Origin of the sequence: Azospirillum agricola (assembly GCF_020005195.1) — a bacterium.
In the GTDB taxonomy this organism is placed as follows: domain Bacteria; phylum Pseudomonadota; class Alphaproteobacteria; order Azospirillales; family Azospirillaceae; genus Azospirillum; species Azospirillum agricola.
Window position 1 is genome coordinate 1 of sequence record NZ_JAIFZR010000003.1, and the last position, 57671, is coordinate 57671.

The following is a 57671-nucleotide window of genomic DNA, read 5'->3' on the forward strand; positions in this document are numbered from 1 at the left end:
CCCGGAACCGGATGCGTCCCGCCAGCCCCAGCCGGACGGCTTGCGCTTCCAGGTCGGCGCGCCACTCGCCGTCACCGACCAGATCCAGTTCGGCCCGCTCCAATCCGGGCCGGGCAAGCGCGTTGAACAGCAGATCGAAACCCTTCTGCCCAACCAGCCGACCGACCGCCAGAAGCCGGACCGGGCCATTGGAGGCGGAAGAGGGAGGGCAGGAAGCGGGGTGGAAAAGGGTGGAATCGACGCCGTTGGGGATGACCGGGACCGCCAGATCCGGCATGAAGGCACGGGCAAGATCGGCCAACCCCTGGCTGTTGGCGGTGACCGCCGCCGCCTGCCCCCAGATCCGGCGGGTCGCCGGGGCCAGGAGACGGTGGAAACCATCCACACCCTCGCAGCGGAAGCCCGGCACGTCGCCGCCACGCAGGCAGACCACGTAGGGGATGCCGGTCAACCCCTTCAGGCTCCAGGCGACCGGGCCACTGGGGATGCCGATGAAGGCGAGCGCCGCGTCCGGCTTCCAGCGGGCCGCCAGAACAGGCGCAAACAGGGAGGCGCCGGCCATGTAGAGCGCCATCTCGCCGATCCGGCCACGGTCGCGGCGGCGGCGGAGGACCGGCAGGCGGTGAATGACGGCGCCATCCTGTTCCTCGCGCCAGGGAAGGCCGGGGAAGTGGCTCGTCACGACCCGGACCTCGACCCCCATGGCGGCCCATTCGCGGATCAGATGGCGGCTGGCCGTCGCCGCTCCGCCGCCCAGCGGAGGGAATTCATAGTTCAGAAGCAGCAGGCGCATCGGCCAGTCACACCCGCTCGATTTCGGCAGCGGCCTTCGTGGCGGGGCGCGACCGCCCCGGCTCGCCCCGGCCCAGCCGTTCGCCGATCAGATAGAGCGGCCGGCGCTTGACCTCGCCGTAGATGCGGCCGATGTACTCCCCCATGACGCCGAAGCAGAAGAGCTGGAGGCCGGTGAAGACCAGACCGATCAGGAAGACCGACAGCGGTTCCGGCAGCCAGCGGCCGGTCGAGGCCCACCAGACGAAGGCGGCGAACACGGCGAGGATGGAGGACAGGAAGGTTGCCAGCCCGACGATCGACACCAGCCGCAGCGGCACCGCCGAGGAGGACACCAGCCCGTCCAAGGCCAACCGCACCATCTTGCGCAACGGGTATTTGGTGACTCCGGCGTGACGGCGGTCGCGACGGTAAGGAACGACGTCCTGGCGGTAGCCCAGCCAGCTGATCATCGCGCGCAGCAGCCGGTGCTGCTCCGGCATGGCGCGCAGCGCATCGACGACGACACGGTCCATCAGCCGGAAGTCGCCGACGTTGGAGGGAATGTGAACGTCGGACACCCGGTTGATCAGCCAATAGAAGGCGTGGGCGGTGGCCAGCTTGAAACGCGTCTCCCCCTCGCGGGAGGAGCGCTGGGCGTAGACGACCTGCACGCCGGACCGCCATTTGTCGACCAGGGCATGGATGACCTCGGGCGGATCCTGAAGGTCGGAATCGATGATGACGACGGCGTCGCCCTTGGCGTGGTCGATGCCGGCGGTCAGCGCCATCTGGTGACCGAAGCAGCGCGACAGCCGCAGCACCGTCACGTTGGGCTGGCGGTCGCAGATCTCCTTGAGGATCAGCGGCGTGCGGTCGGTGCTGCCGTCGTCGACGTAGAGGATCTGGCAATCCTCCTCCAGCCCCTCCATCGCCGCGCAAAGCCGGCGGTGGAATTCGGCGATCACCTCCTCCTCGTTGTGGCAAGGAGCGATGATGGAGATGGTGCGCGTGCTCATGCTCGAAGAACTCCCCGCCCCACGCTGACCCGGCCGAGGGCGATGCCCCTTCGTAGCGGCTGGCCTTGCGTTGTCAACCGCATTCACCGACACCGCCACGCTTGTCACCCACCCTCGCGCCCACCCTTGCGGTTGACAGCCCTCCGCCGGCTCGGGCATCACTCGGGCCTGATCCTGGAGCACCCGACACGATGCTCGCCGCGAACGACCTCCTTCCGCCCAGCCGCCCCCCCGGCAGCGTTGTGGCGCCGTTCGCTGCCAAACTCCTGATCGGCGCCGGCTTCACCCCCACCATCACGGATCCTGCTCCATGAACCCGCCCAGCACGCCCTTCGTCCCGGTGGACCCGGCTTTCCTGCGGCGGATCGCATCGGGCAGCACCGACACGCCCAGCCTCTATCACCACCCCAACCCGATCCTGCGCACCGCCTTCTGGACCCGGCTGCGCGCCATCAACGCGCTGATGGACCGGGTCGGCGTGAAGGCCGACGGCCGCTGCCTGGATTTCGGCGGCGGTGGCGGCGTGTTCCTGCCGACCCTGTCCGGGCGCTTCCGCGAGGTGGTCTGCATCGACCGAGACGCCCGCGACGCCCGCCGGGTGGTGGCGGAACACCGGCTGGCCAATGTCCGGCTCGACGAGACCGACATCCTGACCACCAGCTACCCGCAGCCCTTCGACGCGGTCGTCGCCGCCGACGTGCTGGAGCATTTCCCCGATCTCGCCCCTCCGGTGGAACGGATCGCCGCCTGGCTGGCGCCGGGCGGTCATCTCTTCACCTCGCTGCCGACGGAAAGCGGCCTGTATGCGCTTGCCCGTCAGGCCTTCGGCGTCACCAAGCCGGCCGACCATTACCACACCGCCGCCGAGGTCGAGGCCTTCCTGGAGAACCGGGGCTTCCGTCCCCGCCACCGCACCCACCGGCCACTGCCCGGACCGCGTTTCACGGCGATGTTCTCGATCACCGCCTGGACGAGGGAGGCGCCATGAGCGCGCACCCCGGCATCCCTCCCCACAGGATCGCGGTCGTCATTCCCTGCTACCGCGTGCGCGCCCATGTGCTGGATGTCATCGCCGCGATCGGGCCGGAGGTGGCGGCGATCTACGTGGTCGACGACGCCTGCCCGGACGGGACGGGCGAACTCGTGCGGTGCGAGGCCCGCGACCCGCGGGTCACCGTGCTGACCCATGCCGTCAACCAGGGGGTCGGCGGCGCGACGCTGACCGGCATGCGGCGGGCGGCGGAGGACGGCGCCACCATCCTGGTGAAGATCGACGGTGACGGCCAGATGGATCCGGCGCTGCTGCCCCGCATCGTCCGCCCGATCCTGGAGGGTGAAGCCGACTACGCCAAGGGCAACCGCTTCCACGACCTCGACCAGCTCCGCGAGATGCCGGCGGTGCGGCTGGTCGGCAACGCCGCCCTGTCCTTCTTCTCGAAGCTGTCGAGCGGCTACTGGAACGTTTTCGATCCGACCAACGGCTACGTCGCCATCCACGGCGATGTGCTGATGGAGCTGCCCCGCGACAAGATAGCGCATCGCTACTTCTTCGAATCCGACATGCTGTTCCGCCTCAACCTCGCCCGTGCGGTGGTGGCGGACGTGCCGATGGCGGCGCGCTACCGCGACGAGACGAGCAACCTGAAGATCGGCGCGGAGATTCCACGCTTCCTGGCGGCGCATCTGCGCAACTTCGCCAAGCGGTTGTTCTACAGCTACGTGCTGCGCGACGTGTCGATCGCCTCGATCTATCTTCTGCTGGCGCTGCTGCTGCTGCCGACGGGCATCCTTCTGGGCGCCGCGGGATGGAGCTGGAACGCCGCCCACGGGGTTCCGGCGACGGCCGGCACCGTGATGCTGGCCGGTCTGCCCGTGATCCTGGGCATGCAATTCCTCGTCGCCTTCCTCGCCTACGACACCGGAGCGGTGCCACGCCGGCCCATCCACAAGCGGCTCCGCCCGTTTTCCCTGCCGGATGCGCGCCCGCCCGCTGCTCCCGCGACCGCCGACGGCATGGCCGACCTCCCGCTTTCCCGTTGACGCCTCCCACACCCAGCGCCAAAGCGGCATGGAGAAACGCCCAGTCCAGGGACCGGGTTGCGGTAGTTCATTCTTGTCGTGGCGCTTGAGACGGTGACACGGTACATGCTTGAGAGAGCAGTCCCTTTCCCAGCATGCGAACTCACCGCCATGGCCCGCTCCCCTTCCCCGCAGATCCATCCCGTCATCCTGTCCGGCGGTTCGGGCACCCGGCTGTGGCCGATGTCACGCGAGCATTACCCGAAACAGCTGCTGCCGCTCTGCTCCGACCAGTCGATGCTACAGGACACCGCGGCCCGGGTTCATGGAACCGGGCGCTTCGCCGCTCCGCTGCTGATCTGCAACCAGGAGCACCGCTTCATCATCGCGGAGCAGGTGCGCCAGATCGGGCTGGCGCCCCAGGCGATCATTCTGGAACCGGTGGCGCGCAACACCGCGGCCGCCGCCGCAGTGGCCGCGTTGACTCTGGCGGAGACGGATCCCGAGGCCCTGCTGCTGCTGCTGCCGGCCGATCACCTGATCCGCAACCAGGACGCCTTCCTGGCCACCGTCGATGCCGCCGCCGCCGTGGCCGCCGCCGGCCAGCTGGTGACCTTCGGCATCGTGCCGCACGCGCCGGAAACCGGATACGGCTACATCCGGCGTGGCTCCCCTATCGCCGGCCATGAGGGCTCCTTCAGCGTCGCCACCTTCGTCGAGAAGCCGACCCTCAAGGTCGCCGAGGGTTTCCTGGCAAGCGGTGACTATCTTTGGAACAGCGGCATGTTCCTTTTCCCAGCCGGCCTGTTCCTGTCCGAGCTGGAACGCTTCGAGCCCCAGGTGCTGGCGGCGGCCAAGGCGGCGCTCGCCGCCGGCAACCGCGACCTGGACTTCTTCCGGCTCGACAAGGATGCCTTTGCGGCCTCCCCCGGCACCTCGATCGACTACGCGGTGATGGAACGGACCAGCGTCGCCGCGGTGGTGGCCGCCGACATGGGCTGGACCGACGTCGGTGCCTGGTCGGCCCTGTGGGAGGTCGGACAGCGCGACGCCGACGGCAATGTCCGGCATGGTGACGTGCTGATGCATGACACCCGGAATTCCTACGTCCGCAGCGAAAGCGACGCTCTGGTGGCGCTGGTCGGGCTGGAGGACACGGTCGTCGTCGCGACCGACGACGCCATCCTGGTCGCTTCCCGCGACCGGGTGCAGGACGTCAAGATTCTGGTCGAGCAGCTCAAGCGCGATGGCCGCACCGAGCCGCTGACCCACCGCAAGGTCCACCGTCCCTGGGGCTTCTACCAATCGGTGCACGAAGGCGACCGCTTCCAGGTCAAGCGGTTGACCGTCGCTCCCGGTGCTCGGCTCTCCTTGCAGAAGCACTACCACCGGGCGGAGCATTGGGTGGTGGTCAACGGCACCGCTCTGGTCACCCGCGACGACGAACAGATCCTCCTGCGCGAGAACGAGTCCGTTTACATTCCCCTGGGCGCCGTCCATCGGTTGGAGAATCCCGGCAAGGTGCCGCTGAACCTGATCGAGGTTCAGTCCGGCGCCTATCTCGGCGAAGACGACATCGTGCGTATCGACGACACGTACGGCCGCGCCTGATCCGCTGCGCAGCCAGTTCCCACTTTGGAGTCTTGTCGCGCCCCTCCCGGTTCCCCGGAGAGGGGCGTTCGAGACTCCGGAACCGCGAATCGGGCAAGAACAAATACGCGACTCGGATCTCGCGACGATTCGCCAACATCCCGATTCGTTTTACCGGTCAAAGTTGTGCGCTGGAGTCTTGTCGCGGGCCGAAAGTTATCCACAGCCTGTGGACATGATCCCCTGGAGTCTTGTCTTCCTGCTTTTGGAGTCTTGTCGCGCGACTCGTGATTCTCCACTGGAGTCTTGTCGCGCAAACTAATAGGAGATCTCAAATAATCTTCAAATAGCTTGAGCGACAAGACTCCAAGTTGCCTCTCCAAACGGCGAGGGATATATCGGGATGATCGCTGCAAGAAACGAGGTCGATCCACCATGGGGACGATTCACCAGCTCGTCACCGCCGTGGGACGGGAACAGGCCAAGGCTCTTCAAGCCACACCCGAACGTCGCGCACTGGTCGACATCGCTGCCGCCGTTCTGGAGGAAGAGCGGCAGGATCTTGGCATTACCTACTCCGGTTTTGCCCTGACGGCGCTTCCACATCGCCGCCTCCCTGACGATGTTCCCTGGGAGCGCCGTGGCTACCGGATTCGTCTTCTGATCGAGCCCGGTCGTCTGCCGGTCCGTGGTGGAGGATTTCGCCTTTACGGCGTTCCCTACGGCAGCCGCGCCCGCATGATCCTCCTCTATCTGCAAACCCGGGCGATCCAGACCGACAGCCGCGAGGTCGAACTCGGCCGCAGCATGCACGAGTGGCTGGACCGCATGGGTCTGTCAATCGGTGGCCAGACCTACCGGGACATCCGGGAACAGTCCTGCCGCATCGCTGCCTGCAACCTCACCTTTGCTTGGGACGACGCCAACGGGGTCGGCTTCTCGAAGGACACCATCGTGAAGGGCGGCATTCACCTTTCCACGGCGAACGAGCCCCAGCAAGGCAGCTTCTGGGAGGATCGCGTGCTGTTGTCGGACGCCTTCTTCAATGAACTCAAGGCCCATCCGGTTCCGATCTGGGAGCCGGCCCTGCGTCACATCCAGAACAACAGCGCCAGCATCGACATCTACATCTGGCTTGCCTACCGGCTGCACAGCCTGAGCAAACCGACGACGGTCACCTGGGCCGCCGTTTTCGAACAGTTTGGAGCCGGCTACAGCCGGCTGCGCGACTTCCGCAAACGCTTCATCGAATCCCTCCAGCTGGCGCTCGCGGTCTATCCGGAAGCGAAGGTGGAGGTCGATGAGACCGGCGTCCTCCTGCACCCCTCGGCCCCACCAATCCCGGAACGGAAAATCGCCCAGCTCTACCGCTGAGGTCGTTTTCAAACCGGATCCACAGGAAGGACCGCTTCGGCGGTCCTTCTTTGTTTTTGGAGTTTAGGCGCGCCCGGCCAGCCAGCGGGGGCGCGACAAGACTCCAAAGCAAGCGCCTCTGCTTCAAACGGAGGATTGGCCCAGAGGTCGGATGACGCGTGCCGGATTGCCAGCAACCAGCATTCCAGGCGGAACATCCGCCGCCACCACGGATCCGGCCGCGACATAGGCACCACGGCCGATCCGCACGCCGGGCAGCAGGATGGAACCGGCGCCGATGAAGGCGCCCTCCTCGATGACGAGACCGGCCACCGTTTCCTCCATGCCGTGGGCACGCCGCTGCAAGGCGCTGCAATAGGAATGGGTCAGCAGGATGCAGCCGGCGGTGATCCAGACATCAGCACCGATCTCCAGCAGCTCCGGGTGGCGGTTGTCGATGACGACACCACGCCCCAGAAACACACTGGCTCGATCGTGAAAGCGAGCCCCCCGCCACTGATAGAGGCGCTTGGCCAAGCCTGGAGCCCACCACAGCGAGGCGGCAACGTTGCCACAAATCCCATTCAGCAGCTGACGCCACGAAACACCGGTTCCCTTGGGAAGAGCCGTCAGAACCATGGGTCAGGAGCCCGCCTTACGCAGGATATGGACCGTGGCGCCCAGCACATCACGCTTTTCCACGGCCACTCTGTCCAGATAGGCGTAGTAGGGGGCTGCCCAGTTCCGAACCCGCGATAGCTCGGTTCCGTTCATCGCCCAATCGAAGGTAATGACCAGCGGTGGGCGCGCCGCTTCCGTCAGGGCGATGGTGCGTTCAATCCAGCCCGGATCGGTAACCAGCAGGGAATCGTCCACGTAATGCTCACGCAGCAGCATCCGCCGCTCGGCCAGGAAAGCGATGCCGGGACAGAAGGGCAGGCAGACGATGCGGTCACCCGGTTGGGAATGGGAGAGGATCACTTCGCGCAACCCGCTCAACAGAGCGTGCTCCCCGGCGGTGACGCGGACATGGACGCCGTTGGCTGAGCTGAAGGGTATGGTCCGGCCGGCAGCCAGGGCTGGGGAGCCGGTGCCGGGATTGCTCGATCCCGTCCACAGATAGACCAGCGGCAGAGCCAACAGGAGCAACAGGCCGGGCAGAGAAGCTCCCCCCCACCGGCTGCCGGTGGTGGTGGCCTCCCACCAGCGGGCTGCAAACAGCGCGCTCAGCAACAGGAAGCCTGGCATGAAGTTGGCGATGTGCGGCAGATCGGGCCGGTAAAGGAAATAATGCGGCAGGCTGGCGCAGGCCCCCAGGGCCACGACTCCGGCGACCCCGATGCGGCCCGCCCGTGTTCCTTTCGATGAGCGGGCGACCGCCACCATCTCGAAGAGAGCGAAACCAGCGATCACCAGCGGGCAACCGTAGGTCAGAAGGGCAAGCGCCGCCTGATCGGGCGGCCCGGCCCAAAGCGCGGTCAGCGGCACGCGCGGCAGCAGCGTGCCGGCGCCGGAGGCGGCGGCCGGTTCCAGATGCAGCAAGCGCAGAAGGATCAGGGTGATGGCCTTTGGGTAACGCAGATACTCGCCCACCATGAGATCGAGGTAGCCGCCCCGGATTGCCAGGACAGCCAATGGGAGCTGACCCAGGATGAAAACCCCGAGCGCCGTGGCCGCCAGTCCGGCAAACCGCCGAAACCGCCGCTCCCGGGCGGCCAAGCCGGCGTGCAGCACCATCGCGGCGAGCGGCAGGCTGAAGACGTAACCGAAATCCGCGCGGATCTGGAAGGTGAAGGACAGGATGAGCGCCGGCAGCACAAGGTCGCGTGCACGCAGAGCCGCGCCCTGCCGCGCCGCCGGCACCTGCGCCGCGACGTTCAGCAAGGTGCAGAAGCCGTAGAAGGCGGTGGCGGGGTAGGCTGGGACCAGCAGGGCGATGGCAGCGGCGACAGCGGCCATCGGAGCTTCGATCCCGAGGAACCGCGCGGACAGCCAGACCAGAACCGTGGTTGCACCGGCCACCATGAAGAAAAGCGCGCGCACGGCGGCGTAGCTGGGGCCGGTCACGCGAAACATCCAGTCGCCGGCCTTGTGCCACAGAAGCCCATAGCCGAAGCGGATGGCGTGTGGATCGGTGCCCAGGCGGAATTCGTAGGCGGTCTGCGCATAGTGCCCGTCGTCGGCGTAATTGTAGCCAACGTCGATGTAGGCGCCATAGAAGGCAAAGGCGACCAGCACCAGCACCAGCGCTCCGATCCAGGTGACCAGGGCGGGTGAAAGCGCCGCGGGGGATGCGCTGGTGCTTGCCAAAGAGGAGCTGGCCAGGGGCATGAAGGATGCTCGCGAAGGTTGGCTGAACGGGTGCAGAGCCATGCCAACCCTGTTGGGCACCCGCGCGTCAAGCTGGAAATAAGGGAGGGGGCTTGGAGTTTTGTCGCGCTGTTCCCAGCCTCCTGTGACCTGGAGGGCGGGTGGGCAAAATCCTTTTCCGGGAGGCTGCGCGCCTGTAGGGTCCGCGCGTTCCGGTGGCGCCTCCGCCACCCCGCGCCAAGACTCCAAACGCACGTTCCGGAAAGCTGCCCGTCACCATGGCCTACGCCGTCAAGCTCCTGATCAGCGGAGCGCTCGTCGCCTTCCTGATCGTTCGATTCGACGTCGGTGACGCCATGCGCCAGCTTGCTCTGGTGGAGCCGTGGCACGCCCTGGTGGCGGCCCTGCTCTATGGGACGTTCCATGTCATCAACGCGGCAAAACTCCAAATCCTGATCCCCGGGCGGCGGGTCCGCTCGATCCTCGCTTTCGTGCTGGTGGCGCAGGCCTACTCGCTCCTGCTGCCTGGCCAGTTGGCGGGTGAGGCGGTGAAGGCCTACCGATTGGCGCGCGGCACCGGCGAGAGCGGGCGGGTGGTGTCCTCCGTCGCCTTCGACAAGATGACCTCGCTGGCGGCCCTTCTGCTGACCACATTGGGTGGACTCCTGGTCGAGACCCACCGCTTCGGCAACACGCTTCTGCTGGCGTTGGTCGGCGGATTGACGCTGATCGCCACCGCTTCGAGCCTGCTGGCCTTGGAGCGCGTCCGTGGCCTTGCCCGCATGGTCTTGGTCGGGGACGGATGGCGGGGCCGGTTCAGCGGCCCGGTCGGTCTGTTTCTCGACACCTGGACCTTCCATGCGGCGCAGCCGCGGACGCTTGTTCTGTCCTTGGCCTACGGCGTCGCGGCGCAGCTGGTCCAGGCCTTCGCTACCCAGTTGCTGGGGGCCGGGTTGGGGATTGAGCTGTCCTTCGCCCTGTGGTGTGTGATCATCGGCGCGCTGACGGTGTTGCTGCTGGCTCCCGTGACCATCGGCGGGCTTGGCTTGCGCGAGGCCTCGCTGGTCGGCATGCTGGGCCTGTTCGCGGTGGCGCCCGATCGTGCGCTCGCCGTCGCCTTTGCCATCCTGGCCTTCCAGATGCTGATCACGCTGGTCGGACTGCTGGTCGATCTGCTGATATTGCGCGACCGCTGAGCCTGCGGTCTTCCCGTAAGCCTTGACAGGGCCGGGGGGCTGTCTTTACCACCGAAGCGGTTCCCTTTCCGGACACCCACACACGGACCAGTCGAATGTCGGCCAGCCAGTTGCACGAGAATCTATCGCGCGACACCGACGAGGTGCAGGGCAGCAGCGACCGTGGCTTCGGCTTCGTCTTCGCCGGATTCTTCGGAGTGATCGGCGCCCTGAAGCTGTGGCGTGGCAGCAGCGGGGCCGAGTGGTGGCTGGGGGGCGCCCTGGCTGTGCTGCTGCTGGCCCTTGCCGCACCGGCGCTGCTGGGGCCGTTCAACCGGCTGTGGACGCGGTTCGGGCTTCTGTTGCACCGGGTCACCAGCCCCTTGATCATGGGGTTGATGTTTTACGTCGGCGTGGCGCCGATCGGGCTTCTCATGCGGGCGCTGGGCAAACGGCCTCTGAAGCTGGCCTTCGATTCCCAGGCGGACAGCTATTGGATCGTCCGCCGTCCGCCCGGCCCGGCTCCCGACAGCATCCGCCGCCAATTCTGATCCCAGACGCCGATCCCGAGGCTCCATCGATGAGTTTTTTCCGTGAATTCTGGTATTTCATGCGCGAGCGCAAGAAGTTCTGGCTGCTCCCCATCCTGATCATGATGACGGTGCTGGGTGGTCTGGTCGTGCTGACCAAGGGCAGCGCCATCGCCCCCTTCATCTACACCGTGTTCTGACGGAGGCCTCTCCTTGCGCATTCTCGGCATTTCCGGCCTGTACCACGACAGCGCGGCCGCGCTGGTGGTGGACGGCGCCATCGTCGCGGCCGCGCAGGAGGAACGCTTCACTCGCAAGAAGCATGACTCCGCCTTTCCCCGCCGGGCCATCGCCTATGTGCTGGAGGAGGCTGGGATCGGGCTGAGCGACGTCGACCATGTCGTCTTCTACGACAAGCCTTTTTTGAAGTTCGAACGGCTGCTGGAGACCTATCTGGCCTTCGCGCCGCGCGGATACCGGTCCTTCGCCATGGCGATCCCGGTGTGGCTGCGCGAGAAGCTGTTCCAGAAATCGCTGCTGGTGACGGAACTCCGCCGCTTCGACCCCGCTTTCGACGGTGAGGCGAAGCTGCTGTTCAGCGAGCATCATCAGGCCCACGCTGCCTCGGCCTTCTTTCCGTCTCCCTTCGAGGAGGCCGTGGTCCTGACGATCGACGGGGTCGGCGAATGGGCGACCACGACGGTCGGCATCGGGCGTGGCAAGAATTTGGAGATCGTCAAGGAAATCCATTTCCCCCATTCGCTTGGACTTCTCTATTCGGCGTTGACTTATTATTTGGGTTTCAAGGTCAATTCTGGAGAATACAAGGTAATGGGCCTCGCGCCCTACGGTGAGCCGCGTCACACCGACTTGTTCTACGGCCACTTGATCGATTTGAAGCCGGATGGAAGCTTCCGGCTCGACCAGAAATATTTTGACTACTGCACCGGCTTGACGATGACCAACGCCCGGTTCGACGCGCTGTTCGGTGGTCCGCCGCGCAAGGCCGATGAGCCGTTGACCCAGCGTCACATGGATCTGGCGGCCTCGCTCCAGGCGGTGACGGAGGAGGTGGTGCTGCGGATCACCCGCGGCCTTGCCGCCGAGTACGGCATATCGAACCTTTGCATGGCCGGAGGCGTGGCGCTGAACTGTGTCGCCAACGGCAAGATCCTGCGCGACGGGGCCTTCAAGCGGCTGTGGGTGCAGCCGGCGGCCGGTGATGCGGGCGGTGCGCTGGGGGCGGCGCTTGCCGCCTATCACGGCATCGCGGGCAAGCCGCGCAGCGTGCGAGCGAGTGACGCGATGCGCGGCTCCTATCTGGGGCCGGCCTTTGCGCAGGAGGAGATCGAGCGGCGGCTGACGGCGGCTGGTGCCCGCTTCACCGTGCTGGACGACGCGGCGCTGACGGCAGCGGTGGTGGATGGGTTGGTGGAGGAGAAGGCGGTCGGCTGGTTTCAGGGCCGCATGGAGTTCGGACCCCGCGCCCTGGGAGGCCGCTCGATCCTCGGGGATCCGCGATCGCCCGCCATGCAGAAGACGCTGAACCTGAAGGTGAAGTACCGGGAGAGCTTCCGGCCCTTCGCACCGTCGGTGCTGCGCGAGGATGTGGCTGACTGGTTCGACATCGACACCGACAGCCCTTACATGCTGCTGGTCGCCGATGTGGCGGAGCGTCATCGCATCGAGATGACGGTGGAGCAGAGGGGGCTGTTCGGCATCGAAAAGCTCAATGTGCCCCGCTCCTCGGTGCCGGCGGTGACGCATGTCGATTATTCGGCCCGCATCCAGACGGTGCACGCCGATACGAACCCGCGCTACCACGCGCTGATATCGGCGTTCAAAGCGCGCACGGGGTGTCCAGTTCTGGTGAACACCAGCTTCAATGTCCGGGGTGAACCGATCGTCGGCGCTCCGGAGGACGCCTTCCGCTGTTTCATGGGCTCGGAGATCGAGATGCTGGCGGTCGGCAACTGCCTGCTGCGCAAGGAGGACCAGGACCCCGCCTTGGCCCTGGATTATAAGAACGCCTTCGAACTTGATTAGAGTTCATCGGAATCGATACGAAGCCGGATTGGAATATTCATGCGGGCCACGCTGATCGTCTCCCTGGTTTCGCTGGTCCTGTCGCTGCTGGTGGGAGAGGCCTATCTGCGCATGGCCGGCTTTGCGCCAAAGGCCGCCTGGGTCAACGCCAACTTCGATGGCTCCAACTGGGGCATGGAGGATCCGGTCCTGGGGTGGGTCAACCGGCCGGGTGTTTTCGCCTCGCTGGAGAAGGGCGGGGCCGACATGAGCTTCCAGCCCGACCACAGCCGGACCAGCCGGCCGGTCAAGGACATGGGACGGCCGGCGGATGTGCTGGTGGTCGGCTGCAGCTTCACCCAGGGCTACAGCGTGGCCGATGCGGAGACTTATGCGTGGCGGTTGGGAGAGCGCTTCCCATCCATGGTTGTCGATAATTTCGGTACCGGTGGTTACAGCACTTACCAAGCCTTGTTGCGTGTCCGGAAGGAGTTGGAGGCGCGCAAGGATCCGGCCAAGCTGGTGATCCTCGGCTTCATCGCCCACCAGATGGTGCGGACGGTGGCGCCTCCGGACTGGGTCAAGTTCCTGACCGACCGCAACGGGGCCATGGTGATCCCCCCCCACGCCACGGTGACCGCGACCGAACAAGGCGACCGCTTGGTCGAGCACCCGCTGGAGACGGTGCAGCCCTGGCCGCTGGAGCATCGCTCGGCCCTTGTGACGGAACTGCACGCCGGCTTTCTGCGGTTGTGGCTGGGCGACCGGATGGCGCAACGGGTGCCGGCGACCGCGGCGGTCATCCGGTCCATGCGCGATGCGGTCGAAGCGCGTGGAGGCCGGTTGCTGGTGGCTCTTCTGGACGATGCCAGCCTGCCGGGCGGCAAGGCCGACTACGACGCGCTGGTCGCGTCGCTGGGGGGAGCCGGGATCTCGTACGCCGACTGTGTGGATCCGGAATACGACGCCAACCCCTCGGCGCTTCAGGTGGGGGGCGCCGGGCATCCCAACGGCACGGTGCACCGCCGCTGGGCCGACTGTGTCGGCCGCTGGGTCGAGGCGAACATGCCCGGCGTGAAGACGGCGGCACCCTGACGGCAAGAAGCCATCCTGGGCCGGAGCCGATCTGTCACTGGGCGGGAGCCGGAACCTTGATGCCCGCCGCGATGCCGAGATCCTTCTTCAACTGGTCGATCCGCTCGCGGGCGGCCTGCCACTGGCGCTGGTTCTCCTCCGCACCCGGCCCCTGGTAGGACTGGACCGTGTTGGAGCCGTCGACGCGCCAGTAATAAGTCCCGACATAGCGCTCCAGCCCCTCGAAGTCGGCCGGGTATTTGGCGCAGGTGCGCAGCAGGAAGTCGTAATCCTCCAGGCGGGTCATCGTCTCGTCGAACCGCAAATCCTCCTCCGCGATCTTGGTGCGGTCGAGAACGAAGCTGTGGATCGGGCAGAAATTGTCGCGGAACAGGTCGTTCAGCCCGTTGCCGTTGAAGGTGTTGCGCGTCGTCGACAGCACGAATTCATAGTGGGTCAGCGGATAGACGTGCTTGACCGCGATCCGGCCGAAGGCGATGGCGGCGTTCGACGCCTCCAGCCGGCTGACCAGATGTTCGTAGGCATGGCCATAGACCACATCGTCGTAATCGAGGATGGCGATGTAACGGCCCTGCCCGGCACGGAACCCTTCGTTGATCAGGCGCGACCGGTGATCGCCCTTCGCCGCCGGAATATAGTTGTGGACGATGGGCCGCCGCCGCCGCTCGTTCCAGGCGAGGCGGTCGACCAGCCGTTCCATCGCCTCCACCTTTTCGGGCGGAAAATCCTGAAGCATCAGCAGCGGCTGCACCGCACCGTAGGTCTGGCCGTACAGGCAGAACAGGGCGCGCAGCAGCGTGTCGCTCTTGCTCGCGTCGTGGAAGCGGATGATGACGTCGATGGTGCGGTTGTCGTTCGGCATGGTCCGGTCGCTTACCAGCGGGTTGGGGCGAAGCTGAAGGCGTGCTCGAAGTCCGGGATGCTTCCCGGCGCCTCGATCACCGGAAGGGTCTCCAGATCCGGCAGATCGCCGAGGTCGGCGACGATGGTGTTGGTCAGCAGAAGCTGTTCGGCATGGGCGCGGAAGGCCGGGTTTCCCCATTTGCGCGCGAGGTAGCGTCCGGCGATGAGCATCTCCTTGAATCGCCAGGGCTCATGGCCCCGGTCGGAGACGTCGTGGAGGAAGATGGCGGCCGGGCAGATGCGGGTGCGGAAGCCGGCGAGGCGGACACGCCAGGAGAGGTCGACGTCCTCGCAATAGAGGAACATGTGCTCGTCGAAGCCCTGGGTGGCGCGGAAGACGGCGCGCGGCATGAGGAAGCAGGCGCCGGAGACCCAGGGGGTGTCGAAGGTCCGGGGGTCGTACCATTTCGGGTGCTCCTCCGGGAACTGGATGGCTTCCAGCAGGCTGCCGGGCCCGCCGGCGGCCATCTCGGCCTGGGCCATGCGCAGCAGGTTGGCCAGGCAGTCGGGGTGGAGGCGGCCGTCGGGGTTGACGCCGAGGTAGAAGTCGGCGCCGCCCTCGAAGGCTTGGCGCATCAGGCGGTTGTGGCCCTTGCCGAAGCCGAGGTTGGCGCCGGCGTGCTCGTAGCGGGCCTCGGCGTCGGCGGGCAGGGCGTCGGGGGAGAAGGGAGTGCCGCCGTTGTCGAGCAGGCCGACCTCGACGGTGATGCCCTCGGGCAGGGTGGCGGCGGCCAGCCGGATCGAGCGGACCAGCTCGACGATGTCGTCCGCCGCGTTGTTGTACAGCACCACCCCCGTAACGATCCGTAGAGGGCCGGTCACCGTGCGGCTGGCTCCGAGCTCCGCTTCGACTTCGTCGACGGCGCAGGGCAGGCGGAACAGGGTGTTGTTCGCTCCGGAGGCCAGATGGTGGAGCAGCGGGTTGGTCAGGGGATCCGCTGCGGCACCGGGGTTGAGCTGGGCGTACAGCTTCATGTCGAAGCGGCGGCTGGGATTGCGCAGTTCCGCCCCGCCATACTCGACGAAATGGATCAGTGGGTTGAGGCCGGCGGACGCCACGTCCGGGTTGTTGGACAGATAGTAGGCGTTGTCGAACAGCGGATGCGGATCACGTCCGGATCCGGTCGCGTGCTTCAGGTAATGCTCAAGCGGCGTCATCCCGGTGTCGGGAAGGAGTGACGGGTCGAGGCCTGCCAGATAATAGGCGGTGTCGAACAGGGGGTGGGGGTCGCGATTCTCCCAGGCGCCATGCATGATGTAATGGACCAGCGGATTGACGCCAGCGGACGCCACGTCCGGGTTGCTGCGCAGGTAATGCGCGCTGTCGAACAGCGGGTGAGGCTTGCGTCCCTCCCATGCCCCGCGGGTCAGGTAATGCACCATCGGGTTGGTGCGGCTGGTGGCCACGTCGGGGTTGCTGTTCAGGTAATAGACGGTGTCGAACAGCGGGTGGGGGTTGCGGCCTTCCCAGGCACCGGTGCTCAGATAGTGTGCCAGCGGATCGGCGCCGGAGGCGGCGACGTCGGGATTGGTCCGGCGGTAGTGGATGGTGTCGAACAGCGGGTGGAGCCGTCCGCCCTGCTGCCCGCCATGGCGCATGTACCAGAGAAAGGCCAGCGGATCGCAGCGCATCATCTCGGCGCCGCCAAGCAGCCGCAGGCCCAGCGCCTCCTTGCCGCGCCGCCGCAGCCGGACGGCGGCGGCGTTCAGAAACCGGGCGCCGGTGGCGTTCCAGCGCGGACGGGGCGGTGGCGGCAGAGCCGCCAGAGTGTGGCGGGATGATGCGGCGGGCAGATGGGAGGGCTGTGCCCCGGTCGCATCCGTCACGGAGGAGTGCGGGGGGGCTGATGGCACGCCACGGATGGCGAGCGCGCGGATCAGCCGCTCGATTTCGCGGTTGGCCTCGGCCTGGGCTTGGTTGAGCTGGCTCATGGAACTGCTCAGAGCCGCTATGGTGCTGTCGCGCTCCTGCATGGTGGCGCTCAGGCTGCCGATGTCGGTCTCGCGTGAGGCGATCACGCCGTTGAGGGTGGCGATGTCGGTCTCGCGCGAGGCGATCACGCCGTTGAGGATGTCAACGTCGCCGTTGCGGCCGGTCAGCGCCTGGGTCAGGGTGGCGATGTCGCTATCCCGCTGTTGAAGCGTGCGGGTCAGTTCCTCTGCCTGGAGGGTCAGGCGGCGCAGCAGAAGCCGGTCGGCCATCGGTGCGCCCAGACGGGTGAAGAGTTGGCGGACATTCTCCAACCCCTCCGGTTCGACGGTGGCGGCGAGCAGGTTGCGGAAATTGTCCGGCAGGTCGCGGCCGACGCCCAGCACGCCCAGGCCGTTGGAATGCAGGAACAGGAAGCCGGGATAGCGTTGGATCAACTCGTCCCACAGCTGCCAGACGCCGAAGCCGCGTTCGCGCACGTTGGTGTCGTGGAACAGCACGACGCCGCGCTCGCTCATCTTGGGCAGCCAAGTTTCGAAATCGTGGCGCACCGCCTCGTAGGTGTGCAGCCCGTCGATGTGCAGCAGATCGACGCTGCCGTCGGCGAACTGGTCCACCGCCTCGTCGAACAGGCAGCGGACGAGGCGGGAGAAGCGGCCGTAGCGCGGTTCGTGATAGGTGGATAGCTCGCGGTAGATGGTATCGGCGTAGAAGCCGGCGTGCTCGTCGCCCTGCCAAGTGTCCACCGCGTAGCAGCTGGTCTGCGTTCCCAGTCGCTCCACCGCCTGGCAGAAGGCTAGGTAGGAGTTTCCGGTGTGGGTCCCCAGTTCCACGAGGATGCGCGGGCGCAGCGCATCGATGGTCCAGAAGGCGAAGGGGATGTGGCCGACCCAGGAATCCGGGTCGCTCAACCGTTCGGGCAGCCAGCTACAGGTTGGCGTCAGAAGACCGTCGAAGGGAGCGTTGCGGCCCGAAGACGCGGGGGTGTCAGGCATGCTTGGGGAACCCTGGCTTGATGGATCCGGGCTGGGAGGCGTGATGGACGGCGATCTCGATGCCATGCATCGGAACACCGACAAGCCCGCGCGACAGGTGGGTGGAGACGACTTTGAGGAACAGCGCCTCGTCCATCCACTGGTGCTGGATGTGGTCCTGCTGCGTGCCCGCGGCGATGGCGATGGTGACGGCGTAATCGCCGGCCGGCAGGTAGGGGAACTGGAACAGGAAGCTGGCGGAGAAGGCGTCACCGGCCGGGACGTGCACGGGGGCGGTCTGGTAGGTGATGAAGGTGTTGTCGCCGAACAGCGGCTGGCCCAGCCGGTCCTTCACGATGAAGCCGATGATCGGGCTGTCGATGTCCGTGTGGGCACGGGCGTCGACCCGCAGGATGACCTCCTCGCCGCCATACAGGCTTTCCAGCGTGCCGCCGGAGGGGTCCTGTAGCCGGACTCCCTCGATGGTGGCGCCGCGCTGTCCGAACCAGGGGGCGTCGGGGTTGAAGTCGAAGATGGCGATCTCGTTGCGCAGGGTCGACTCGCGCAGCATCTCGTGGCGGACGTCGGGCTTGGCCTTGACCAGCCCCGGTGGCGGACGGCGCACGCCGCCGATGCGGAAGGAGCCGCCCTCCTCCTCCTGCTCGCTGTAGAGCGAGGCGAGGTAGCTGTGGCAGACGTCCTTGGCCGGCCCGGTCTCGCGCAGGAAGCCGCGGTCGATCCACACCGCGCGGTCGCACAGATTCATCACGCTGGCGGCGTCGTGCGAGACGAACAGCAGCGTGCCGCTCTCCTTGAACTGCCGGATGAAACGCATGCATTTCTGGGTGAAGGCGGCGTCGCCCACCGCCAGGATCTCGTCGACGATCAGAATGTCAGCGTCGACATGGGCCGCCACCGCGAAGGCGAGGCGGGCGTACATGCCACTGGAGTAGAGCTTCACCGGCTGCTCGATGAAGTCGCCGATCCCGGCGAAGGCGGCGATGGAGTCGTAGCGCTGGTTGATCTGGGCGTGATCGAGGCCCAGCACCGAGGCGGCGAGGTAGACGTTCTCGCGCCCGGAGAATTCCGGGTTGAAGCCGGCACCCAGCTCCAGAAGTGCCGCGATCCGGCCATGGACGGCGACCGTGCCGGTGGTCGGCGTCAAAGTGCCACAGACCATCTGTAGGAAGGTCGATTTGCCCGAACCGTTGCGACCGATGATGCCGACGGTCTCGCCGCGCCGAATCTCCAGGTCCACCCCCTGGAGCGCCCAATACTCGTCGTAGAACTTGCGGCGGTTGCGCCACAGCATCTGTTTGATGCGGTCCTCGGGCTTCTTGTAGATCGTGTACGCCTTGCCCAGGCCTTTCACGCCGATGGCAATCTCAGACGTCATGGGAAGGTCCATTCACGGCGTGGCGCTGGTCTGCGGTCGGATGTGGTCGGGTCATGATCCCCGCAGATGTAGCGGAGACCGTCCGTCGGATCCACGAGATTAGCCGGTTATTGCGCAGCGCCGGCGATTGCCGCGGTGGTCGCCGCTCCGGCATCGCCGCCGCTGGTCCGCACGGACGCCTTGGCCACGCCGGGGCTCGGTAGGGGAGCGGCCATGGAGATGGCCATGGAGATGGCCATGGCCGGCACCGGCTCCGGGGACACCACGTCCTTGCGCCGCGCTGCCGGCTTCAGCCGCAGCATGGGACGTTCGATCAGGAACCAGGACAGGGCCGCCAGCGGGAAGGTCAGCAGCGCCGTCAGCATCATCGACAGGACCGGACCCATCGCCGTGCCGAAGAGATGGACGACGAGTTGCTGGGCTGGGAAGGCGTAGATGTAGGCGCCGTAGGAGAGGTCCCCGGTGTGCGAGACCTTGCGCAGGAGCGCGTTGTCCTCGAATGCAATGCAGAAGACCAGATAAGGCAGGGCGAAGTAGCTAACGATGAGCACCATCGGCGTTCCCATGCTGGCGACGAACAGGAGCAGCAGGGCGAACAGCCGCGACGGCAGGCGGGGAATGGCGGCGTCGAACTTGTAGAGGGAGGCGCCGGCGAAGAAATAGGCGCCGCAGTCGAGGATGGTGTGAATGTCCATCCAGAGCCAGAAGATTGGCTGGGGATGGAGCTTCTGTAGGACGACGTGGGCGGTGGCGAAGCCGAGGAACAGGATCACCGGGGTGCAGCGCCACCGCAGCAGCCCCAGCGAGCCGAGGATGGCGACGCCGGCGTACATGGTCACTTCCACTGCCAGGGTCCACAGGGAGCCATTGACCACGCCGGCGATTGGCAGGTTGGTGAAGACCCCCGGCAGCCCATACTGAAGCGGGAAGATCAGAATATTGTTCAGGTAGCCGAGCGTCTGGGGCGAGGCGAAATATTCGTCCCGGCTCAGGCTCGTCACCAACGGACCCAGCACGAAGGCGCACAGCAGCGTCAGCACGACCAAGCCGGGGATGATGCGCAGGATCCGGCGCATCGCGAAACGGAAAGGGTTGGGATCGCCGTCCCAACTCCGGGTCACGAGCAGGCCGCTGACCGTGAAGAAGGCCCCGACCCCGACCCCGCTCAAGGTGCCGTGCACGGCCCAGGCGGAGTAGGGATCATAGTTCGAGCCGTTCAGGGCGAAAGCGTGGCTGATGATGACGAAAGTCGCGGCGCACAGTCGGATGAAATCGAAGTTGTTCACCCGGTAGTTCACGCCGTTTGCCGTCGCCATCATTTTCAAACCCGATTTGGCGGAAAAGTGGCAAGCCCTATACCATGTGCTGGAAAAGCGGCGCAATCGATAGGCGAGGACACACCGACATCGTCACAAGGGTGTGTTATCGGCGCACGGTCACCAACGGGTGAGCGCGAAGCTGAAGGCGTGCTCGAAGTCGGGGATGGCTCCAGGTTTCTCGATCACCGGCATCCTGTCCAACGGCGGCAGATCGGTGAGGCTGGACACCATCTTGTGGCTGAGAAGCAGCTTTTCAGTCTGGTCGCGGAAGGCCGGGTTTCCCCACTTGTGCGCGAGGTAGCGTCCGGCGATGAGCATTTCCTTGAATCGCCAGGGCTCATGGCCCCGGTCGGAGACGTCGTGGAGGAAGATGGCGGCCGGGCAGATGCGGGTGCGGAAGCCGGCGAGGCGGACACGCCAGGAGAGGTCGACGTCCTCGCAATAGAGGAACATGTGCTCGTCGAAGCCCTGGGTGGCGCGGAAGACGGCGCGCGGCATGAGGAAGCAGGCGCCGGAGACCCAGGGGGTGTCGAAGGTCCGGGGGTCGTACCATTTCGGGTGCTCCTCCGGGAACTGGATGGCTTCCAGCAGGCTGCTGGGCCCGCCGGCGGCCATCTCGGCCTGGGCCATGCGCAGCAGGTTGGCCAGGCAGTCGGGGTGGAGGCGGCCGTCGGGGTTGATGCCGAGGTAGAAGTCGGCGCCGCCCTCGAAGGCTTGGCGCATCAGGCGGTTGTGGCCCTTGCCGAAGCCGAGGTTGGCGCCGGCGTGCTCGTAGCGGGCCTCGGCGTCGGCGGGCAGGGCGTCGGGGGAGAAGGGAGTGCCGCCGTTGTCGAGCAGGCCGACCTCGACGGTGATGCCCTCGGGCAGGGTGGCGGCGGCCAGCCGGATCGAGCGGACCAGCTCGACGATGTCGTCCGCCGCGTTGTTGTACAGCACCACCCCCGTAACGATCCGTAGAGGGCCGGCAACAGGAGACTCGACGCCCAGCACCGTGGCCACCGTTGCCGGGGCCGTTTCACGCAGGAGCATCTCGGTCTGGACACGGGTCTGCTCCTGCTCCGTCAACTCGCGGTGCAGCGGCGTCAGGCGGACCAGCAGCGGGCAGCGGGTCAGCACGAAATCGCGGATCCGCTGTCGCATTCTCAGGGACAGCGGCAGCTTCCGGTACAATGAAAACAGGAAATGTCCAGTCATGCACCGTCCGCCCTAGCGCCGGACACGGAGAGAAGGAGCGTGGGAAACATCGACCCGGAACCGGACCGTGTGGGCGAGGAAAAAACGAAAAGGCATCGGTACAGCGATCATCGGCACTTGGCGGGTCTCGCGGGGGACCATGCCGCACCGCTTCCGCCTGAGCAAGAGGCAAGCGCGCAGGAGGCAAGCGGTCAGCAACCGTCTGTGACGGCGTGGCCGGTTGTCCGTGAGCGGTAGCTGTCGCGTCCGCGTGTCAATTCCACGGTGCCGCGGTAGGATCCGACCACCCAGGCCTCGCCGGGACGGGCGGCCGTAGCCTGGACGAAGATCTGGGCACGGTCGCGGTCGGCGGTGACGGTCCGGTTCAGCACCGGGCGCCCGTCCGGCCCCTCCACCGTCAAGGCGATGCGGTCGCCGGCCTTGATGCCGATGATCTCGCTCCAGAACACCATCCTGGGTGCGCACAGCCGGATCCGGCCTTCGGTGAAGGTGCCTTCGCGGGCGGTGCGGACGTCGGTCTCCTCCTCGGCGAAACCGGCTAGCCGCAGCACCGCCGGACGGTAGGGCGTCAGGCGCGACAGGGCTTCGGGCGTCCACAGTGGGTGTGGCCCGACGCCGCAGGCGGCCGTCCGGTCGGTGCCGGCGAAGGGATCGACGACGTCCCGGCCATGGTTGACCTGGAAATGCAGGTGCGGCAATTCGCTCAGGCCGGACATGCCGACCTGGGCGATGGGATCGCCGGTGCGGACGTTCTGGCCCGGCGTGACGGCGACACTGCCCCGGCGCAGGTGGCAGTAGACGCTCTGCCAGCCGTCGTCATGGCCGATCACCACGGCGTTGCCGCAGCCCCGCGCGTTCAACTCCTCGCGGGTTTCGGGGCCATGGATGCCGGTGTCCTCCATCTCGTCGCGGGTGCGCAGCACGGTGCCGGCGGCGGCGGCGCGCACGGTAACGCCCTCGCGCATGGCGCGCTGGTCGCGGATGGCGATGTCGGTGCCGCTGTGCCCGTTCTCCCCGCCCAGCAGGCTGCCGCAATTGTAGTCCTTTAGCCCCGGGCCGGGATCGAGATCCGTCAGCTTGACAACGTCGCAGGCGTTGCCGGTCGGGCAATCGAGCGGCAGGGCGAAGCGCGGTGGCTCTGCCGCCTGACCGCTCCCGGCGGTCAGGCCGAGCAGCGCCGCGGCCAAAGCGGTGGCGACCCTGCTCATGCCGGTCGCACGCCGTCGGCCATCGCGCGCAGGGCGTCGGCGACGCGGGCAATGACGGGCTCCCAGTCGCGTGGGCGCTCCTGTCGGAACAGCCGCATGGTCGGGTACCAGGGTGAGGCATCGGTCCCGTGCAGCCACCGCCAGTCCGGGAAGAAAGGCAGCAGCACCCACACCGGGCGCCCGAGCGCGCCGGCCAGATGCGCGACCGAGGTGTCGACGGTCACCAGCAGATCGAGGTGCTGAAGGATGGCGGCCGTGTCGGCGAAATTGCCGATCTCCGGCCCGAGATCGACCAGCTCCATTCCGGGCGGTGGGTTGGCTGCCTGCCCGGCGCCGGCGCCTTTCTGTAGCGAGACGAAGCGCGCGTTCGCCACCCCGGCCAGCGGAGCCAGCCGGGCCAGGGCGAGCGAGCGGTTGCGGTCGTTCTTGTGCTCGGGTGAACCGGCCCAGACCAGACCGACGCGCAGGCCCGTTCCCGAGGCTGGAAGGGCGGCGAGCCGCTCGCCCCAGTGGGAGACCAGCCCCGGCTCGGTCCGTAGGTAGGGGACCTCGGCCGGGATGGTGTCGAGCGAAATCCCGAGCTCCTGCGGCAGGCTGAGCAGCGGGACATGGGCGTCGTGCGGCGGGAGCGGCGAGGTCCGGCCGATCACCCGATCGACGCCCGGCATCCCGTCGAGCAGCCGGGTGAGCTGGGTGTTGCACTCCACGATCACACGGGCGCCGCGCGCCTGGGCGATCTGGGCGAAGCGGACGAACTGCATGGTGTCGCCGACCCCCTGCTCGTCGTGCACCAGCAGGGTCAGGCCGGGGCGGAAGACGCCGTCCCAGCGCGGTGCCGTGAAGTCGCGGCGCGGCGACGGGAAATCCGCCATGCGCGAGCGCCAGTCATACTCGCGGAATCCCTCCTCCAGCTGCCCGTCGAGCAGCAGCAGCTCGCCCAGCCCGGCGTGGGCCTCGGGCAGGTCGGGGCAAAGCCGGACGCCCTCGCGCATCGCCGGAACGGCCTCGGCCAACCGCATCTGGCTGCGGTAGGCCAGCCCCAGATTCAGGTGGGCCTCGCCGAAGTCCGGCTTGTGCCCGATGGCCGTGCGGAAGAGAGCGATGGCGTCGTCGGTCCGCTCCAGCTCCATCAGCAGCGTGCCATAGTTGCTGAGCATACCGGCGTCGTCGGGGGCGATCTCCAGCGCCCGGCGGTAGGCCGCCTCCGCCTCCTCGTTGCGTTTCAGCTTGCGCAGGCAGACGCCGAGGTTGTTCAGCGCCGGGGCGTTGCGCCCATCGATTCTGAGCAGAGCGTTGAGCGCGTCGACGGCGTCCGCCGGTCGGCCTGCCTTCATCAGCGTGTTGGCCAGCAGCAGCCGCTGCTCCACCGCCTGCGGGCGCAGGGCGACCAGCCGGGTCAGCGCGTCGGCCGCCTCGCCGTAGAGCTGGCGGTCCGTCAGCGCGTTGGCGAGGTTGTTGAAGCCGTCAGCGAGGCTGCGGTCGAGCCGGGTCGCCTCGCGGCAGGCGGCGATCGAATCGTCGATCCGTCCCAGCCGGCGCAGCGCGCTGCCCAGGTTGGAGAAATAGATCGCGCTTCCCGGATTGCCCCGGATCGCCTGGGCGATCAGATCCGCCGCCACCGCCGGCTTGTTCACCTGCAGCGCCAGAACACCCATCAGATGCAGGGCGTCGGGGTGCTGGGAGTCGGCCGCGAGGATCTGGCGGTAGGCCTGCTCCGCCTCGGCCAGGCGGCCGGCCGAATGATGGGCCATCCCGCTCGCCAGAAGCCCCGGAATCAGGGCCTTGGCGTCGACCGGAGGGGCGGAGGACGGACTGTGGTGCCTCATGATCGCATCCATAAGAATATTCCGGTCACCTGCCGTCAGGCATTGGGCCGGCCCCAGAACTGGTGGAGTTCACCGAAGCCGTGGGGGAACCCCTCCTCGAAACGGTCCCAGAGGGTAAGATCGGTCATGGCCGGATCCCCCGCCGGTTGGCGGGGGCGTAGCAGGACGAGCACCAAAGCACGTTGCGCCGCCGCCCATGCGACATCGCATGGGTTCGTCCGTCGGCGGTGTCGCGGCTTTCGGTGTCGCGGTGGAGGGCGAGCCGGATCGCCTTGGAGGCTGCCGTAACAGCCTTTTCCCAATGCCCGTGCTCGTGTGCTTCAAGCGCTTGGCGCTGGAGGACGCGGGCGTTGTCGGGGGTGTCTGGGGGAGGAACGGGCATCGGGATGCTGTCCTGATGGAACTGGCCGTTGGGAGCGGGCGTCAATAGGGCTGGTAGGATTTCTCCTCGACCAGATCGGAGCCCAGAAGGTCGTTCAGGTCGCGCTTGAAGGCGGCCCGCTTGTCGTTGGTGTGGTAGACGGCGCGTGCCAGCTCGACGAAGCGGGGGCCGAAATCCTTGGCGCGCTCGCAGTCGCGGATCTCGTCCTCGATGTCCCACAGCGCCTCGTTCATGCCGCGCAACCGGTCGATGATCGGCCGGGCCGCTTCCGGCAGGCTGCCCGCGTCGGACACGACGGTGTTCAGCGCGCCCAGTTCGCGTTCCACGTTCTCCCGCTTGGCGGTGTCGGCGATGCGCTCGGCCTTGATTTCGAGGATCGTGATCTTGTCGAGCAATTCACCCCAGGAAACGGGAACCAGAAGTGGCATTGGGTGGAATCCTGTTGTTTTCGAGGCAGCCGAACCTGCGGACCGGACGGTGTCGTCAGATATCATGGACGGCGATCATGTGCAGCAGGCATCGGTGAGGCTGCACTTCATACACCCTCACCGATTCGCATGATCAGGGTGAGGGGAGAGAAGGTGGGGCGCTATGGATGAGTGCATCAGTTAAAGCAAGATCCGCTTCATGGGCATCGTTCCAGGCGTTCTTTGCCATGGATTTTACCCTCCCTTCTGCGATCGTGGTTGCACCCGGAGCACACACGCTTTTCCCGCGTATTCGCCCTCTGTTTTTGCGTTGCCGTGGCTAACCCCATCGGATAGATAGGAGGATGGACGGGGAGAGATCTGTCTTCACGCCCGAACCAAAAAGCCTATCCACGGATCTGCAACGACTCAGGGGTGTATTGAGCGATGGCGACGTTGAATTCTGGCAATATCACCGGCGGTGTACTGTCAGGTACATCCGGGGATACAAACGATAGTTATACGTTCGAGACGACGGGCCAGACTCTTACCGTTACCTTGGTCGAGACGCTGACCGGTGCGGCCGGCACGGACGTCGTGACGCTGGGTACGGTTGGCAACACTCTTCTGGTGTCGTTGCTTGAGACGATCACGGGTGGCGTCGGCACGGACGTCATCACGCTGGAGTCGATCGGCAACACGCTGCAGGTTTCGCTGCTTGAGACGCTGACGGGCGGCGCCGGCACGGACGTCGTGACGCTGGGCTCGGTCGGCAACACGCTGCGGGTTTCGCTGCTTGAGACGCTGACGGGCGGCGCCGGCACGGACGTCGTGACGCTGGGCTCGGTCGGCAACACGCTGCAGGTTTCGCTGCTTGAGACGGTGACGGGCGGCGCCGGCACGGACGTTGTCACCCTGACCACCTCCGGCAACACGCTGCTGATCTCGCTGATCGAGACGGTGACGGGTGCGGCCGGCACGGACGTCGTCACGCTGGGTTCGGCCGGCAACACGCTGACGATCTCGCTGACGGGCGTCGAATCCTTCGTCGGCGGCGCCGGCACGGACGTCGTGACGCTGAGCAACACCGCCGGCAACACTCTGGCCGTGACGCTGCTCGAGACGATCACCGGCGCGGCCGGCACGGACGTCATCACGCTGAGCAGCACGTCGGGCAACACGCTCCTCGTGTCCTCGATCGAGGCCGTGGTCGGCAACACCGGAACCGACCGGATCATCCTCAGCTCGTCGGGCAACACGCTGACCGCATCGCTGATCGAGACGATCACCGGCGGTGCTGGCAACGACTTCGTCACGCTGGGTTCGTCGGGCAACACGCTGTCGGTGTCGCTGCTCGAGACGATCACCGGCACGGGCGGCACGGACGTCGTCACGCTGGGTTCGGCCGGCAACACGCTGCTGGTCTCGCTGTTCGGCACCCTGAACGGCAACAGCGGCACGGACGTCGTCACGCTGGGCACGTCGGGCAGCACGCTGCAGATCTCGCTGATCGAGTCGATCACCGGCACGGCTGGGACGGATGTCGTCACTCTGGGCAGCACGTCCGGCAACGTTCTCTTCGTCTCGCAGATCGACACCCTGACCGGCAACACGGGGGTTGACGCTGTTACCCTCGGGTCGCTGGGCAACACGCTGTCGGTGTCGCTGCTCGAGACGATCACGGGCGGCGCCGGTACGGACGCCATCACGCTGGGCACGTCGGGCAACACGCTGCGCGTGTCGCTGCTCGAGACGATCACCGGTGCGGCTGGCACGGACGTCGTCACGCTGGGTTCGGCCGGCAACACGGTGTCGATCTCGCTGTCGCTGGTCGAAAGCCTCGGCGGCGGCGTCGGTGTGGATGCGGTGACGCTGACCAACACCGCCGGCAACACGCTGTCGGTGTCGCTGCTCGAGACGATCACGGGTGCGGCTGGCACGGACGTCATCACCCTCGGCACGGGCAACAACACGGTCCTGCTGTCGCAGGTCGAGACGCTGTTCGGCAACACCCAGGTTGATACGGTTACCCTTGGCTCGCTGGGCAACACGCTGCAGGTGTCGCTGATCGAGTCGATCACGGGCGGCGCCGGCACGGACGTCGTCACCCTGAGCACCTCCGGCAACACGCTGCGCGTGGCGCTGGTCGAGAGCGTCGTCGGTGCCGCCGGCACGGACGTCATCACCCTGGGCGGCACGTCGGGCAACACGGTCCAGGTGCAGTCCATCGAGACCGTGACCGGCAATTCCGGCCAGGACACGGTTTCCTTCGGCACCTCCGGCAACACGCTGTCGGTCTCGCTGCTTGAGACCCTGATCGGCGGTGCGGGCACCGACGTCGTCACGCTGAGCGCCTCGGGCAACACGCTGTTCGTCACCGGCTTCAGCGGTGCCGACGCGCTGGTCGGCGGTTCTGGCGTTGACGCCATCGCCCTCGGCTCGTCGGGCAACACGCTGACGGTGTCTCTGCTCGAGACGCTGACGGGTGCGGCCGGCACGGACGTGGTGACGTTGGGCTCGGCCGGTCAGACGATCCTGATCTCGGCCTTCGAGACGATCACCGGCGGTGCTGGCACCGACCTGATCGTTCTGGGTTCGGGTGGTTCGACCCTGCGTGCCGATCTTACCGAGTTCATCATCGGCGGCGTGGGCACCGAGGTCGTGACGCTGGGTTCGGCCGGCAGCACGGTCACGATCCGCGGCATCGAGACCCTGACCGGTGGTACGGACACCGACATCGTGACGCTGGGTGAGGGTGGCAACAGCCTCCTGATCACGGGCGGTGTCGAAATCGTGCGCGGTGGTTCGGGCATCGACGCGGTCTCGCTGGGCTCGGTCGGCAACACCCTGACGGTGTCGCTGCTTGAGACCCTGACCGGCGGCGCTGGCACCGATGTCATCACCCTGGGTTCGGCTGGCCAGACGCTGTTCGTCACCGGCTTCTCCGGCCTCACCGATACGCTCACTGGTGGTGCTGGCACCGACCTGATCGTTCTGGGCTCGGGCGGTAACCTGCTGGGGGTTAGCGCCGTTGAGTTCATCATCGGCGGCTCGGGTGTTGACACCGTGTCCCTGGTGGGTTCGGCTGGCAACACGGTGGTTGTCCGTGACATCGAGACCCTGGGTGGCAGCACCGGCACCGACGTTGTCACCTTGGGCAACGGTGGCAACACCCTGCTGACCGGGTTCATTGAGACCCTGACCGGTGGTACGGGTACGGATGTTGTCTTCCTGGGCACCTCCGGCAACACGCTGACGGTGTCTCTGCTTGAGACGCTGACGGGTGCGGCCGGCACTGACATCATCACGCTGGGCTCCAGCGGCAACACGATGCTGCTCAGCAGCATCGAAGGCATCGCGGGTGGTTCGGGCATCGACGCAATCCGCGTTGGTTCGTCGGGCAACACGCTGACGGTGTCTCTGCTCGAGACGCTGACGGGTGCGGCCGGCACGGACGTGGTGACGCTGGGTTCGGCGGGCCAGACGATCCTGGTCTCGGCCTTCGAGACGATCACCGGCGGTGCTGGCACCGACCTGATCGTTCTGGGCTCGGGCGGTTCGACCCTGCAGGCTGATATTCTTGAGTACATCATCGGTGGCGTGGGCACCGAGGTCGTGACGCTGGGTTCGGCCGGCAGCACGGTCACGATCCGCGGCATCGAGACCCTGACCGGCGGTGTGGGCACCGACGTGGCGACCCTGGGTGACGGCGGCAACAGCCTCCTGATCACGGGCGGCATCGAGACCCTGCGCGGTGGTGCGGGCATCGACGCGGTCACGCTGGGCACGTCGGGCAACACGCTGACGGTGTCGCTGCTCGAGACCCTGACGGGCTCGGCCGGCACGGACGTTGTGACGCTGGGTTCGGCGGGCCAGACGATCCTGGTCTCGGCCTTCGAGACGATCACCGGCGGTGCTGGCACCGACCTGATCGTTCTGGGCTCGGGCGGTCAGACGCTGCAGGTCAACCTCGCCGAGTTCATCATCGGCGGCGTTGGCACCGACGTGGTGACGCTGGGTTCGGCCGGCAGCACGGTCACCGTGCGCGGCATCGAGACCCTGACCGGCACCGCGTCCGGCACGGACGTTGTCACGCTGGGCGACGGCGGCAACACCGTCCTGCTCTCGCTGATCGAGACCCTGGTCGGCGGTGCGAGCACCGACGCCATCACCCTGGACTCCATCGGCAACACCTTGACGGTGTCGCTGCTCGAGACGCTGACCGGCGGTGCTGGCACCGACGTCGTCACCCTGGGAGCCCTGGGCAACACCGTCCTGATCTCCGGTCTGGAGACCCTGGCGGGTGGTTCGGGCATCGACGCAATCCGCGTTGGTTCGTCGGGCAACACGCTGACGGTGTCTCTGCTCGAGACGCTGACGGGTGCGGCCGGCACGGACGTGGTGACGCTGGGTTCGGCGGGCCAGACGATCCTGGTCTCGGCCTTCGAGACGATCACCGGCGGTGCTGGCACCGACCTGATCGTTCTGGGCTCGGGCGGTTCGACCCTGCAGGCTGATATTCTTGAGTACATCATCGGTGGCGTGGGCACCGAGGTCGTGACGCTGGGTTCGGCCGGCAGCACGGTCACGATCCGCGGCATCGAGACCCTGACCGGCGGTGTGGGCACCGACGTGGCGACCCTGGGTGACGGCGGCAACAGCCTCCTGATCACGGGTGGCATCGAGACCCTGCGCGGTGGTGCGGGCATCGACGCGGTCACGCTGGGCACGTCGGGCAACACGCTGACGGTGTCGCTGCTCGAGACCCTGACGGGCTCGGCCGGCACGGACGTTGTGACGCTGGGTTCGGCGGGCCAGACGATCCTGGTCTCGGCCTTCGAGACGATCACCGGCGGTGCTGGCACCGACCTGATCGTTCTGGGCTCGGGCGGTCAGACGCTGCAGGTCAACCTCGCCGAGTTCATCATCGGCGGCGTTGGCACCGACGTGGTGACGCTGGGTTCGGCCGGCAGCACGGTCACCGTGCGCGGCATCGAGACCCTGACCGGCACCGCGTCCGGCACGGACGTTGTCACGCTGGGCGACGGCGGCAACACCGTCCTGCTCTCGCTGATCGAGACCCTGGTCGGCGGTGCGAGCACCGACGCCATCACCCTGGACTCCATCGGCAACACCTTGACGGTGTCGCTGCTCGAGACGCTGACCGGCGGTGCTGGCACCGACGTCGTCACCCTGGGTGCTCTGGGCAACACCGTCCTGGTGGCCGGCATCGAGACCCTGACGGGTGGTTCGGGCATCGACGCGATCCGTCTCGGTTCGTCGGGCAACACGCTGACCGCGTCGCTGCTTGAGACGCTGACCGGCGGTGCGGGCACCGACTTCGTCACGCTGGGTTCGGCGGGTCAGACGGTCCTGGTCTCGGCCTTCGAGACGATCACCGGCGGTGCTGGCACCGACCTGATCGTTCTGGGCTCGGGCGGTTCGACCCTGCTGGCCGACATCGTCGAGTTCATCATCGGCGGCGTGGGCACGGATGTCGTGACGCTGGGTTCGGCCGGCAGCACGGTCACGATCCGCGCGATCGAGACCCTGACCGGCGGTGCGGGCACCGACGTGGCGACCCTGGGTGACGGCGGCAACAGCCTCCTGATCACGGGCGGCATCGAGACCCTGCGCGGCGGCGCGGGTGTCGACACCATCACGCTGGGCTCGGCCGGCAACACCCTGGCGGTGTCGCTGGTGGAGACCGTGACGGGTGGTGCGGGCACCGACGTCATCACGCTGGGTTCGGCCGGTAACTTCGTCACCGTCTCCGGCATCGAGACCCTGCGCGGCGGTGCGGGCACCGACATCGTCGTCCTCGGCTCCGCCGGGAACACGATCGAGGCTAGCCTGCTGGAGTTCCTGATCGGCGGCACCGCCACCGACGTGGTGACCCTGGGTTCGGGTGGCAGCACCATCACCGTTCGCGCCATCGAGACGCTGATCGGTGGCACGGGCACCGACCTCGTGGTTCTGGGTGACGGCGGCAACACGCTGCTTGCTCAGAGCGCCCTGGAGTTCATCATCGGCGGTGCTGGCACCGACCTGGTGACCCTGGGTACGGCGGGCAACACGGTCACGATCCGCGCGGTCGAGACCCTGATTGGCGATGCCGGTACCGATGTCGTCACGCTCGGCAACTCGGCCAACTTCCTGACGGTCAGCGGGATCGAAGCCCTGACGGGCGGCACCAACACCGACATCGTCGTGCTCGGCAGCGCCGGTTCGACCCTGTTGGTGAACGCTGTCGAGTATGTGATCGGCGGTGCTGGCACCGACCTTGTCACGCTCGGCTCGACTGGTGGTCTGGTGACGGTCCGCGGGATCGAGACCCTGACCGGTGGTACGGGCACCGACATCGTGGTTCTGGGTGACGGCGGCAACACGCTGCTTGCTCAGAGCGCCCTGGAGTTCATCATCGGCGGTGCTGGCACCGACCTGGTGACCCTGGGTTCGGCGGGCAACACGGTCACGATCCGCGGGATCGAGACCCTGACCGGCGGCTCGGGCACGGACGCGATCACGCTGGGCAACTCGTTCAACTTCGTCACGGTAGGCGACATCGAGACGCTGACGGGCGGCACGGGGGTTGACGTCGTGCAGACCGCCAGCGGCGGTGCGACCCTCACGGTGGCCTCGACCGAGTATGTGGTCGGCGGCGCCGGTGTGGACGTGGTCACGCTGGCGAACGGCGGCTCGACCGTCATCGTCCGCGGGGTCGAGACGCTGCTCGGCGGCTCGGGCACCGACATCGTGATCTTCGGCGACAGCGGCAACACGACCCTGGTCTCGGGCGTCGAAATCTTCGTCGGCGGTTCGGGCACGGACGTGATCAGCCTCGGCTCGGCCGGGAACACGGTCACGCTGCGTGGTGTCGAGACTCTGATCGGCGGTGCGGGCACCGACGTGGTGAGCCTCACCGATCTGGCCAGCACGGTCTCCGTGTCGGGTGTCGAAACCCTGCTCGGCGGCGCTCTGGCCGACACGGTCGTGGTGTCGAGCGGGACGATCCGCTTCCAGGGTGGCCTGGGTGCGGACAACCTGACCCTGGCGAACAACTCCGCGCAGGATCAGGTGGTCTACTCGACCATCAGCGACGGCGGTGCGGCGGGTGCCAACACCGGCTTCGATCAGGTCACCGGCTTCGAAACCGGCGTCGACAAGATCGTGCTGACTGGCGCGCTCCGCACGCTGGTCGACCGCAACGGTGACGGTTCGCTGGCGGGTGCCTCGCGCGCCCAGGGTGCCATCGACGTGGCGAGCGACGAGGTGGTCCGCCTGACCACCGCGGCGACGAGCCTGACCGACACCGATTTCGGTGCGGTTCGCACGGCCATCGGCTCGCTGACCAACAGCGCGGCCGGCGCGAGCGTGGTGGTGCTTGCCAACAACGGCACCAACACGGGCGCCTACCTCGTCACCGACACCAACGGCGATGGCCAGGTGGCGGCGACGGAAATCCGTCTGCTGGGTCTCTACAACAGCAACTCCACGCTCACCGTCACCGACATCAGCCTCGGCTGATCGGTTCAAGGGAAGCGAGGACAAGGGTAAGGGGCGCTCTCCGGAGCGCCCCGGCTTCCAGGGGGCGCTCCGCAAGGAGCGTCCCCTTTTTCTTTCCCGCTTCGTGGAATTGCGGCTATAGGGGAGACCTTGTCCGCCTGTTCACCGAAGCCGAGACCGTTCGAAATGCCGGCTCCTCTAGATCATGTTCTTCAACATTTTCATGCGGGCCGTTTCACTGAAGCAGTGGACGCCTGCCGGGAGAGCCTTGCCGCGTGGCCGGACGACCTCGGACTCCTGACCATCCTGGGGATCGCCCTGCACCGTTCGGGGCGGAGCGAAGAGGCGGTCGCGGTGTTCCGGGACGCGGTGCTGCGGCACCCTGCCGAGCCCGACGTTCTGGCTAATCTGGCCATCCTGCTCCAGACCGCCGGCCGGCTGGTCGAGGCCGAGCGCTGCCTGCACAGGCTGAGGGCGGTGCAACCGCACTCGGTCGTCGCGATGCAGCGTCTGGGGGTGATCGAGCAGTCCAAGGGCGATGTCGACCTCTCGGCCTGTCATCTGGATCGGGCAGCCCGGCTCTCTCCGCTTTCTGCCGAAGCCCTATTCAATCTTGGGGCGATCCGGTCGACCCTGGGTTTTCCCGATCAAGCGGCGGCGGCCTTCTCCGCCTTGATCGCGGCGGAGCCGGGCAACGCTGTGGGCTATGTCCAGCAAGGAGCCACTCTGCTGGCGCTCGGGGCGCTCGACCGGGCGGTTTGCCTTTTCGATCGTGCCCGGCGGATCGATCCGTCCAATTCCGAGGCCCGTGACGGTGCCGCTCGCTGCCTGCGCTATCGGGTCGCGGTGGCCGCCTCCCATCATTCCGGTGTGCCGGAGGGGATTCTCATCCGTGGGCCCTATCAGGGAATCAGCGGCTACGCCCACATGACCAACCGCTTGGTCGGGGCGATGGCCGCGGATGGCGTTCGGGTCCACACGCTCGGTTTGCTCGGGAACGAGCCGTGGGCGGAACCGCTGGATCGGGTGGTCCGGGCACGGTCGATCGTGAGTTGCCAGACCCCGCCCACGGTGGAAATCGTTCCGGGGTTGATGACGGTCAACTTGACGATGTTCGAGGGAACGCGCATTCCGGTGCCGTGGCGTCGCCTCGGCGAGCGGCACGACCTGATCATCGTTCCGACCGAATCCTCGCGGATCGCCTGGGTTGAGCAAGGCTTTCCGGAGGACCGGCTGCGCGTTTGTCCGCTTGGGGTCGACGCGGAGGCGGCGGCCGGTCCGGCTGTCTCCCTGACGCTGCCGGACGGCCGTCCGGTCCTGGGTTTCCGTCACCGCTTCCTGAACATCTCCGACTTCATTCCGCGCAAGAATCTGGACGGGGTTCTTCGGGTCTGGCTGACGGCGACGACGGCGGCGGACGACGCTGTGCTGGTTCTGAAACTTGGCAAGGGCGGTTCGGGGACCTCTGCCGCCGTGGAGGCTCTGTTCCGTCAGACCGAGGCGATCGTCGGCCGGCGGCGCGAGGAGGCCGCGCCCATCCTGGTGGTGGTCGGTGCTCTGGACGAGGCCTCGATGACCGGACTGTTCCGCACCGCCACTCACTACTGGAGCCTCTCACATGGCGAGGGCTGGGATCTGCCGATGTCAAAGGCGGGTGCCATGGGTTTGCAGTTGGTGGCGCCGGCCCACAGCTCCTACGTTGATTACCTGGACGGTCGCGTGGCGCGCATGATCCCCTCGATTACCGGCCCCGCCCATCTGCCCAACAGTCGCGACCCTTGGCCGACCTTCCATGGGCTGGACTGGTGGGAGCCCGACGAGGGCGCCGCCTGCCAGATCATCAGTGGCATCGTCCGCGACGAAGACGTCGTCCGGCTCGACGCCCGTGGCCATCTGCTGGCGCGTTTCACCTGGGCCCAAGCCAGCGAGAAACTGCAGGGCATTCTGCGGGAGACCGGCGCGTTCTGACGCGGGGTGTCATGGCGAAGGCGCTTGCCAGCGGCGCGCGCCGGTTGCTATCGACGGGAACTCTCGGCGGGGTGGCTTCGGCGGTTGTTCGGTTTCTGGGGTTCCGATGAAAAAGCAGTTCCATAAACCGCTCCGCAAGGGGGGACGGACCAGCGCCGCGCCGAGTGGTTCGGCGTCTCCGACCGCCACCCGCTTTGCCACAGCTCTCGCGGCCCACCAGGCCGGCCGTACCGACGAGGCCGAGGCCGGCTACCGCGCCGTTCTGGACCGGGAGCCGGCGCATCCGCACGCGAACAACAATCTGGGAATTCTGCTGCGCATGGCCGGCCGCATCGCGGAGGCCATCCAGCGTTACCGGAGCGCGGTCGCCGCGATTCCAGAGGATCCGGGGGTGCGGAGCAACCTTGCCGTTCTGATGTCCGACCGTGGGCAGGGGCGGGAGGCGGCGGCGCTTCTGCGCACCGCCCTGGCCTTGCGTCCGGACTATGCCGAGGGCTTCTTCAATTTCAGCAACGTGCTGCGCGGCCTTGGCAGGGTGGCGGAAGGGCGCGCCGCCTGTGCGCGGGCTCTCACGATCCGTCCCGATTTCGCCGAAGCCCATGCCAACATGGGCGATTTCCTGCGTGGGGCCGGCGATCTCAGCGCCGCCGTGGCAAGCTTCCAAACAGCGCTTCGCCTGCGGCCTGCCATGGTCGAGGCCTTCAACAACCTCGGCGAAACGTTGAAGGAGCAGGGCCGCGTCGAGGAGGCGATCCAAACCTTCCAGACGGCGCTCGGCCATCATCCGGGTCACCCGCTGATCCATTCCAACCTGCTGTTCGCGTTGCATTACACACCCAGCCGGCCGCCCGAGGCGATCCATGCGGCCCATGTGGCGTGGGGGGAGCGGCATGCCCGCCCCCTGTTGCCGGCGGATCGCCGCTTCCGCAACGACCGTTCGCCCGACCGCCGGCTGCGGATCGGCTACGTGTCGCCCGACTTCTGCACCCACTCCTGCGCCTTCTTCAGCGAACCGCTGCTGCGCGCCCACGATCGCAGTGCGGTCGAGGTGGTCTGCTACCCGATCTCACGCCGCGAGGACGTCACCACCGCCCGTTTCAAGACCCTGGCCGACCGCTGGGTGCCGCTGACCGGTATGGGGGATGCGGAGGCCGCTGCCGTGATCGAGCGGGATGGCATCGACATCCTGGTCGATCTGGCCGGCCACACCGGCGACAGCCGCCTGCTGGTCTTCGCCCGCCGGCCGGCACCGGTGCAGGCGACGTGGCTGGGCTATCCCGATACCAGCGGCTTGCCGATGATGGATTTCCGCATCACCGACGGCATCGCCGACCCGATGAACGTCACCGACGGCTGGCACACCGAACGGCTGGCCCGCCTGCCCAGCGGTTTCCTGGCCTTCCAGCCGGCGCTTCCGGCCGAGCCGAATCCGGAGCCACCCTCGGTTGCGGCGGGACACGTCACCTTCGGTTCCTTCAACAACCTGTCCAAGGTCACCCCCGACGTCGTCGCCGTGTGGGCCGCGATCTTGAAACGGGTGCCGGGATCGCGGTTGATCGTGAAGAGCAAGCCGCTCGGCGACGGCCCGACACGCGAGGCCTACGCCCGTCTGTTCGAGGCTCATGGCGTGGAGCGCGATCGGATCGATCTGCTCACGCGCATCGATCCGGCGTCGAATCATTTTCGCGCCTACGACCGGCTCGACATCGCGCTCGACCCCTTCCCCTACAACGGCACCACCACCACCTGCGAGGCGCTGTGGATGGGGGTGCCGGTGGTGACCCTGCTGGGCACCCACCATGTTGCCCGTGTCGGCGCCAGCCTGCTCGCCCAGTGCGGACTGGTCGACCTCATCGCCGGCGATCCGGCGGACTATGTCCGGCGAGCGGTGGATCTGGCCGGCGACCCGGCCCGGCTGGCCGATCTGCGCGCCGGGATGACGGCGCGGCTGCGCGCTTCCTCCCTGACCGACTACGCCGGCTTCGCCCGCAAGATGGAAGCGGCCTACCGGGCGATGTGGCGTGATTGGCTGGCGCGTGGCGCCCCATGACGGTCGTTTCCGTCTTTCCCTGGCTATTTCCCCAACGCCATCGCCGACGCGCCAAGAGGACAGGATGACGGTCCAGGATTTCACCGATGGCTGGCCGGACGGGCTGCCCGAACCGCGTGTCCTCTTCTGCGGCCGCTCCTCCCCCGACTATTACCGGAGCCCGCTCTTCTCCCGGCGCGAGGTCTTTGCCGGACCGGATTGCACCGACCTGATCGAGCAGGGCCGCGTCCGTTCGTTGAAGACACCGGCCGGCGAGTACGACATCGGCTCTCTGATCGCCCGGCTTCCCGCAGACCAGCGGCCGGAGCTGATCGTCGTCAAGGCCGATGCGACGCGCGGCAATTTCCCGCGCAACCTCGACCGTTTTCCCGGACCGAAGGTGCTGCTGGTCGGTGACACCCATCATCTCCAGGATCCGGTCCGTGCCCTGCTGCGCTACGCGGAGATGGAGCGTTTCGACCTGATCGTGATGGACCACACCCGCCATCACGGCCATTTCTTTCTGGAAGCCGGGTTCGAACGGGTCTGTTGGATCGCCGCCCTCGATTTCGCCCTGCACCGGCGCGCCATTCCCGAAAGCTTCGCCCATGAACTGACCTTCGTCGGCCAGTTGGGCGCTTTTCATCCCTACCGCCGCCATGTGATGGAAGGGGTGGTCCGTGCCGGCCTGCCGCTGAAGACCTTGCGGGCGACGCCGGCCGAGACCGCCGACATCTACGCGTCTTCCGCCATCACGCTGAACTGCAGCCTCAACGGCGACCTCAACTTGCGGGTTTTCGAGGCGCTGGGCAGCGGCGGCTTCCTGCTGACCGATGCGCTTCCCCCCGAATCCGGCCTGGAGCGGCTGTTCGAGCCGGGGCGGCATCTCGTGACCTACCGGAGCCCCGGTGAGCTGGTGGAGGCCATCCGCCATTACCGCTCCCATCCGGACGAGGCCCGCGCCATCCGCGCCGCCGGACAGGCGCATTTGTTGGCGACGCAGAGCCCGTGGGTGAAGCTGCGCCAGCTCTACGGCGCGGTGTATGACGGGCGCATCGATCCGGTCATCGCCATCGACGATGTCCGGACGCACGGCCTCCTGACGCGGGAGGTGCGGTCCGGCCGGGCCGAGGCCTACGGCGCCGTTCAACTCCTGCATCTGCGGGCGCGGAGCCTGACGCTGCTGGTCGATCCGGCGGACAGCCTGGGGGTGGCGGCCAACGTCCGTGACCTGCCCCGGGCGTCGGTGATGGCTCATGGAGAGTTGGACGCCCTTCCTGCAGCGGTTCCCGCCATTGGTGGCGCCGTCCGTGACGAGGCCGTGTTGGTCCTGCCCTGGCCGTCGTCCGGTGACACCGACGCCGGCGCGCTGCTGGCCCGTTTCGCGGGTGAGCATGTGGTGGCCGTCGGGCGCGACTGGCGTGCCCGGCTGGAAGCGGTGGCGGTGCTTGCCGGCTGGGGCTTCACCCCGTCCGAGCCGGGCGGCGTGGCCTTTCGCCGGACCGATCTGTTCCGCCATGCCGAAGCCGCGCTGGAGCGTCTGTCGGGTGATGCCGCACGCCGGATCGTCGCCGGGCTGCTGCCCTGGATCGATGGGGTGGACAAGGCGCTCCGCGCTGCCGAACTGGCGCGTACCATCGGCGCTGCGGAGCTGGAGGCGGCGGCTCTGGAGCGTGCGCTCGGGTTCGACCGTGGGCATGAGGGCGCCCTGATCGCCTTTGCCAAGCGGGCCGAAGCCGATGGACGGTTCGCCGACGCCTTCCTGGCGGTGGCCGAACTGGCGCGCCATCGTCCCCGGGGAGCGTTGGACGCCGTGCTGGACGAGTTGGAGCGGCGGGCCGGGGCTGACCCGCGCGTCGCGGAGCAGCGCGCCGTCCTGTCCCCGTTCCTCTCTCCGGCCGCTTCGCTGCCGCCAGCCGGTGTCGCGGGGGGACGCCGGGTTCTGGTGGTCACCAACCTGTTTCCGCCGCAGGAGTTCGGTGGCTATGGCCGTAAGCTCTGGGAGTTCTCGGCCGAGTTGAAGCGGCGCGGCCATGAGTTGCGGATCCTGGCCGCCGACGTGCCGGAGTTCGCCAAGCCGGGCATGACCGGCACCGACGATCTGGAACCCTTCGTCGAGCGGTCCCTGGAACTGTTCGGTGCTTGGCGCGACGGCCGGGCGGTGACCTTCACCGATCCGGACAGGATCAGGGCGGTGGTGCGGGCCAACGACCGGAAGATCCTGGATGTGGCGCGCCGGCATGGCAGCGAGGTCTGTCTGGCCGGCAACGTCGATCTGATGACGCCCGACCATCTGGTGCAGCTTCCCCAGATCGGCGTTCCGGTGATCCATTGCGTCGGCAACCGGCATCCGGGATTTCCGCCGGACGGCGCGCCTCCCTCGCCGCTCTACCGCATCGGGCCGGCCAGCGAGTGGGTCGGCCGCACCCTGCGGGAGGCGGGCTTCGCCTTCCCGGCGATGACCACCCTTTATCCCGGCGCGCGGATCGACCATTTCTACCGGCCCTTCCCCCCCGCCTTCGACCGGCTGCGCATCGTTTTCGCCAGCCTCTTCGTCAATTACAAGGGGCCGCACGTCCTGGCCAACGCGCTTGCCCTGCTCCACGCGCAAGGGGTGGACTTCACCTGCACCTTCGCCGGCGATGCGCCGGATCCGGGCCTGTTCGAGTCGGTGCGCGGCTACTGCGAGCGCCAGGGCTTCGGCGGGAAGGTCAGCTATCCGGGCTTTCTCGACCGGCAGGGGCTCGCCCGTCTGTTCGAGCGCAGCAACGTCCTGGTCTTCCCCAGCAGCTTCGAGGAGCCCTTCGGCATCTCCCAGGTCGAGGCGATGGCCGCCGGGTTGACCGTGGTGTCGAGCGGGACCGGGGGCAGTCGCGAAATCGTCCGCGATGGGGTGGACGGGCTGCTCTTCCCCGTCAACGACCATGAGAGGCTGGCCGCCGCCCTGAAGGGGTTGGCCGACGATCCGGCGCGCTGGGCGGCGCTGTCGCGGGCCGGGCAGGAACGGGCCTTCGGCTTCACGGTCGCGCGCAGCGTCGACCGCATCGAGGCGACCTTTACGGAGCTGCTGGCCCGGCGGCCGGGGTGATCCCGGCCGCGCGATCCGTCTGGACCGTCGAAGCGTCCTGGTGCTAGGTGTGTGCGGTCCTGGGGAAAAGGGGTTTGGAGACTGTGGCTATCGCTCCTTCGTTTTCGCTGGCCGGCAAGCGCGTCTGGGTGGCCGGCCATCGCGGCATGGCCGGCTCGGCCATTGTCCGGCGCCTGGAGCGCGAGGAGTGCGCGATCCTGACGGCCACGCGCCAGCAGGTCGATCTGCGCCGCCAGGCGGAGGTCGAGGAGTGGGTGGCCGAGGCCCGGCCCGACGTGGTCTTCCTGGCCGCGGCTACGGTCGGCGGCATCCACGCCAACAACACGCGGCCGGCCGATTTCCTCTACGACAACCTCGTCATCGAGACGAACATCATCCACGCCGCCCACCGCGTCGGCGTCCAGAAGCTGGTGTTCCTGGGGTCCTCCTGCATCTACCCGCGTCTGGCGCCGCAGCCGATGACCGAGGATTCGCTGCTGACCGGCCCGCTGGAGCCGACCAACGAGTGGTACGCCGTCGCCAAGATCGCCGGGATCAAGCTCTGCCAAGCCTACCGCCGGCAGCATGGGTGCGACTTCATCTCGGCGATGCCGACCAACCTGTTCGGCTTCGGCGACAATTTCGACCTTCAGCAGGGGCATGTCGCGGCGGCGCTGCTGGCCAAGATCCACGCGGCCAAGGTCGAGGGCGCGCCGGAGGTGGTGCTGTGGGGAACGGGCTCTCCCCGGCGCGAGTTCCTGTTCGTCGATGATCTGGCCGACGGACTGGTCTTCCTGGCCAAGAACTATTCCGACGAGCCGCACGTCAACGTCGGCACCGGCACCGAGGTGACCATCCGCGAACTGGCCGAGCTGATCGCCGGTGTCGTCGGCTACACCGGCACCTTCCGTCAGGACACCAGCAAGCCGGACGGCTCGCCCCGCAAGCTGATGGACGTCTCCCGCATGACCGCCATGGGATGGACCGCGCCGACCTCGCTGCGCGAAGGCTTTGCCCAGACCTACCGCTGGTACGTCGACGCGCTGGAAACCGCCGGCGCGCTGCGCGGCGTGAACTGACTGGCGCCTCATGACCCTGATCGAAGCCCTGCGCCTCGCCGTCCAGCACTATCAGGCCGGCCGGCTGAACGAGATGGTGCATGTCTGCCAAGCCATCCTGGCGGTGGCGCCCGAGCAACCGGAGACCCGGCAGCTGTTGGGGCTGGCCGCGCACGGCGGTGGCCGGTCGGCGGTGGCACGGGGCTTGATGGCGCAGGCGATCGCGCTGAAGCCGGAAATGAGCGACGCCTACTCCAACCTGGGCGTCATCCTGCAGGCGCTGGGCCGGACGGTCGACGCGATCGCTGCCCACAGCCATTCCCTGCGCCTCAACCCGCAGTCCCCGGAAACCTATCTGAACCGCGGCTCTGTCTATCAGGCTCAAGGCAACCGGGAAGCTGCGGCGGCGGATTATCTCCAGGCGCTCCGCCTGAAACCCGAAGATCCGCAGCCCCTGAACAGCCTGGGCATGGTCCGCCGCGAGCAGGGGCGTGCCCGGGAATCGGTTGACGCGCATTGCCGGGCCATCGTGTTGAACCCGGCTCTGCCGGAGGCCTACCGTGACCTCGGGCATATCCTGCGCGAAGCCGGGGCGTTGCCCAGGGCGCGCGACGCCTACGCCCGTGCCCACCGTCTGGCTCCGGCGCGCACCGAGACGCTGAGCTACCACCTGTTCGTCAAGCAGGCCATCTGCGACTGGGAGGGCTACGAGGAGCTGGTGCGGCAGACCGGCCGGATCATCGACGAGGACAGCGGGATCGCCCTGCCGCTGGCCACCTTGTCGGTGGACACCACGGCGGAACAGCAGCTGCGTTCGGCCCGGCGCTTCTATCACGACGCGGTGTGCCGGCAGCCGGCCCCGATGGCGGCGCTGCCGCGCCCGGCCGGCGACGGCCGGCTGCGCATCGCCTATTTCTCGGCCGACTTCCATGAACACGCCACCGCCTACTTGGCGGCCGAGCTGTTCGAACTGCACGACCGAGAGCGGTTCCAGGTCTTCGCCTATTCCTACGGCGAGGACGACGGCAGCCCGATGCGGGCCCGCCTTCGCCGTGCCTTCGACCATTTCCGCGACATCTGCGGGGTCGGGCGCGACCAGGTCGCGGCGATGGTCGCCGCCGACGGCATCGACATCCTGATCGACCTCAAGGGCTACACCAAGCAGAGCCGGCTGGATCTGCTGACGCAGCGCCTCGCCCCGGTGCAGGTGGCTTATCTGGGTTATCCGGGGACCGTCGGCTGCGCGTTGATGGACTACGTGATCGGTGACACGGTCGTGACCCCGCCGGAGCACCAGCCCTTCTATTCGGAACGGCTGGTGGCCTTGCCGGACGCCTACCAGATCAACGACCGCCACCGCCCCATCGCCGAGGCGACCCCCTCCCGTTCCGAGTGCGGCCTGCCGGAGGACGCCTTCGTCTTCTGCGCCTTCAACACGACCTATAAGGTCACCCCCTCGATCTTCGGGGCCTGGATGCGCCTGCTGGGACGCCTCCCCGCCTCGGTCCTCTGGCTGTTCGAGGCCAACGACACGGTCACCAGCAACCTGAGGCGGGAGGCGGCCGCCCGAGGGATCAACCCGGCCCGCCTGATCTTCGCGCCGAAGAAGCCGCTGTCCGAGCATCTCGCCCGCTACCGTGTGGCCGACCTGTTCGTCGACACCTTCCCCTACACCGGCCACACCACCACGTCGGATGCTTTGTGGGCCGGGCTGCCGGTGGTGACGCTGAAGGGCGAGACCTTCGCCTCGCGCGTCGCCGCCAGCCTGCTGACGGCGGCGGAAATGGCGGAACTGGTGACGGGATCGCTCGCCGAGTACGAGGAGCTGGCCTTCCGGCTGGCTGGCGATCCGGAACGGCTGGCCAGCCTGCGCCGACGCCTGAGCGACACCCGGATGACGATGCCGCTGTTCGACAGCCGCCGCTTCACCCGCCACATCGAACGGGCTTACGCGATGATGTGGGAAATCCATCAGGCCGGCCGGTCTCCGGAGCCGATCGTGGTGCCGCCGCTGCCTTCCGGCCTGTCGTGACGGCACCTGCCATGGGTCTGTCTGGCGCTGGAACATGGGATGTCCGCGGCCTCAAAGCGCTTGCTCCGGCCTGCATGCTTGGGCGATAGATAGCCCCTCTTCCGTGTCGTGGTTTGCCCGGCGTGTGTCGGGGCGAAGGCACGCTTTTGAAGGATCGGATTCCGTGCGCAAGGTTGCTTTGATTTCCGGTGTGACCGGACAGGACGGTGCCTATCTCTCCGAGCTGCTGCTGTCCAAGGGCTACGTGGTGCACGGGATCAAGCGCCGGTCCTCGTCCTTCAACACCGGCCGCGTCGAGCATCTCTACCGCGATCCGCATGAGGAGAACGTCGATTTCTTCATGCATTACGGCGACCTGACGGACAGCACCAACCTGATCCGTCTCGTCCAGCAGATCCAACCGCAGGAAATCTACAACCTCGCGGCCCAGAGTCACGTCCAGGTCAGCTTCGAGACGCCGGAATACACGGCCAACGCCGACGGCATCGGCACGCTGCGCTTCCTGGAGGCTATCCGCATCCTGGGCATGGAGAAGACCACGCGCTTCTACCAGGCCTCGACGTCGGAGCTGTACGGCAAGGTGCAGGAGACGCCGCAGCGGGAGACCACGCCCTTCTACCCGCGCAGCCCCTACGCCGCCGCCAAGCTGTACGCCTACTGGATCACGGTGAACTACCGCGAAGCCTATGGGATGCACGCCTCCAACGGCATCCTGTTCAACCACGAGAGCCCGATCCGCGGCGAGACCTTCGTCACCCGCAAGATCACCCGGGCGGTCGCCGCCATCGAGGCCGGCACCCAGGACTGCCTGTATCTCGGCAACCTTGACGCCAAGCGCGACTGGGGCCACGCCCGCGACTATGTCGAGGGCATGTGGCGCATGCTGCAGCAGGAGCAGCCCGACGACTATGTGCTGGCGACCGGTGAGACCCATTCGGTGCGCGAGTTCGTCGAGCTGGCCTTCGGCCACACCGGCCGCAAGATCGTCTGGACGGGTGAGGGCGTCGACGAGGTCGGCGTCGACGAGCGCAGCGGCAAGACCGTGGTCCGCATCGACCCGACCTATTTCCGCCCGACCGAGGTCGACCTGCTGCTGGGCGATCCGTCCAAGGCCAAGACCAAGCTTGGCTGGACCCACACCACCAGCTTCCGCGACCTGGTGCGTGAGATGATCGAGGCCGACCTGAAGCTGATCGCCGGTCAGTGACGGCATGAAGAGCCTTCCCAAGACCGCCCTGATCTTTGGGATTTCCGGACAGGACGGCTCCTGGCTCGCCCGGCTGCTGTTGGAGAAGGGCTACGCGGTGTACGGCACCTCGCGCGACCGCGAGGCGCCGGGGCACGGGAACTTGGCCCGGTTGGGGATTCGGGACAGGCTGCGGCTGCATTCGGCTGTCCTGAACGACTTCCGCAGCGTCGCCCAGGTCATCAGCGACGTCCGTCCGTCCGAAATCTACAATCTTGCCGGCCAATCCTCGGTGGGGCTTTCCTTCGAGCAGCCGGTCGAGACGTTGGACAGCGTGATCCACGGCACGGTGAACATCCTGGAGGCCATCCGCTTCCTGGGACTGGACACGCGCTTCTACAACGCATCGAGCAGCGAGTGTTTCGGCAACACGGGCGACGGGCCGGCGGACGAAACCCACCCCTTCCATCCGCGCAGTCCCTACGGTGTCGGCAAGGCGGCGGCCTACTGGGCCGTGGCGAACTACCGGGAATCCTACGACCTGTTCGCCTGCTCCGGCATCCTGTTCAATCATGAATCGCCACTGCGCCCGGCCCGCTACGTGACGCAGAAGATCGTGCGCGGCGCCACCGACATTGCCGAGGGCCGGGCGCAGCGGTTGACGCTCGGCAACCTGTCGGTCGCCCGCGACTGGGGATGGGCACCGGAATATGTCGACGCCATGTGGCGTATGCTGAACCATGATGCGCCCGAGGATTTCGTCATCGCCACCGGGCAGACGCACCGGTTGGAGGAGTTCGTGGCGCTCGCCTTCGCCCATTTCGGGCTGAACTGGCACGACCATGTCATCATCGACGACACGCTTTTGCGTCCCTCCGACATCTCGGTCAGCGTCGGCAACCCGGCCAAGGCCAAGCGTCTGCTCGGCTGGGAAGCGGAAACCCGCATGCCGGGCGTCGTCGCCAAGCTGCTGGAAGCCGAGGCCCGGATCCGGCAAAGCTCCACGCTCCAGGCCGTCTGACAAAATGGGAATCGACAGGATGGACTCCGACCGCGCTACCACGCCCGCCAATGGACAGGAGGCGCTGGTCGCCCAGGCCCGGCGCCTGTTCGAGGCGTCGATCGCCACCAAGCGCGCCGTGCTGGAGGGAGATCAGCTCGCGGCGCTCGCGGCGATGGCGACCCGCACCGCCGACGCCCTGGCCAAGGGCGGAACGCTGCTGCTGTGCGGCAATGGCGGCTCGGCCGCCGACGCTCAGCATCTTGCGGCCGAACTGCTGGTGCGCCTGCGCTCCTCGGTGAACCGGCAGGGGTTGCCGGCGATCGCGCTCGCCATGGACAGTTCCACCCTGACGGCCTGCGGCAACGATTACGGCTACGAGGTTCTCTTCGAGCGGATGGTGGGGACGCTGGGGCGCCCGGGCGACGTGCTGCTCGGCATCACCACCTCAGGCCGCTCGCCCAATGTGATCCGGGCCTTGAAAGCGGCGCGGCGGCGCGGCCTCGTCAGCCTGGGCTTTCTCGGGGGGGACGGAGGGCCGGCGCTGGAGGATTGCGACATGGCTTTCGTCGCGCCGTCGACCGACACCGCCCGGGTTCAGGAAACCCACATCACTGCCGGTCATGCCTTGATGGAGATGATCGAAGACCGGTTGCTGGCCACCGGTTATCTCACACGCAGCGATCCGGCGTGATGCCATTTCGTTAGGAGAGCGAAAACCATTTTCGCTCTCCTTTCTTCGGTATCAAAAGATCCATTTCTTTGTCTTCAGTTCATCAAAGTGTTTTTGGACAAAATCTGGGAAAGACGCGTTGATCGGAACGATCTTGAAACGCTCAAGCTCTCCTTGGAATTTTCCCTGATTGAAAGCCGTCCGAATGTTGAGATTGGCTTCATCCGTTTCCCGGTATTCGACGTGCGATGCTTCATGGAATTTCTTTAAATACATATCGACGCCGCCTATGGCGGAAAAATGCCAGCCGGCATCATACTTCACCGTGTATGGCATGACCCCTGGACGGACTGCCAATCCGCGAACGATGTTGGGGCTCAAGTTTTTCAGCAACCCATAGGGCAGAACGACCGGCCGCTCCCACATGAAAGGGCCCACCGCGTTCACAAAGAGTTGATGGTAGCGGACTGACAAAACCGTCAGATCGTCGTTCGACGGAACAGGCTCGCGGAACTCTGCCAGTATCGATGTTCGGGCTATCTCATCGCAATCTGACACGATGATCATATCATCATCGGCGCAGTTCTTGAGACCTTGCATGATCTGGTTTCGTTGAAAATCTTCCTGATCCCAACCAACGCCATAACAGAAATATTCCGAGATCACATGAATGATCTTATCTTGATATTTTCTAAAGCGATCTCGGTTGTTTTTAAAACTTAAAGGCTTTTCCTTTCCACGGAAATTCCATGGAGCTTCGACGAGCACAAAATAATCAACATGATCGTACAATTCCTCAAGTCGATATTCGAGAAGATCCAATTCATCATTGAATATGAAACAATCAAATATCCGGCGCCGCCTCTTTCCATACGACCGAATCTGGAGAGATGCCTTTGTGTAGGCCGACTCCGTTCGGGTCGCATTCATGATGCGCCAGAAATGATTGCTGACCAAGGGATCGTCAGCCGTATCGAGGCAGCGGAAATATGTTTCCGCTCTGAACTCCTCGGCAATCCGGTCGGCCTGCCGGGACCATGGAACGGACATGAGAGCTTCCACCAAGGCCTGATGGGCTTCGTTTGTTTTCCCTTGTGCTTTATCGTTCTGGAACGACTGGATCTTCTCCAATCCGAATGTGGAGTTGATTGAATATCCTGTGATATCCTGCTCTGAACGGAATGCGGAATTGTTGATGGTTTGACGACAGAATATGCCTTCGCTTGATGAGCATATTTCCTTCATCAAGGATATGGATGCTTCGAAATCTTGATGATCATAGGCAATACGGCCAAGGAAATACTGTGATTTCTGGAAAAACAGATTTTCTCTGCTTTCCCCCTCGGAGAATTTTTTATTTATCCGTGTGAATATTTCCCGGGCAGCCGTGACAGAGCCGATAACGTAGAGGCTGATTGCATACAGCATCTCCGGATAGTCCCGATTGGCGTTCAGACCATCGGATTTCAAACCGATCAATTGCTCGGCTGCGGCTGCCGCCTCGGCATAGCGCCGGTTCAAGAACTCGATCGATACGAGGTTGAACAGGGAAGCGCCATCTGCTGGCAGAAGAGTGATTGCCCGTCTCAGATTATCGACGCTTCCCCAGACTGACTTGTTTTTCTCGAAATAAGCCAAGCCAATGCTCGCATACAGGATTGGCAAGGCAGGATCGAGGCAGATTGCCGTCTGGTAACAGGCGATCGCTTCAGTATGGTTTCTTTCCTGTGTGGCCTTCCGCCCTTTCGTGAAGGCTTCCGCCACCAAAGAGCGTGCGTGGCTGTCGATCATCGGTGGCTTGTCTTGCAGTCGTGGAAAGGAGGATCAGATAAAGCCCCGAAAGTAGGGAATCGCTCGCGCCAATCCTTCTTCCAATGGAATGGTCGGCTGCCAGCCCAGAACATTCTTGGCCCTGGTAATGTCCGGGCGCCGTTGCCTGGGATCATCCTGGGGCAGCGGCAGATGGACGATCCGCGATGAGGAGCCGGTCAGGCGGATCACTTTCTCCGCCAGTTCCAGCATGGTGAACTCACCCGGGTTGCCGATGTTGATCGGGCCGGTGATGTCCGGCCCGGTCGCCATCAGGCGCAGCAGCCCTTCGACCAGATCGTCGACGTAGCAGAAGGAGCGGGTTTGGCTGCCGTCGCCGTAGATGGTGATCGGCTCGCCCTTCAGCGCCTGCATGATGAAGTTGGACACCACGCGCCCGTCGTTGGGGTGCATGCGCGGGCCGTAGGTGTTGAAGATGCGCGCCACCTTGATCTCCAGCTTGTGCTGGCGGTGGTAATCGAAGAACAGCGTCTCGGCGCAGCGCTTCCCCTCGTCGTAGCAGGCACGCGGGCCGATCGGGTTGACGTTGCCCCAATATTCCTCGGGCTGGGGGTGCACCGCCGGGTCGCCGTAGACCTCCGAGGTCGAGGCCTGGAGAACCTTCGCCTTCACCCGCTTGGCCAGCCCCAGCATGTTGATGGCGCCGTGCACGCTGACCTTGGTGGTCTGGACGGGGTCGAACTGGTAGTGCACCGGCGAGGCCGGGCAGGCGAGGTTGTAGATCTCGTCGATCTCGAGATAGAGCGGAAAGGTTACATCGTGCCGCATCAGTTCGAAATGGGGATTCTGCAACAACGGCAGCACGTTGTCACGCGTGCCGGTGAAGAAGTTGTCGACGCACAGCACGTCGTTTCCGGCGGCCAGCAGCCGCTCGCACAGGTGGGAGCCGATGAAGCCAGCCCCACCCGTCACCAGAACCCGTTTGCGCAACCCCGGCATGATCGTGTTCTCTTTCTTGTCAGACGGCACAGGCGGCCACGAAGGATTCGGCGAACTTGCGCCATGTCCGCTCACCCTGGATCAAGGCGAGCGCGCGATCGGCCCGCGCCTTGGCCTCGGCCCGGTCCCGGTGGATGGCCTCCAGATGTTCGACGACCTCCTCGACGGAGGATTCCATCCAGTCGGTGCGCTTGCCCTTGGGGTTGGACGTCGGCGCCTGCCGGGTGAGTGCCCAGCAATTGTCGGGAGTGGTCGGGTCGGGGCGGATCAGGTCGAGATGGCCGGTGTTGGCCGACAGGATCACCGGAACGCCACAGCCCATCGCCTCCATGGCGACGAGGTTCGTCGCCCCCTCGCAGCGGTTGGGGAAGACGGCGGCGTGGCAATCGGCCAGGATCGGCGCGATCTGCCCGCGCCCGAGGAAGCCCAGATCGACAAAGGCGTCCGCCGGGACACCATGGCGCAGCGCCCAGTCGGTGATCTTCAGCCGTCCGTCGCTGCCGATCTCCGGCGGGGCTTCGATCAACGGGGATTCCGCGATCCCCTGTGACAGGGCCGGCCAGGCGTTGTGCCAAGCGGTGACCAGCAGGGCCTCGGGGTGGCGCTGCTGAAAGATGCGGAAGGCGGTCAGGACGACGTCCTGCGCCTTGCGGAACTCCAGCTTGCCACCGGAAAAGACCACGAAGCGATCGCCAAAACGCCCGGAGCCTGGCATGGGCCCGATCTCGCTCGGATCGATGCCCTGAAGCGCCACCCCGACGTTGGTGATGCCTTGGTCGGCCAGGAGGCGCCGGTTGTAGTCGGAATGAACCACCAGCCGGTCGTAGCTGCGGGCCCGTTCCAGCACGGCCGCGTCGAACAGCGTGTCCTCATAGGCGATGACGCCGATGTTGGCGCGCCCGCGGAAGCGCTCCGAGGCGGGGCCGGCGACGAAGCCGTTGCCCAGCGCGTGCAGCAGATCGAATTCCTGGAGCAGCAGCGTCTTGCCCGGATGCTGCGCGGCCAAGGCGGTCACGCGCTGATACCCTCCCTCCAGCGTCTGGAGCCTTTGCCGGTTTTCCGGTCGAAGCGTGCCCATCGCCGGCTTTTCCAGCAACAGAGGGGTGCGTCCCTGGTCCATCAGAAAGAGCGCCGTATGGACACCGACCAACCCCCATCCGTGAATTTCCGTAAGCTGCCAAGTGAGGGCCAGATGCTGTGACACGGTTTCTTCCTAACGGCACGGGAACTGGAAGTGGAAAGGGCGACGAGGCGCACCCTATCGGGGTGCGTCGGCCGCTTCAACAGCTTCGCGTCCTCGGCAAACTCACAAGGCCGGGGGTGTGTAGGCAACCATCCGGGGGCGTCCGTCGGTGATCAGCGGCGGCCCGCTCCACGGCTCCGACAATTTGTCGCGGAGGACGCGCAGGCGACGGCGGATGTAGAGTTCGGTCGCCACCCAGCGGTCTCCCGCCAGCAACTGGCTCGGCCCGCCCTGTTCGGTGGCGGCCTTGCTCTTCAGGTAGACGTCCATCGCATTGCCCGGCCGGATCGTGTAGTGCACCGTCGGAACCGATGTGCGCGCGCAGATGAAGAAGCTTTCCAGGCAGCGGCTGTAGGCGACGTCGTCGGAGGTGTTGGGAAAGAACATTTCGGCCTCCGGGAAGCCGCCGACGAAGCGGTGGCATTCCAGCCGGACAGCCATGTTGCAGGGGTAGGTGTTTTCGGACTGCGTCCGGAACTCCACCGAGATGTCCGCGTCGATGCCCTGGAAGTGCTTTCCCGTCCGGACATAGCCGGCATAGGGATGGCGGTCGAGGGCGTCGACGCAAAGGTGGATGTGAGGCTCGAAATAGAAGTCGTCGGCATCCAGGAACCACAGGTACCGCCCGGTGGCGGTGGCGGCGCCCAGGTTGCGGGACCACCCGGCGCCGATGTTGCGCGGATTGGTCAGCAGGGTGACATCGACACCGGGCTCGTCCTGTCGCCGCGCCCAGGCCAGGGCGACAGCCGCCCCGCCATCCGTGGAATTGTCGTCGACGACAGCGATGCGGAACCGGCCTGCATCCCCGCTCCGGTCGCGATGAAAACGGATGGAGTGGACGATGCTGTCGAGCGACCGCTCGATGTAGTCCGCCATGTTGTGCATGGGGACCACGATGGTGCCGACGAAACCTTGATCGTCGCGGTCGTGCGCCTGGGCACGCAGGAAACGCGCCATGCCTCCGCGCTTCTCATCCGACACCTGGCCGGGGGCGATGCGGGACAAAGCCACTTCGGCTCCTTCCAGATCGCCCTCCACCCCAAGCGCGGTTGCCAGGGCCAGCCATGCCTGGGGTTGATCCGGACGGACGCGCAGGATGGCGCGGCACAGGGCGGCGGCCTCTGCGTAACGCTTCTCGTCCACCAGGTGGCCGATGGAACCGAGGGTTCCGCCGACGACGAAATCTAGATTCTGGATCAGGGCCGGTTCACCGGGCCGCAAGCGAAGAGCGCGCCCAATCTGCGCCAGGGCGGCGGCGAGCTCGTTCTTGCGGTACAGCGCGAGTCCCAGAAGCTGGAGCGCGTCGACATGGGCCGGGAAGGCGGACAGGATGGCATGATGGAGAGCGCAGGCCACATCGTGATGGCCGGCACGGTAATGGCCGATGGCTTCTGTCAGGGCGCGGTGTGCGGTCTCTTCATCCATGATGCCGCTCGAACTCCGGAAATCTGGGCCGGCAATCCGTATCACAGCGTGGGGTCGATGGTGAAGGACACCCCTCCCAGGCCGGCATCGCGCGGCACCGCGACCGCGTGCGCGGTGATGAGGCCGGAAGGCTTCGTGTCGTTGATCAGGACACGCTCACCCGGCGGCAACCCAAACAGCGCGGCGGAATGCCGCAACCCCCAGCGCTCCAGCGCGGCCAGGGTGGCGGCGCGCTCATGCTCCTTGCGGGCGGACACGACGATGATGGTGTCGTCATCGGGAATGCGCGCCCAGAACTCCCGCACCCCCGGCAGCAGGCTGTCGCCTTCGGGTCCGAGATGGCCGTTGTGCCGGACGATCACGCCATCCACATCGATGAACCAGGCCTTGGGCAGCGGGCTGAGGTGCAACGCCGGGACATCGTCCGCGCTCACGACAGAGCCTCTTCTAGCAACAGCAAGCCGCGATAAAAGGCTCCCAGGACCGAATCCACGTCGTCCGTGGCATAGCCGGTCAGCGACAGCCAGATCAGCGCGTGGATGATGCGCAGGTCGCGCCTGCGGTCACCCAGCGCCTCGTCGATCAGGCGGGTGTGCTTGCTCCACCCGCTGTCGACCAGGAACAGGTCGGCGTGGGCGCCGGCGACGCGCAGGGCGAATTTCTTGCGGTTGAAAGCGTCGTAATCACCGGCGACCGAATAATAAAGCTTGGCCCAGTCGTACATCGGATCGCCGTACAATTGGCTCGAACCGAAATATCCGCGCGGATCGATCAGCCAGACCTTGCCATCCGCCCCGACCAGCGTGTTGGAAAAGGTCGGGTCACCGTGGATCAACCGGAACTCCGCGCACCCGAGCCCGGCGACGATCCGCTCCAGCCCGTCCCGATGGTCGGGATGCAACCAGTTGCGGCAGCGCAGACCGTTGATGGTCAACTCCGGCTCGCCGAAATTGGGGATCAGGGGGGCGGTGCTGTCCACCCGCTCCACCGTTTTGGTCCAGTAATTCTCCCGCAGCGCTTCGGAGGCTGCCGGGGCGGAACCCAGCGCGTGCAGGTCCGACAGGGCGCCGACGATCCGCTCGAGCACGCCTTCACGACCGTCAAGGAGGGCATAGGGGTGGCGCCCGTCGATCCGCCGGATCGTGAAGGGGTCTTCCGACAGCAGATCCGGGCAATGGCGGTATCCCAGAGCCGAAACCGCCTTGTACCAGCGGGCTTCCTTGTCCAACAGATGGGCGTAGCGTGGATCGCGGGCGACCTTGGTGACCGTGTCCGATCCGATCCGGACCTCGTTGAAGAAGCGCGCCGTGCCTTGAGATTGGCGCAACTGTTCCAGGCTGGAGATCTCCCCCAGTTCCCAAACGTCGCCCAGCGTCGCCGTGTCGAAGGGCGCTCTGGTGCCGGCGAGCCAGCGGACGAACTCGCCGTTCCGCGGCACGTCCGCCAAGGCGGCGCTGTCGGGGAAGCGGAACAGGCCGATCACCCCGGTGTCCGCCGACGCCTCCTCGACCAGTCCGCGCTCACCCTGATGGGACCAGCGGCAACGGATGCGGTCGGACAACGCCACGACCGGAAGGGAGCTGTCCGGCAGTTCGGGGGCGGAAAAGAGGAACAGGTCGCTCCACACCAGCAGGAACGGATGGCCGGAGGGCACATGCTCCATCGCCTGGGCGATGCCGGCACAGGTGCCGGTGCCCTCCGCGCGAACCAGCGTCACCTCCACGGGAGGCGGCACGGTCGCCACATACCGCTCCAGGACGTCGAACAGATGATCGCCGATGACGATGAACTTCGTCGGCTTCATCAAATCGAACAGATGGTAGAGCAAAGGCCGCCCCAACACCGGAACCAGACATTTGGGTTTGTTCCATGTGTTGCTCTGCAGGCGCGATCCCTTCCCGCCGGCCTGGACGACGACATAATCGATGGTGGTCATGGGATCCATTGGGCGATCAGGAAATTCCGGCGCGTACGCTATCGTCCGTCTCCACACCCGTCAACCGGCAACCCCCTCACCGCTTCCGGCCATTTTCATCAAAGGAAAATGGCATCCTCGTCATCCGACGGCCGATCCTGTTCACAAGCCTGTGATGGAGAGACCGATCCTCCACGGCAAACCAGTCCCGATGAGCAAAATCAGCCTTCGGCGAGGGCGCTGAAGCCATGCTTGATCCGTGACAGCAATGCCGTGCGCACCGCTGTGATCACCGGAGCCCAATCGCCTTCCCTTTCCTGTCGGAACAAGGTGGCGGCGCTGTACCAGCGACTCTGGTTCCCCGCCTCGATCCAGCGCCAGTCACAATGTTGACGGAGCAGAATGAAAGTTTCCTTTCCCATCGCGCAGCTCAAATGCGCGACACCGCAGTCCGGCGTGATGACGAGATCGAGGGTCGATATGATCGCAGCGGTGTTTTCAATGTCATACACGCCGAAGTCGGCGAAATTGCCCGGCATTGGAACATCGAACATCTCGCTTTTTGCGGTGTTGCCCTGCAGACCGATGAAAACGGCACCCGGGACGTCGAAAAGCCCTGACATGGCTGCGAGCCCGACCGAACGCTTGTCGTTCTTGTCCAAGGCCGACCAAACGATGCCAACATGGGGAGCGTCTGTGCGGCGGACGACGGATCGCCACTCCCTGCTGCGCTGGGCATCCATGGGGATGTATTCGCCAAGCGGTTCAATATCCGCCGTCTTCAGGCCAAGAAGAATCGGCAGGTATAACAGATCATGGATTGCGTCGATATGGATCCCAGAGAAATCCTCGACCACCTGGATGCCCTTCAGGATGGTGCATTGACGGATGAGAGAGGAAAGTCGGCGTGGAACGCTCAGATGTATTTCTGCCGCGTAGGGTTTGGCCTTTTCGATGAACCTCAGGAACTGGAACAGGTCTCCCATGCCGTTGCTGTTGAAAATCCCGAGACGGAGAGGCGGGCTGCCGGGTGTCCATGGTTTGGGAGTGTCGGCAACGCGGTGCCGTATGCTCCAGGCCCGGTCATAGTCACCGGCGAAGAGGTGAGCAAGAACCAGTTGGTTGTATGTGTTGGAATTGGGCGTCAACGCCCATGCCATATCGGCGCTCGTGACAGCCAAATCCGGCAAGAACGCGTTGTGCATAAAATGATAGGCCGCATTGTGAAGAGCCCCGGCGATGCCAATCTTAATGTTTTCAGGAATATTTTCTCCAAAAATCTTGTGGATCATTAGGGAATATTGAAAAACATCATAATGATTTTCACCGGAAATTGCCGAATTGAGCTTCCCGATCAGATCATTCACGCTGGAAATATCCATTTTTCCCTACGCAGTGCGTTCGAATGAACGCCGGAACATTGGCTAGGGTCGCTATAAAGGGTTTTCTTAAGCCGGGACAAGGATCCTTCGCTGCCGGTCGAAACATGCGGGCAGGACAGGAAAACGGCTGCCCATTGCGCGCCGCGCATCAGGGGATTTATGGTCGGCCCGTCGACCATGCGAAAAACGGTTCCGCCAATGCCGGACAGACACCCACCTCCTGTCACCGTACAGGACTTCATGATGCTGGCCGACGCCGCCCAGACCGAAGGACGCGCGGACGCCACCATCGGGCTCTGCCGGAACGCCCTGGCGCTTGAACCGGCCTATCCAAACGCTTATGCCGGCATCGCCATGGCGGGCTTCCAACAGAACCGGGATCATGGTCAGGCCGCCACCATGCTCGACCGGGCTATTCGCCTGGCCGGCCCGCATCCCCGCCTGTTGGCCATGCTGAACGGGATGGTGTCGTCCGGCACGCTGGAAATTCCGGCCCTTGCCCGCACCGGGCGCCGGGTGGAGGCGAGGGCGCTGACCGACAGCCTGCTGCAGATCTCCTCTCCGCTCGACGAGGGCACCGCCAGGCTGGTCGACCAGTTTCTCGCCAGTCAGGCTCCGATGGAACGGTTCGTGGAAAGCCTGCGTGCTCAGATCGCGCAGGCCCGGCCGGATTTGGCCCTGAACCATCATCGGATCGTCATCCTGTATGGTGGCATCGGCGACCAGATCGCTGTCCTGGGTTTCCTGGCCCATCTCCACGCGCGCGATGGCATCCCGTTCCTCGTGGTTGGAACCCCGAACAACCTCGGGCTCGCCGCCATGTATCGGGGGCCGCACATCGGCGCCACCGCCCTCATGCACGACACGATCAATCCCTGGGGGTTTCCGCTGTTCATGCGGTTCGAGGCGGGGCATGCCTTCCTGCCTTGGATCCCCCTGCACTTCACCAGCGAGCAGTTCGCACAGGAGGGCGGCGGCAACAAGGTCGATTTCTACCGCCGCGTGCTTGGGGTCGGGATGGACACTCCCATTGCAGCTCCCATTCCCCATCCGGATTCCGTTGCCCGGGCGCGGGAGCGCTTCGCCGCGCTTGGCGTGCCGGCCGGGCGGACGGTCATACTGGGACCGCATGCCAACACCATCGGATCGCTGCCGGAATCCTGGTGGATCGAAGCGGCCCGCTGTCTGCGTGACGCCGGCTTTGCCGTTCTGGTGAACGGCGCCAACAACGCCCGAAGCTTCGACCACCACCGGAACCGGGCAAGCGGCACGGTGGCGGGCATCGATGGCATCGAGATCCACATTCCTCTCGACGAAATGCTGCCCTTCACCGCCCTGGCCGGCCATTTCCTGGGGGTGCGCAGCGGCCTGTGCGATCTTCTCGCCTTCGCGGCCGCGCGGCTCGTCATTCTCTATCCGGCGGAACGAAAGGACGGCGACCTGTCCCCGGCCTTCGGCGGCCCCGACGGTTTCGAGAGTGTGCGGCGCTGCTACCGACCAGCCGATTGCGTTGAACGGACGGTCGCCGTGGATCAGCCCTTTTCGCACGAAGTGCTGGGTGGCTGGCTTTAGCGGCTTTCGCCCGAAGATCGACCATTGCAAACAGCAGTGCCTGCTCTACAAGACGAACATCCTCTTTCTTTTTCCGGTGATTGGCGAGCCCCATGCCTGCAGACATCGACGGCCTTCTGCGCCAAGGCGCGTCTGCCCTCGGCGATGGCCGGCAGGACCGGGCCGAGGCGTTTCTGCGACGGGCCTGTGAGTTTGCTCCCCTGCGCTGGGATGCGTGGCGAGCGCTTGGTCTGACGCAGATCGCCGCCGGGAATGGGCGGGAGGCGTGTCGGGCATTGGTGCGGGCGCACCGTCTGCTGCCCGGTTCCATCGCTGATGATGTCACCGTATTCCAGAACTCCGGATTGCAGGCTCTGGCCGATGCTGTTCGGAGGAAGGCGTGGGACGACGCGGCGATGATCGTGGAAGCCTTCGCCATCCTGTTCGAAAATTCATCGGACCGGAGGGGCGCCGTGGAGCATGTGGCGGTGACCGCCGGTGCGCTTGGGGACATGATCGCGGCCAGCGGACAAGTCGAGGCAGTGGTCCGCGTCCATCGTGCCCATGCCGAACTTCGGCGAGGCGAGGCGAGGGCCGTGATGACATTGGCCCTGGCCCATCTCCAGGCCGGTCATCTGGTGGCCGCCGCGCATCTCATGGCCCAGGAGGCCGAACACGCCACGGGGGCGTGGCGGTTGACCGTTGCGAACACCGCGCGCCTTCGTTTTCCCGAGATGCTGGACGCTGCGCGGCGGGCACTCGCCGATGACCGGCGCGTGGCGATGGTGGCATATGAACGGCTCGCCGCCTTGGCCACGGCCATCGGAGAAGCGTCCGGACCATTGGCCATGTTCGCGACGGTGGCAGCCCAACTGGCAGCCGGGACCGCCGGTCATGATGCACTGATCCGATTGGAGGCGGCGGCAGCGGCCCATTCAGGGCATGTGTGGCTGGAACGTCGGGTGTTCGACCGCGCGGTCGATTGCCTGAACACGGCTTTCAATCTGCGCGCCGATCCGAACGACAGCGCCGCCTTGGCGGCCGCCCACCTGGGCATCGCGCAGGAACGGCTGATCGACTCGCTCCGGGCCTTGCTGAGCGCCGGACCGGGCCGCCTGCCGGATCCCGCACGGCTGGGCATGGCCGCCGGCCTTTCCGAACTGCTTGACCGCTCCCTGGCGCTTCCCCTGAACTCGGAGGTCAACCGGACGCAGCTCTGGGCCAGACTGTCCAGCCTGGAGTCCTGGCGCCGCTATGCTCTGGTCGCCGGCCGGCATCCCGACCATCCCCCGACATCGGACAACCCCGCCCTGCGCTTGCGCCCCGCGCCCATCGCACCGCGGCGTCGCGTTTACGACTGCTTTCCCTTCTTCAACGAATTGGACCTGCTGGAACTGCGCCTGACGGAACTGGACGCAGTCGTCGACCGCTTTGTCCTCGT

General features: G+C 66.1%; 39 protein-coding genes (1 of these 39 running past the window's edge). 20 read left to right on the plus strand and 19 right to left on the minus strand.

Annotated elements, in window-relative coordinates:
• Positions 1–793, minus strand: a 793-nt coding sequence (locus tag JN22_RS08150) for a glycosyltransferase (protein ID WP_143268215.1), incomplete at its 3' end; no start/stop codon positions are given.
• Between the two features lie 7 nt (positions 794–800).
• The gene (locus tag JN22_RS08155; protein ID WP_085553491.1) at positions 801–1790 is read right to left on the minus strand and encodes a glycosyltransferase family 2 protein; all 990 of its coding nucleotides are present in this window, start codon (positions 1788–1790) and stop codon (positions 801–803) included.
• Between the two features lie 310 nt (positions 1791–2100).
• On the opposite strand from JN22_RS08155, the gene JN22_RS08160 reads away from it, so the two are divergent.
• The 4 genes from JN22_RS08160 to JN22_RS08175 all read left to right on the plus strand — a co-directional run bounded on the left by JN22_RS08160 (position 2101) and on the right by JN22_RS08175 (position 6773).
• On the plus strand, positions 2101–2778 hold the full coding sequence (locus JN22_RS08160) for a class I SAM-dependent methyltransferase (RefSeq protein ID WP_085553492.1): 678 nt from the start codon (positions 2101–2103) through the stop codon (positions 2776–2778).
• Entirely contained in the window at positions 2775–3830 is a 1056-nt protein-coding gene (locus JN22_RS08165) for a glycosyltransferase family 2 protein (protein WP_085553493.1), read from the plus strand. The genes JN22_RS08160 and JN22_RS08165 overlap by 4 nt, the downstream gene beginning before the upstream one ends.
• 150 nt (positions 3831–3980) lie before the next feature.
• Complete coding sequence (locus JN22_RS08170; RefSeq protein WP_085553494.1) at positions 3981–5420, plus strand: mannose-1-phosphate guanylyltransferase/mannose-6-phosphate isomerase; 1440 nt, start codon at positions 3981–3983, stop codon at positions 5418–5420.
• A gap of 414 nt (positions 5421–5834) precedes the next feature.
• Entirely contained in the window at positions 5835–6773 is a 939-nt protein-coding gene (locus JN22_RS08175; protein WP_085553495.1) for a replication protein RepA, read from the plus strand.
• Positions 6774–6896: 123 nt separating this feature from the next.
• Here JN22_RS08175 and JN22_RS35190 read toward each other — a convergent pair whose 3' ends face one another.
• Together JN22_RS35190 and JN22_RS08185 are read right to left on the minus strand one after the other, a co-directional pair.
• On the minus strand, positions 6897–7391 hold the full coding sequence (locus tag JN22_RS35190; protein WP_085553496.1) for an acyltransferase: 495 nt from the start codon (positions 7389–7391) through the stop codon (positions 6897–6899).
• A gap of 3 nt (positions 7392–7394) precedes the next feature.
• On the minus strand, positions 7395–9083 hold the full coding sequence (locus JN22_RS08185) for a hypothetical protein (protein WP_085553497.1): 1689 nt from the start codon (positions 9081–9083) through the stop codon (positions 7395–7397).
• Between the two features lie 257 nt (positions 9084–9340).
• Between JN22_RS08185 and JN22_RS08190 the strand changes: the two genes are divergently transcribed.
• From JN22_RS08190 to JN22_RS08210, 5 genes are all read left to right on the plus strand, one after another.
• Positions 9341–10258, plus strand: coding sequence for a lysylphosphatidylglycerol synthase transmembrane domain-containing protein (locus tag JN22_RS08190; protein WP_085553498.1), 918 nt, complete (start codon positions 9341–9343; stop codon positions 10256–10258).
• 95 nt (positions 10259–10353) lie between these two features.
• Positions 10354–10788, plus strand: a complete 435-nt coding sequence (locus JN22_RS08195) for an SxtJ family membrane protein (protein WP_085553499.1) — start codon at positions 10354–10356, stop codon at positions 10786–10788.
• A gap of 29 nt (positions 10789–10817) precedes the next feature.
• Positions 10818–10967 carry a DUF5989 family protein gene (locus JN22_RS08200; protein ID WP_179166085.1) on the plus strand — a complete coding sequence of 50 codons (150 nt, stop codon included), beginning with the start codon at positions 10818–10820 and terminating at the stop codon, positions 10965–10967.
• A 13-nt stretch (positions 10968–10980) separates the two neighbouring features.
• Positions 10981–12813 carry a carbamoyltransferase family protein gene (locus JN22_RS08205; RefSeq protein WP_085553500.1) on the plus strand — a complete coding sequence of 611 codons (1833 nt, stop codon included), beginning with the start codon at positions 10981–10983 and terminating at the stop codon, positions 12811–12813.
• Positions 12814–12852: 39 nt separating this feature from the next.
• Positions 12853–13887, plus strand: a complete 1035-nt coding sequence (locus JN22_RS08210) for an SGNH/GDSL hydrolase family protein (RefSeq protein ID WP_085553501.1) — start codon at positions 12853–12855, stop codon at positions 13885–13887.
• A 34-nt stretch (positions 13888–13921) separates the two neighbouring features.
• Here JN22_RS08210 and JN22_RS08215 read toward each other — a convergent pair whose 3' ends face one another.
• The 8 genes from JN22_RS08215 to JN22_RS08250 all read right to left on the minus strand — a co-directional run bounded on the left by JN22_RS08215 (position 13922) and on the right by JN22_RS08250 (position 25447).
• Positions 13922–14749, minus strand: a complete 828-nt coding sequence (locus tag JN22_RS08215; protein WP_179166086.1) for a glycosyltransferase — start codon at positions 14747–14749, stop codon at positions 13922–13924.
• A gap of 11 nt (positions 14750–14760) precedes the next feature.
• Positions 14761–17715, minus strand: coding sequence for a class I SAM-dependent methyltransferase (locus JN22_RS08220; RefSeq protein ID WP_143268216.1), 2955 nt, complete (start codon positions 17713–17715; stop codon positions 14761–14763).
• Positions 17708–19090: an ABC transporter ATP-binding protein gene (locus JN22_RS08225; protein ID WP_085553630.1), complete on the minus strand. Its 1383-nt coding sequence runs from the start codon at positions 19088–19090 to the stop codon at positions 17708–17710. The genes JN22_RS08220 and JN22_RS08225 overlap by 8 nt, the downstream gene beginning before the upstream one ends.
• 107 nt (positions 19091–19197) lie before the next feature.
• A complete protein-coding gene (locus tag JN22_RS08230) occupies positions 19198–20409 on the minus strand; it encodes an acyltransferase family protein (RefSeq protein ID WP_085553503.1) in 1212 nt (403 codons plus the stop codon).
• Positions 20410–20526: 117 nt separating this feature from the next.
• Entirely contained in the window at positions 20527–21549 is a 1023-nt protein-coding gene (locus JN22_RS08235; protein WP_085553504.1) for a glycosyltransferase family 2 protein, read from the minus strand.
• 245 nt (positions 21550–21794) lie between these two features.
• Positions 21795–22811 (minus strand): M23 family metallopeptidase, encoded by a 1017-nt coding sequence (locus JN22_RS08240; RefSeq protein WP_085553505.1) that lies wholly within the window; start codon positions 22809–22811, stop codon positions 21795–21797.
• Positions 22808–24637: a tetratricopeptide repeat protein gene (locus JN22_RS08245; protein ID WP_179166087.1), complete on the minus strand. Its 1830-nt coding sequence runs from the start codon at positions 24635–24637 to the stop codon at positions 22808–22810. The genes JN22_RS08240 and JN22_RS08245 overlap by 4 nt, the downstream gene beginning before the upstream one ends.
• 423 nt (positions 24638–25060) lie before the next feature.
• Entirely contained in the window at positions 25061–25447 is a 387-nt protein-coding gene (locus JN22_RS08250) for a hypothetical protein (RefSeq protein WP_085553507.1), read from the minus strand.
• Positions 25448–25873: 426 nt separating this feature from the next.
• Here JN22_RS08250 and JN22_RS08255 point away from each other — a divergent pair, with 426 nt between their 5' ends.
• From JN22_RS08255 to JN22_RS08295, 9 genes are all read left to right on the plus strand, one after another.
• Positions 25874–32953, plus strand: coding sequence for a calcium-binding protein (locus tag JN22_RS08255; protein ID WP_143268218.1), 7080 nt, complete (start codon positions 25874–25876; stop codon positions 32951–32953).
• A gap of 165 nt (positions 32954–33118) precedes the next feature.
• Positions 33119–34900: a tetratricopeptide repeat protein gene (locus tag JN22_RS08260; RefSeq protein WP_085553509.1), complete on the plus strand. Its 1782-nt coding sequence runs from the start codon at positions 33119–33121 to the stop codon at positions 34898–34900.
• 106 nt (positions 34901–35006) lie between these two features.
• Positions 35007–36950 (plus strand): O-linked N-acetylglucosamine transferase, SPINDLY family protein, encoded by a 1944-nt coding sequence (locus tag JN22_RS08265; protein ID WP_085553510.1) that lies wholly within the window; start codon positions 35007–35009, stop codon positions 36948–36950.
• A 64-nt stretch (positions 36951–37014) separates the two neighbouring features.
• Positions 37015–40017, plus strand: a complete 3003-nt coding sequence (locus JN22_RS08270; RefSeq protein ID WP_085553511.1) for a glycosyltransferase family protein — start codon at positions 37015–37017, stop codon at positions 40015–40017.
• Positions 40018–40091: 74 nt separating this feature from the next.
• Entirely contained in the window at positions 40092–41075 is a 984-nt protein-coding gene (fcl, locus tag JN22_RS08275; RefSeq protein WP_282183169.1) for a GDP-L-fucose synthase, read from the plus strand.
• A 10-nt stretch (positions 41076–41085) separates the two neighbouring features.
• Positions 41086–43086 (plus strand): O-linked N-acetylglucosamine transferase, SPINDLY family protein, encoded by a 2001-nt coding sequence (locus JN22_RS08280; protein WP_085553512.1) that lies wholly within the window; start codon positions 41086–41088, stop codon positions 43084–43086.
• Between the two features lie 163 nt (positions 43087–43249).
• A complete protein-coding gene (gene gmd / locus JN22_RS08285) occupies positions 43250–44293 on the plus strand; it encodes a GDP-mannose 4,6-dehydratase (protein WP_085553513.1) in 1044 nt (347 codons plus the stop codon).
• Between the two features lie 4 nt (positions 44294–44297).
• Positions 44298–45293: a GDP-mannose 4,6-dehydratase gene (locus tag JN22_RS08290; protein ID WP_085553514.1), complete on the plus strand. Its 996-nt coding sequence runs from the start codon at positions 44298–44300 to the stop codon at positions 45291–45293.
• A 19-nt stretch (positions 45294–45312) separates the two neighbouring features.
• Entirely contained in the window at positions 45313–45966 is a 654-nt protein-coding gene (locus tag JN22_RS08295) for an SIS domain-containing protein (protein WP_085553515.1), read from the plus strand.
• Positions 45967–46017: 51 nt separating this feature from the next.
• On the opposite strand, the gene JN22_RS08300 is transcribed toward JN22_RS08295, so the two are convergent.
• The 7 genes from JN22_RS08300 to JN22_RS08330 form a co-directional block, all read right to left on the minus strand.
• On the minus strand, positions 46018–47736 hold the full coding sequence (locus tag JN22_RS08300; protein ID WP_085553516.1) for a tetratricopeptide repeat protein: 1719 nt from the start codon (positions 47734–47736) through the stop codon (positions 46018–46020).
• 33 nt (positions 47737–47769) lie between these two features.
• Entirely contained in the window at positions 47770–48714 is a 945-nt protein-coding gene (locus JN22_RS08305) for a UDP-glucuronic acid decarboxylase family protein (RefSeq protein ID WP_085553517.1), read from the minus strand.
• A gap of 19 nt (positions 48715–48733) precedes the next feature.
• On the minus strand, positions 48734–49729 hold the full coding sequence (locus tag JN22_RS08310) for a glycosyltransferase family 4 protein (RefSeq protein ID WP_223677631.1): 996 nt from the start codon (positions 49727–49729) through the stop codon (positions 48734–48736).
• 291 nt (positions 49730–50020) lie between these two features.
• Positions 50021–51382 (minus strand): glycosyltransferase family 2 protein, encoded by a 1362-nt coding sequence (locus tag JN22_RS08315; RefSeq protein ID WP_085553519.1) that lies wholly within the window; start codon positions 51380–51382, stop codon positions 50021–50023.
• 41 nt (positions 51383–51423) lie between these two features.
• Positions 51424–51816, minus strand: a complete 393-nt coding sequence (locus JN22_RS08320; protein WP_143268220.1) for a hypothetical protein — start codon at positions 51814–51816, stop codon at positions 51424–51426.
• On the minus strand, positions 51813–53318 hold the full coding sequence (locus tag JN22_RS08325; protein ID WP_179166088.1) for an NTP transferase domain-containing protein: 1506 nt from the start codon (positions 53316–53318) through the stop codon (positions 51813–51815). Before JN22_RS08325 ends, JN22_RS08320 begins: the two co-directional genes overlap by 4 nt.
• 200 nt (positions 53319–53518) lie before the next feature.
• On the minus strand, positions 53519–54664 hold the full coding sequence (locus JN22_RS08330; RefSeq protein ID WP_143268221.1) for a glycosyltransferase family protein: 1146 nt from the start codon (positions 54662–54664) through the stop codon (positions 53519–53521).
• A 255-nt stretch (positions 54665–54919) separates the two neighbouring features.
• Between JN22_RS08330 and JN22_RS08335 the strand changes: the two genes are divergently transcribed.
• On the plus strand, positions 54920–56251 hold the full coding sequence (locus JN22_RS08335) for a tetratricopeptide repeat protein (protein WP_085553522.1): 1332 nt from the start codon (positions 54920–54922) through the stop codon (positions 56249–56251).
• A gap of 92 nt (positions 56252–56343) precedes the next feature.
• Positions 56344–57671 carry the 5' portion of a hypothetical protein gene (locus tag JN22_RS08340; protein WP_085553523.1) on the plus strand. Its footprint extends 712 nt past the window's final position, so the window shows 1328 of its 2040 coding nt (coding positions 1–1328); it begins with the start codon at positions 56344–56346; the stop codon falls past the right edge of the window.

What these genes read in the sequence shown, in the direction of transcription:
- JN22_RS08155 (WP_085553491.1), bottom strand. Translation starts at nt 1,790, where the DNA reads ATGAGCACGCGCACCATCTCCATCATCGCTCCTTGCCACAACGAGGAG.
- JN22_RS08160 (WP_085553492.1), top strand. Translation starts at nt 2,101, where the DNA reads ATGAACCCGCCCAGCACGCCCTTCGTCCCGGTGGACCCGGCTTTCCTG.
- JN22_RS08165 (WP_085553493.1), top strand. Translation starts at nt 2,775, where the DNA reads ATGAGCGCGCACCCCGGCATCCCTCCCCACAGGATCGCGGTCGTCATT.
- JN22_RS08170 (WP_085553494.1), top strand. Translation starts at nt 3,981, where the DNA reads ATGGCCCGCTCCCCTTCCCCGCAGATCCATCCCGTCATCCTGTCCGGC.
- JN22_RS08175 (WP_085553495.1), top strand. Translation starts at nt 5,835, where the DNA reads ATGGGGACGATTCACCAGCTCGTCACCGCCGTGGGACGGGAACAGGCC.
- JN22_RS35190 (WP_085553496.1), bottom strand. Translation starts at nt 7,391, where the DNA reads ATGGTTCTGACGGCTCTTCCCAAGGGAACCGGTGTTTCGTGGCGTCAG.
- JN22_RS08185 (WP_085553497.1), bottom strand. Translation starts at nt 9,083, where the DNA reads ATGCCCCTGGCCAGCTCCTCTTTGGCAAGCACCAGCGCATCCCCCGCG.
- JN22_RS08190 (WP_085553498.1), top strand. Translation starts at nt 9,341, where the DNA reads ATGGCCTACGCCGTCAAGCTCCTGATCAGCGGAGCGCTCGTCGCCTTC.
- JN22_RS08195 (WP_085553499.1), top strand. Translation starts at nt 10,354, where the DNA reads ATGTCGGCCAGCCAGTTGCACGAGAATCTATCGCGCGACACCGACGAG.
- JN22_RS08200 (WP_179166085.1), top strand. Translation starts at nt 10,818, where the DNA reads ATGAGTTTTTTCCGTGAATTCTGGTATTTCATGCGCGAGCGCAAGAAG.
- JN22_RS08210 (WP_085553501.1), top strand. Translation starts at nt 12,853, where the DNA reads ATGCGGGCCACGCTGATCGTCTCCCTGGTTTCGCTGGTCCTGTCGCTG.
- JN22_RS08215 (WP_179166086.1), bottom strand. Translation starts at nt 14,749, where the DNA reads ATGCCGAACGACAACCGCACCATCGACGTCATCATCCGCTTCCACGAC.
- JN22_RS08220 (WP_143268216.1), bottom strand. Translation starts at nt 17,715, where the DNA reads ATGCCTGACACCCCCGCGTCTTCGGGCCGCAACGCTCCCTTCGACGGT.
- JN22_RS08225 (WP_085553630.1), bottom strand. Translation starts at nt 19,090, where the DNA reads ATGACGTCTGAGATTGCCATCGGCGTGAAAGGCCTGGGCAAGGCGTAC.
- JN22_RS08230 (WP_085553503.1), bottom strand. Translation starts at nt 20,409, where the DNA reads ATGATGGCGACGGCAAACGGCGTGAACTACCGGGTGAACAACTTCGAT.
- JN22_RS08235 (WP_085553504.1), bottom strand. Translation starts at nt 21,549, where the DNA reads ATGCGACAGCGGATCCGCGATTTCGTGCTGACCCGCTGCCCGCTGCTG.
- JN22_RS08240 (WP_085553505.1), bottom strand. Translation starts at nt 22,811, where the DNA reads ATGAGCAGGGTCGCCACCGCTTTGGCCGCGGCGCTGCTCGGCCTGACC.
- JN22_RS08245 (WP_179166087.1), bottom strand. Translation starts at nt 24,637, where the DNA reads ATGAGGCACCACAGTCCGTCCTCCGCCCCTCCGGTCGACGCCAAGGCC.
- JN22_RS08250 (WP_085553507.1), bottom strand. Translation starts at nt 25,447, where the DNA reads ATGCCACTTCTGGTTCCCGTTTCCTGGGGTGAATTGCTCGACAAGATC.
- JN22_RS08255 (WP_143268218.1), top strand. Translation starts at nt 25,874, where the DNA reads ATGGCGACGTTGAATTCTGGCAATATCACCGGCGGTGTACTGTCAGGT.
- JN22_RS08260 (WP_085553509.1), top strand. Translation starts at nt 33,119, where the DNA reads ATGCCGGCTCCTCTAGATCATGTTCTTCAACATTTTCATGCGGGCCGT.
- JN22_RS08265 (WP_085553510.1), top strand. Translation starts at nt 35,007, where the DNA reads ATGAAAAAGCAGTTCCATAAACCGCTCCGCAAGGGGGGACGGACCAGC.
- JN22_RS08270 (WP_085553511.1), top strand. Translation starts at nt 37,015, where the DNA reads ATGACGGTCCAGGATTTCACCGATGGCTGGCCGGACGGGCTGCCCGAA.
- JN22_RS08280 (WP_085553512.1), top strand. Translation starts at nt 41,086, where the DNA reads ATGACCCTGATCGAAGCCCTGCGCCTCGCCGTCCAGCACTATCAGGCC.
- JN22_RS08290 (WP_085553514.1), top strand. Translation starts at nt 44,298, where the DNA reads ATGAAGAGCCTTCCCAAGACCGCCCTGATCTTTGGGATTTCCGGACAG.
- JN22_RS08295 (WP_085553515.1), top strand. Translation starts at nt 45,313, where the DNA reads ATGGACTCCGACCGCGCTACCACGCCCGCCAATGGACAGGAGGCGCTG.
- JN22_RS08300 (WP_085553516.1), bottom strand. Translation starts at nt 47,736, where the DNA reads ATGATCGACAGCCACGCACGCTCTTTGGTGGCGGAAGCCTTCACGAAA.
- JN22_RS08305 (WP_085553517.1), bottom strand. Translation starts at nt 48,714, where the DNA reads ATGCCGGGGTTGCGCAAACGGGTTCTGGTGACGGGTGGGGCTGGCTTC.
- JN22_RS08315 (WP_085553519.1), bottom strand. Translation starts at nt 51,382, where the DNA reads ATGGATGAAGAGACCGCACACCGCGCCCTGACAGAAGCCATCGGCCAT.
- JN22_RS08325 (WP_179166088.1), bottom strand. Translation starts at nt 53,318, where the DNA reads ATGACCACCATCGATTATGTCGTCGTCCAGGCCGGCGGGAAGGGATCG.
- JN22_RS08335 (WP_085553522.1), top strand. Translation starts at nt 54,920, where the DNA reads ATGATGCTGGCCGACGCCGCCCAGACCGAAGGACGCGCGGACGCCACC.